We start from the raw sequence: 57,671 nt of genomic DNA, 5'->3' as shown, positions 1-57,671 counted from the left end.
CTCGGGATGGCGCACGATGTCGTGCCCGAGGATCTCGACACTGCCGCGGTCGGGGCGCATCAGCCCGGTCAGCTGCCGTACGAGGGTGGTCTTGCCCGCTCCGTTCGGCCCGAGCAGCCCGAAGATCTCACCTCGCCGGATGTCGAGCCGTACCCCGTCGGTGGCCCGCACCTCGGGCGTCCCGGGTGCTCCGCGCCGACCGCGCACCGCCGGATAGGTCTTCGTCAGATCCCGCACCGCGCACACGACATCCCCGCCGTGCCCGTTCCGGACTCCCTGTGCGGTGCGCGTACTCACGAGGACTGAGGGTACGGGGTCCCGCCCCCACGACGATGCCCGGGGCGGGCATACACCCAATATCGGCCCCCACGAGGGGCGCGAGGAACGACGCGCTCAACCCTCACGGCCCGCAGCCAACAACGCAGGGGCACAGCCCCGTCAGGGGCGCGGGGAACTGCGCGACCGGCCCCCACCCAGCCGCAGACAACGCACAACCTCAGCCCGGCGGCAAGCCAACCTCAGCCAACCGCCTACTCCCCCGCGGGAGCGTGCTCCGCCGCGGTCCGCACGTCGATCTCCCGCCAGAACCCCGCCCGGATCGCATACCGGTCATGCTCATCGATCTGATCGTCCTTGTGGGCGAGCAGCCCGAACCGAGCCGCATACCGCAACAACTCCCCGTCGATGCGATGCGGCACCCGCGGATACATCGTCGACAGCTTCTGCAACTGGGCCTGGTCCGACAGCCGCCCCATCCACCGCCGGGCAAAAACCTGCCCGACCTCGTACGGATCCCCACCCACCGTCGTGATGTCCTCCTCACGATCGGCCCACCGCTGCTCGGCCGACGTGAGTTGCGCGAGCGTGGGCAGCAGCGCGGCCTCCGCGGACTCCGCGGCGGTACCGGGCCGGTCGACCCACCCCTTGTCGGAGGACCACCGAAGCGTCGCGTTGGCGGGCTGCGGATGCGCATGCGTCCCGGGCGCACGCAACGCGGCCAGATCCTTCGGCGTCGGAACGCCACCCTTGGCGGCCGGAGCCCTCTCCTCCGTGCCGTTCTCACTGGGCGCGGCCTGCGTGTGCTCGGCATCCCGCGAGGGCCGCTCATCCGCGGAGGCCAGCGCGGACTCGGGCAACGGCGCGGAGAGGATCGCGGCGATCTCCGGCCGCGGAACGGGCGGCGGCGCGCAGACCCCGCCGAGATCCTTGGCCTGTACGGCCTTGGTGATCCAGATGCGGTCGAGGACACGCCGCTCGTCGGCCTCGGCGACAAGGTCCTCGGACTGGTTGTAGTCGCCGTCGGCGGCCTGCACGGCCCACAGGTGCACGGCGACCCCGTGCTCCTTCGCGGCCATCATGCCGGGCAGCAGATCCCCGTCCCCGGTGACGAGCACGACGTCGGAGCAGGCGCGGTTGCGTGCCAGCTCCGTGAGCTCGGCGTGCATGGCGGCGTCCACGCCCTTCTGCGCCCAGCGCCCGTCGCTGCGGGTCAGCGCGCCCAGGCGCACCGTGACCCGCGGCATCACCCGCAGTCTGCGGTGCTCGGGCTGCGGTACGCGGTCGGGGGCGCCGTCGAACCAGTAGATGCGCAACAGGGGCCGTTCCGTGTCGGACTCGGCGCGCTCGCGCAGGCCCTGGATGAGGGCGGCGTGGTCGACGGTGATCCGGGAGCGGGAGGAATCCCCGGCGAGGAGACTGGCAGCAGCCCCGAGCAGGTACCCGGCGTCCACCAGGACAATGCAGCGGTCCACGCGATCCACCCTCTTTCCGGGAGGTTTGCTTCGGGCTTCCTTCGAGTCTGCCCGACCCTGCGGAGGTTAACGGCCGGAACTCGATCTTCGGCGTGGCGGATCGGCAGATCACTCACCGACAGGGCTTATTACGCACGGTAATTCTCCGAAATGCGCTTGTTGTCGCGCTATGTGAGTCTGGTCCCGGCCCTGGCCCCGAGATCCCCCGTAGGAGGCAGATCACCATGGCCAAGAACAAGAACCGCAAGCAGGGCGGGCAGCAGGACCGCTCCTCGCAGGCCGAGCGCGCGCAGGAGCAGGCAGACCGGTCCTCGGCGGAGGCGCAGCAGTCGCCGATGTCGCAGGCCCAGGGCAGCCCCGCCGATGTCGCCCGTAAGCACCAGAAGCGCTTCGGCCACAACTGAGGCCCCGGCGAGGCCTGTTGAGGCTGCTGAAGCCCAGGCACACGACGAGGGGCGCATCCGCGACGGATGCGCCCCTCTCGTATGTCGACTGTCGGTTCAGGCCGACTCAGCCGCCGGCCACTGGTTCAGCCCGCCAGGCAGGACGGCCCGAGCAGCACTTTCAAGTCACCGAAGAGCGCGGGGTCCGGCTTCACCCGGTGCCGGTCGAGCCGCAGCACCGTGGTCTTGCTCGGGCCCTGGAGCCTGATCCGCACCTCGCTCTCGCCCTTGTGGTGGCTGAGGATCTCGCCGAGCCTGCTGATCATCGGCGGGGTGACCTTCAGCGCCGGGATGGTGAGGATCACGGGCGCGTTGGTGCCCGCGTTCGACAGGTCCGGGACCTGGAGTTCCATCGCGACGAGCCGGGGCACGTCCTCGCGCTTGTCGAGGCGTCCCTTGACGAACACCACCGCGTCCTCGACGAGTTGGGTCGACACCAGCTGGTAGGTCGCCGGGAAGAACATGCACTCGATGGAGCCCGCGAGGTCCTCGACGGTGGCGATCGCCCAGGCGTTGCCCTGCTTGGTCATCTTGCGCTGCAGGCCGGAGATGATCCCGCCGATGGTGACGACCGCGCCGTCCGAGTGCTCGCCGCCGGTGAGCTGGGCGATGCCCGCGTCCGCCTTGTCGGACAGCACGTGCTCCAGACCGAACAGCGGATGGTCGGAGACGTACAGGCCGAGCATCTCCCGCTCCTGGGCGAGCAGGTAGGCCTTGTCCCACTCGTCGGTGGTGAACTCGACGTCGAGCCCGAAGCCGGGCTCGCTGCTGTCGTCCTCGCCCATGCCGCCGAAGAGGTCGAACTGGCCCTCGGCCTCCTTGCGCTTGACCGCGACCACGTTGTCGATCATCGGCTCGAAGTGCGCGGTGAGGCCCTTGCGGGTGTGCCCCATGGTGTCGAAGGCGCCGGCCTTGATCAGCGACTCCGTGGTGCGCTTGTTGCACGCGGCCGCCTCGACCTTGTCGAGATAGTCGGGGAACGAGCCGTACTTCCCCTTGGCCTTGCGGCTGCGGATGATCGACTCGACGACGTTCGTACCGACGTTGCGCACCGCCGAGAGGCCGAAGAGGATCACGTCGTCGCCCTGCGCGGCGAAGTTCTGCTCGGACTCGTTGACGTTCGGCGGCAGGACCTTGATCTTCATGCGCCGGCACTCGTTGAGATAGACCGCCGACTTGTCCTTGTCGTCCTTGACCGAGGTGAGCAGCGCGGCCATGTACTCGGCCGGGTAGTTCGCCTTCAGATAACCGGTCCAGTACGACACCAGTCCGTACGCGGCCGAGTGGGCCTTGTTGAAGGCGTATCCGGCGAAGGGGACCAGCACGTCCCACAGGGCCTGGATCGCCTCGGCGCTGTAGCCGTTCTTCTGGGCGCCCTCCTGGAAGAGGACGAAGTTCTTCGCCAGCTCGTCGGGCTTCTTCTTGCCCATCACGCGGCGCAGGATGTCGGCCTCGCCGAGTGAGTAGCCGGCGATGATCTGGGCGGCCTTCTGGACCTGCTCCTGGTAGACGATCAGGCCGTAGGTGACCGCGAGGACCTCTTCGAGCGGCTCCTCCAGCTCCTTGTGGATCGGCGTGATCTCCTGGCGCTTGTTCTTGCGCTCCGCGTAGTTGATGTGCGAGTTCATGCCCATCGGGCCCGGCCGGTAGAGGGCCGAGACGGCGGAGATGTCCTCGAAGTTGTCGGGCTGCATCTGGCGGAGCAGCGAGCGCATCGGGCCGCCGTCGAACTGGAAGACACCGAGGGTGTCACCGCGGCAGAGCAGTTCGAAGGTCTTGGGGTCGTCCAGCGGGAGGGAGAGCATCTCCAGATCGATGCCCTTGTTGGCCTTCACCATCTTGATGGCGTCGTCCATGATCGTGAGGTTGCGCAGGCCCAGGAAGTCCATCTTGAGCAGACCGAGCGACTCGCACTGCGGGTAGTCCCACTGCGTGATCGTGACGTTGTCGGTGTGCCGCACCCAGACCGGGGCGTGGTCGACGATGGGCTCGCTGGACATGATCACGCCGGCCGCGTGCACACCCATCTGCCGGACCAGACCCTCGACGCCCTTCGCGGTGTCGATGACCTTCTTCACGTCCGGCTCGTTCTCGTACATCCCGCGGATCTCACCGGCCTCGCCGTAGCGCGGGTGCGAGGGGTCGGTGATGCCGTTCAGGTCGATGCCCTTGCCGAGGACGTCGGCGGGCATGGCCTTGGTGAGCCGGTCGCCCATCGCGTACGGATAACCCAGCACGCGCGCGGAGTCCTTGATGGCGTTCTTCGCCTTGATCTTTCCGTACGTGCCGATCATGGCGACTTTGTCGGCCCCGTACTTCTCCGTCACGTACCTGATCACCTCGACGCGCCTGCGCTCGTCGAAGTCGATGTCGACGTCGGGCATGGACACGCGCTCGGGGTTCAGGAACCGCTCGAAGATCAGACCGTGCGGGATCGGGTCGAGGTCGGTGATGCCCATGGCGTACGCGACGATCGAGCCGGCAGCGGAGCCTCGGCCGGGGCCGACCGCGATGCCCTGGTTCTTGGCCCACATGATGAAGTCGGCCACGACGAGGAAGTAGCCGGGGAACCCCATCTGGATGATGACGTCCATCTCGTACTCGGCCTGCTTCTGGCGGTCGTCGGGGACGCCGGCGGGGAAGCGGCGCTCCATTCCGCGGCGCACCTCCTCCTGGAACCAGGTGACCTCGGTGAAGCCTTCGGGGATGTCGAACTTCGGCATGAGGTTCTTCGCCTCGAACATGCCCGTCGTGTCGATCTGTTCGGCCACCAGGAGGGTGTTCGCACACCCCTCCTGCCAGGCCTCCGAGGAGTCGACGGCGTACATCTCGTCCGTCGACTTCAGGTAGTAACCGGTCCCGTCGAACCGGAAGCGGTCCGGATCGGAGAGGTTCTTGCCGGTCTGGATGCACAGCAGCGCGTCGTGCGCGGTCGCCTCGTGCGCGTACGTGTAGTGCGAGTCGTTGGTCACCAGCGGCGGGATGCCGAGCTTCTTGCCGACCCGCAGCAGGTCGTCACGGACCCGGCTCTCGATCTCGATGCCGTGGTCCATCAGCTCCAGGAAGTACCGGTCCTTGCCGAAGATGTCCTGGTACTCCGAGGCCGCCTTCACCGCCTCGTCGAACTGGCCGAGGCGCAGCCGGGTCTGCAGTTCGCCGGAGGGGCATCCCGTGGAGGCGATCAGCCCCTCGGACCACTGGGAGATGGTCTCCTTGTCCATCCGCGGCCACTTCTGCAGCCAGCCCTCGGCATACGCGTCCGAGGACAGCCGGAACAGGTTGTGCAGGCCCGTCTTGTTGGCCGCCCAGATCGTCTTGTGCGTGTAACCACCGGAGCCGGAGACGTCGTCCCGCTTCTGATGCGGCTGCCCCCACTTGATCTTCCGCTTGTTGCGCCGCGACTCGGGGGCGACGTACGCCTCGATGCCGATGATCGGCGTGACGCCCGCCTTCTTGGCCGAGTGGAAGAAGTCGTACGCCCCGTGCAGGTTGCCGTGGTCGGACATCGCGATATGGGTCATGCCCATCTCGTTGCACGCGTTGAACATGTCCTTCAGCCGCGCGGCACCGTCCAGCAGCGAGTACTGGGTGTGGACGTGCAGGTGCGTGAACGGCGGCTTTGACACGGCTTCGGCCTCCAAGAAGAACAGGTGTCGACGACGGTCCGGCCGGCTGCGAACAGTCTGGCGGACAGCGTCGAAGTCTATGCCTCGGCACTGACACTCGGAGGAGTCTCCCCCGTACCTTCGTGAGGGGAAGACGGGCACTCCCGCGTACCTTCGTCCGTTGGAAGACGACGGAGGCATCCGCTCCGGCGGACGGCACATTCCGTCCCACTTGTCATGCACCACCTGCACCAGGAGGCACCCAGCGATGTCGGTTCCGCAGCTCAGCGCCGAGCAACGCGGCGAACAGATCCTCGCCGTCTTCGACACCGCCTTCGGCGAACTGCTGGCCGCCGACCCGGCCGCGTTCCGCGTGAAGTTCCGGAAGATGGCGGCCTCCGCGTTCGCCTTCTACCGCGGCACGGCCGGCCTCTTCTATCACGACCTGGAGCAGGAGAAGCGGGGCGGACCGTACCTGGACGAGCGCACCTCGCGCGTCTGGATCCACGGCGACCTGCACGCGGAGAACTTCGGCACGTACATGGACGCCCAGGGGCGTCTGATCTTCAACGTGAACGACTTCGACGAGGCGTATGTCGGCCCCTTCACCTGGGACCTCAAGCGCCTCGCGGCCTCGGTGGCCCTGATCGGCTACGCGAAGGCGCTGAGCGACGAACAGATCACCGACCTCGTCCGGACGTACGCGGCCGCCTACCGCGAGCGCATCCACGCCCTGGCGACGGGCGCCAAGAGCGACGAGGTGCCGCCCTTCACGCTGGACACCGCCCAGGGCCCGCTCCTGGACGCCCTGCGTGACGCCCGCTCGCTGACCCGCTTCGGGCTGCTCGACTCGATGACCGAGATCCGCGACTTCGAGCGCCGCTTCGCGCCGGGCGGCGGCTCCATCGAGCTGGACGCGGCCACGCGCTACAAGGTCCTCGCGGCCTTCGACGGCTATCTGGAGACGCTGCCGGAGGCGTCCCTGTCCCGCCCCGACTCGTACCGCGTGAAGGACGTCGTGGGCCGCCGCGGCATCGGCATCGGCTCGGCGGGGCTGCCCTCGTACAACATCCTTCTGGAGGGCGCCACCGACGCCCTGGAGAACGATGTGGTGATCTACATCAAGCAGGCGCAGACCCCGGCCGTCTCCCGGCACATCACGGACTCCTCGATCCGTGAGTACTTCCAGCACGAGGGCCACCGCACGGTGATCTCCCAGCGCGCCCTCCAGGCGCACGCCGACCCGTGGCTGGGCTGGACCGAGCTGGACGGCGCGGGCCAGCTCGTAGCCGAGGTCTCGCCGTACGCGGTGGACCTGGACTGGGGCGACATCGACGACCCGGAGGAGATCGCGGCGGTCGTCGCGGACCTCGGCCGCTCCACCGCCACCATGCACGCGGCGGCGGACGACGAGAGCGGCCACTCGGAGCTGGTGCCGTTCTCCACGGAGCGCGCCATCGACGCGGCGATCGCGGGCGACGAGGACAGCTTCGGCGACCTCCTTGTCGACTTCGCGCACGAGTACGGCGCACGGGCGCGTGCCGACCACCAGATCTTCGTGGACCTTTTCCGTAACGGCCGGATTCCGGGTCTGTAGGCATCGCACAACGCACAGGAACCCTTTAGGGACCTCTTACGGGAGTACGTGGGACACTCTCCACCGCTATGGACATATCCGGGACCCAGCTCAGAGCCGTGCGCGCGGCGCTGTTCACGGCACTCGTCGTGACGCTCAGCACCGCGTCGCACGTGCTGCTGTCCCAGGTCCCGCTGCCGATGACCACCGTGGCCGTGATCGCGGGTGCCGTCTTCGTCGTCGCGTACGCGCTGGCGGGCCGTGAGCGCGGCTTCGGACGGATCGCCGCCCTGCTGATCCCGCTGGAGCTGGCCGCCGACACGCTGTTCACCGCCGGCCAGCACGCCTGTTACGGCAAGGCGGGCGGCCCGGTGGCGGGCCCGCTCCGCTCGGTCGGTTTCGACATGCTGTGCGGCGGCGAGGTCGGCACCCCGCTGGCGCGGGTCACCGGCGGCGAGACCCAGCCCGCCGCGGCCCTGCTCGCGAACGCCGACCCGGCCGCCGCCTGGCTGCTGCTCGGCGCGCACATCGGTGTGGGGCTGCTCGCGGCCGCCTGGCTGCGGCGCGGCGAGCGGGCCCTGGCCCAGCTCCTGGACGCCGTGGCCGCGGCCACCTTCCGGCCGCTGCTGATCGCGGTCGCCGCGGTGACCGTCCACTTCACTCCCGTACGCCGGCTGCCGCGCCCCACGCGCCGGGTCGCCGCCACGCGTACGCGCCTCTTCGTGCACTCCCTGGGACGACGTGGACCACCGTGCTCGGCCGTATTCGCCTGAGCACACCAGTCCCCGCACACCTGCCATCACCACGGAGAACACCATCATGAGCAAGAGGAACAGCCAGGCCGCGAAGTCGGCGGCCCGTGAGCGGCTGCGCGTCGAGCGCGAGCGTCAGGCCAAGCGCGAGAAGGTCAGGCGGCAGGTCATCGTCGCCGGTTCGATCGTCGCGGTGCTCGCGATAGCCGGCGGCATCGGCTACGCCGTCGTACAGAACAACGAGCCCTCGAAGTGGGACGCGGCCGCCGACGCGAAGGTCGTCGCCCCCGCCAACACCAGCGGCACGAACGGCACGGCCGTCGTGGTCGGCGACTCCAAGACCAAGAACACGGTCCACCTCTACGAGGACGCGCGCTGCCCGGCCTGCGCCTCCTTCGAGCAGACCGTCGGCGAGACCGTCAACAAGGGCATGACGGACGGCGACTACAAGCTGTCCTTCACCCTCGGCACCTTCCTCGACGGCAACCTCGGCGGCGACGGCTCGAAGAACGCGCTGAGCGCGCTCGGCGCCGCGCTGAACGTGAGCACCGACGCGTTCCTGGAGTACAAGACCGCGCTGTACTCGACGAAGTACCACCCCGAGGAGACGACGGACGAGTTCTCCAAGGACAGCTACCTGATCAAGGTGGCGGACACGGTGGACACGCTGAAGGGCAACAAGAAGTTCCAGGACGCCGTCGAGAAGGGCACGTACGACGCCTGGGCGATGAAGATGAGCAAGACCTTCGACGACGCCAAGGGTGTCGACTCGACGCCGACCATCAAGATCAACGACAAGGTGATCAAGAATCCGAGCACGGTCGCCGACTGGGAGAAGTCGCTCAAGGACGCGGGCGTCACCAAGTAACGCGGGCAGCGCAAGCAGCGCAGGGCGTGGAGCGAGCAGCTCAAGTAACGCGCTGTATAAGGGCGGGCGAACTCTTCCGGGTTCGCCCGCCCTTCACGTCTTCTGCCTTACCGAAAGCGCTACCCGTCAGTAATCTGATCGGCCGTGACCAGTCGACTCAGATCCCTCTCCAGCCCCAACTCCCCCGCTCCGCGCCGCCGTACGGTGGTCAAGGCGGCCGCGGCCACCGCCGTGCTCGGAGCCCCGCTCGCCGCCGCGCTGCCGGCCCGCGCCGCCGAGGCCCCCGCCTTCCTGCACGGCGTCGCCTCCGGTGATCCGCTGCCGGACGGCGTCCTGCTGTGGACCCGGGTGACGCCCGCGCCCGAGGCGACACCCGGCTCCGGTCTCGGCCCGGACGTCCAGGTCGGCTGGACGGTGGCCACGGACAAGGCGTTCACGAACGTCGTCGCGAAGGGCTCCACCATCGCGACCGCCGCCTCCGACCACACCGTCAAGGCCGACATCCGCGGCCTGAGGCCCGCCACGGCCTACTGGTTCCGCTTCTCCAGCGGTGGCACGGACTCGCCGGCCGCCCGCACCCGGACCGCCCCGGCCCATGACGCGGCCGTGGCCGGTATGCGCTTCGGCGTGGTGTCCTGCGCCAACTGGGAGGCCGGCTACTTCGCCGCCTACCGGCATCTGGCCGCGCGCGGCGACCTGGACGCCTGGCTGCATCTGGGCGACTACATCTACGAGTACGGCACCGGCGAGTACGGGACGCGCGACACCGTCGTACGCCCGCACGCCCCCGCGCACGAGATAGTCAGCCTCGCCGACTACCGCACCCGGCACGGCCGTTACAAGACCGACCCGGACCTTCAGGCCCTGCACGCGGCCGCCCCCGTCATCGCGATCTGGGACGACCACGAGTTCGCCAACGACACCTGGTCGGGCGGTGCCGAGAACCACACCGAGGGCGCGGAGGGCGCCTGGTCCGCCCGCCAGTCGGCCGCCAAGCAGGCCTACTTCGAGTGGATGCCGGTGCGGCCCGCGATCGAGGGGACCACCTACCGGCGGCTGCGCTTCGGCAGGCTGGCCGATCTCTCGCTGCTCGACCTGCGCTCGTACCGCTCGCAGCAGGTGACGGTCGGCAACGGCTCGGTGGACGACCCGGACCGCACGCTCACCGGCCGGGCCCAGCTCGACTGGCTGAAGGCGGGCCTGAAGTCCTCCGACACGAGCTGGCGGCTGGTCGGCAACTCCGTCATGATCGCGCCGTTCGCCCTCGGCTCGCTCTCCGCCGAACTCCTGAAACCGCTCGCCGAGCTGCTCGGCCTGCCCAAGGAGGGCCTCGCCCTCAACACCGACCAGTGGGACGGCTACACCGACGACCGCCGCGAACTGCTCACGCATCTGCGGGACAACGCGATCCGCAACACGGTCTTCCTCACCGGCGACATCCACATGGCCTGGGCCAACGACGTGCCGTACAACGCCGGTACGTATCCGCTGTCGGCGTCCGCCGCCACCGAGTTCGTCGTCACGTCGGTGACCTCCGACAACCTCGACGACCTCGTCAAGGTCCCGGAGGGCACGGTCTCCGCCCTCGCCTCACCGCTGATCCGGGCCGCCAACCGGCACGTCCACTGGGTCGACACCGACCGCCACGGCTACGGCGTCCTGGACCTCACCGCCGAGCGGGCGCAGATGGACTACTACGTGCTGTCCAGCCGCACGTCCGCGAACGCGACGGCGTCCTGGGCCCGTTCGTACCGCACGCGCAGCGGCACACAGAAGGTGGAGCGGGTGTACGACCCGATCTGATCCCGCACCGACGGGACGGACGGAGCCCGTCGTAGCGTCCGCCGGACCGCAGCCGCGCTACAGGCTGTCGAGGAAGCCGAGCGCCACCTGCCAGGTGGCCTCGGCGGCCTCCTTGTCGTAGTCCGGCAGACCGGGGTCGGTGTAGAGGTGCCCGGCCCCCGCGTATCTGTAGATCTCCACGTCGGCGCCCGCCCTCCCCATCTGCAGATACCAGGCGCTCAGCCAGTCGTCGGGCTCGAAGGCGTCCGGCTCCGCGACGTGCAGCTGGACCGGCAGATCGTCCACCGAGGCGTTCGGCGCGATGTCGGACGTGCCGTGCAGGAGCAGCAGCCCGCGGGCCTTGCTGTCGCCGAGCGCGAGGGTCTGGGCGGTCGCCGCGCCGAGCGAGAACCCGGCGTACACGATCCCCCGGTCCGAGTACGGGGCCGCGGCCAGGATCGCGCGCTTCAGCAGCTCCTCCTTGCCGAGCTCGTCCTTGAAGGCCCTGCCCTCCTCGACGGTCTCGAAGGTGCGCCCCTCGAAGAGATCGGGCGTCCACACCTCGTGTCCCGCCGCACGCAGCCGGTCCGCCGCGTCACGCACCGCGGGCCGCAGCCCGTAGGTCGAATGGAAGAGCATGATGTTCATGAGGCCATGGTGCCAGCCGCCACCGACAGTGCCCGGGCCGGGACAGCGCCCGGCGGGCGACGAGGCAGAGGCCACATGTTCATGACGGCCCCGGGCCGGTTACGGTCGAGGGCATGGAGAACGTACTGCGCCCGCTGATCGTCGTCGGCGGCTCGCTCGTACTGACGCTGCTGGTCGGCTGGATCGCCGACCTGCTGCTGAAGCGTGCCGACCAACGCCACCAGGGGGTCCCCCTGTGGGGCCTGCTGCGCCGCTGCCGCCTGCCACTGCAGGTCGTGATGTGCACGGCGCTGCTGAGAGGGTCGTACGACCGGGCCGAGATCGCCGTCGACCACTCCGCCACGATCGGCCAGATCCTGACGCTGGTCCTCATCGGCTCCACGGCCTGGCTGGTGGTCCGCATCGCGACGGCGATCGTCGACTCCTCGTACTCCCGCTACGCCCACGCCCACCGCGATCCGGCCCGGGTCCGCCGAGTCCGTACGCAGGTGACGCTGATCCAGCGTGTGGTGTCGGCGATCGTCGGTGTGGTCGCGGTCGCCGCGATGCTGCTGACGTTTCCCGCGATGCGCGCGGCAGGCGCCTCACTGCTCGCCTCGGCAGGCATCCTCGGCATCGTCGCCGGTGTGGCCGCGCAGTCCACGCTCAGCAACATGTTCGCCGGGCTGCAGATCGCCTTCGGTGACATGGTGCGCATCGGTGACACGGTCGTGGTGGACGGCGAATGGGGCACGGTCGACGAGATCACCCTGACCTTCCTGACCGTCCGCACCTGGGACGAGCGCCGGATCACCATGCCGGTCTCGTACTTCACGTCCCAGCCGTTCGAGAACTGGTCCCGCGGCGGCGTGCAGATGACCGGCACGGTCTTCTTCCACTTGGACCACAGCGCGCCCGTCGAGGAGATGCGCGACAAGCTCCGCGACATCCTCCGCGAGTGCCCCGCCTGGGACGGCCGCGACTACGGCCTCGCCGTCACGGATGCCACCCCCAGCACCATCGAGGTGCGCGCCCTGGTCACCGCGAAGGACGCCGACGACATCTGGACGGTCCGCGTCACCGTCCGCGAACAGATGATCAACTGGCTGACCGCCCACCACTCCTACGCCCTGCCCCGAGTCAACACGGCCGACGCGATCCTCCCCCCGGGCTCCCACCCGAACGGCAACGACGGCCGGCCCCATAGAACGACCCGAGGCCGAGCGGTGGAACCACCGCGGACGGGCCGGGGCTGAACCAGCAGGGCTGACGAGGGCGCCCCGTAGGGGCGCGGGGAACCGCGCGCTCAGTCCAATCGAACCCGCACTCGCGAACGAACATCAACGCCCACTGGAAACCCGCACCTTCCAGGCGGGGTTGAAACGGGCGGAGCGGGCAGGAAAGCCCCAAAAGATCACCGAAGGCTTCGCACATCCAGATGCCGCAGCACCCGGTCCACCACCTCGGGATCGGCCCCGGCCTCACTCCGCGCGGCCAACACCTCATGCCGGGCCGCGGACAACATCTCCCCCTGAATCCGCCGAACCCGCTTGATCCGCCGCACCCGATGCTCGTGCCCCTCCCGCCGCTCGTCCTCCCCCATGTCGGGACTGATCCGGAACCCGATGTCGAAGGCGCGCCGCAACAACTGCTCGGAAAGCTCCTCCGGCAGTTCCTCGGCCTCCTCGATCTCCCGCAGCCGCCGCTTCGCCGCCTTCGCCGCCCGCAGGGCCAGCGCCTTCTCGAACTCCTGCTCCCGATCCGTGTCGGCCCGCACATCCAGCTTCCGGACCAGCCACGGCAGGCTCAGCCCCTGCACCACGAGCGTCGCCATGATCACCCCGAACGCGATGAACACCATCTCGTCCCGGTCGGGGAACGGCGCCCCGCTGTCCGTCTCCAGCGGAATGGCCAGCGCGAGGGCGACGGAGGCCACTCCGCGCATCCCGGCCCACCACATGACGACGGTCTCCCGCCAGCTGGTCGGAATGTCCTCGTCGTGGTCCCGCTTCGCGTGCAACCGCTTCGTCAGCCAGGTCGCGGGCAGCAGATACGCCAGCCGTACGAACACGACGACCCCCACGATCGCGGCGGCCCACCCGAGCATCTCCTCCCACCGCCCGGACGCCGTCCTGATCGCGTTGTGCAGTTCGAGCCCGATGAGCCCGAACGCCACCCCGGTGACCAACGTGTCGACGATGTCCCAGAACGTGTGCCCGGCGAGCCGCGTCATCACGTCGTCGGCGTCGTTCGCGTACTCCGCCAGGAACAACGCCGTGGTGAGCACCGCCAGCACCCCGGACCCGTGCAACTCCTCGGCCAGCACGTACGAGGCGTACGGCACGATCAGGGTCAGCCCGATCTGCAGCGTCGGGTCCCCGAGGTAGTCCATCAGCCGGTTGGTGCCCCACCCGAGCCCGAAACCCATCGCCACGGCGACGACGGCGGAGAGCAGGAAGTCGAGCGCGGCACTCGGCAGCGAGAAGGTGCCGCTGACGGCGGCGGCGATGGCGACGTGGTACAGCACGATGGCCGTCACGTCGTTGAACAGCCCCTCGCCCTCCAGGATCGACACCAGTCGGCGCGGCAGCCCGAGCTTGCCCGCGACAGCGGTCGCCGCGACCGGGTCGGGCGGCGCCACCAGCGCGCCCAGTGCCACGGCGGCGGCGATCGGCAGCCCGGGCACGATCGCGTGGGCCACCACGGCCACCACGGCGGTGGTGACGAACACCAGCGCCACGGCGAGCAGGAAGATCGGCCGTTTGTTGGCCGTGAACTGCCGCCAGGAGGTACGTCGTACGGCGGCGTACAGCAGCGGTGGAAGCAGCGCGGGCAGAATCAGCTCGGGCGGAATGTCCACATTCGGTACGAAATTGAGGACGGCCAGCACGATTCCGAGCAGCGTCATCAGCACCGGGGAGGGAAGCCCGAGGCGGTCCCCCAGCGGGACGCTCAGCACAGCCCCGAGCAACATCACGAACAACAGGGCCAACTGATCCACGGTCAGCACTCCGGACTGGGTCTAGACGATCAAGACAGGCCAGACCCCAAGCGTGCCACTGAACCCGCCCGTCATTTCAAACGCCGAGCAACAGAAGCGCCCCTTTGAGGGGCGCGGGGAACTGCGCAGTCTTTATGCTTTTAGCGGCGCGGGGAACTGCGCGACCAGCCCCCACCGGCCCGCGGCCAGAACCGCAACCGGAACCCCAGCCGCCCTAAAGACTCCGTCGCATCGCCAGATGCGAAATCCCCGCATCGAGGAACTCCGGCCCGTACGCCACATACCCCAGCCGCTCATAAAACCCGAGCGCATGCGTCTGCGCGTGCAGATCCACCGCCGTCAGCCCACGCGCGCGTGCCGCGTCCTCGATGCCCCGCACGAGCGCGACCCCGACACCGAGCCCACGCGCGGCCTTGAGGACGGCGAGCCGCCCCAGGGACCCGACACCGGGCTCACCGCCGGTCTTGGCGGCCGCCACGTCGCCGTACAACAGCCGCCCCGCGCCGAACGGCAGCCCGTCCTCGCGCACGGCGACCACATGCACGGCATCGGCGTCGTACGCGTCGTATTCGAGGTCCTCAGGGACCCCCTGCTCGACGACGAAGACCTCCTTGCGCACCGCGAAGCAGGCCTCACGGTCGGCGGGGTCCTCGGCCACACGCACCACGTAGGACGACGAACTCATGCGTAGCTTTCCTCCCGGACACGGTCCAGCGCCTTCTGCAGGTCCTCCGCGTAGCCGCTCTCGAACTCGACCCACTGGCCGTCCCCGGGGTGCTCGAAGCCGAGCTTCACGGCCTGCAGCCACTGCCGGGTGATCCCGAGCCGCTTGGCGAGCGTGGGGTCCGCGCCGTACGTCAGGTCGCCGACGCAGGGGTGCCGGTGGGCCGACATGTGGACGCGGATCTGGTGCGTGCGCCCGGTCTCCAGCTTGATGTCGAGCAGCGAGGCCGCGCGGAACGCCTCGATCAGGTCGTAGTGCGTCACGGAGGGCTTGCCCTCGGCCGTGACCGCCCACTTGTAGTCGTGGTTCGGGTGCCGGCCGATGGGGGCGTCGATGGTGCCGCTGGTCGGGTCCGGGTGTCCCTGGACGAGCGCGTGGTAGCGCTTGTCGACCGTGCGCTCCTTGAACTGGCGCTTCAGCGACGTGTACGCGTACTCCGACTTGGCGACCACCATCAGGCCCGAGGTGCCCACGTCCAGGCGGTGCACGATGCCCTGGCGCTCGGCGGCGCCCGAGGTCGAGATCCGGTACCCGGCGGCGGCGAGCCCGCCGATGACGGTCGGTCCCGACCAGCCGGGGCTGGGATGCGCGGCGACACCGACCGGCTTGACGATCACGACCACGTCGTCGTCGTCGTGCACGATCTCCATGCCCTCGACGGGCTCGGCGACGATCTGCACGGGCGCGGGCGCCTGCGGCATCTCGACCTCCAGCCAGGCGCCGCCGTGCACCCGCTCGGACTTACCGACCACCGAGCCGTCGACCGTGACCTTCCCCGCCGCGGCAAGCTCGGCGGCCTTCGTGCGGGAGAAGCCGAACATGCGGGAGATGGCGGCGTCGACACGCTCGCCCTCCAGGCCGTCGGGCACGGGCAGGTTACGGATCTCGGGACTGGTGCTCACCCGTCGAGTATGCCGGACAGGTCCGACACCCCTGACCAGAGCCCGAACAACAGTGCCCCCCGACGGCCCCGTGGGCCGGCCCTCAGTCCTTGTGGACGGTGCCGTCCGGGTCGAGCCCGCGGAAGGACAGCAGCACGATCAGGATGCCGCCGCAGACGATGGCGGAGTCGGCGAGGTTGAAGACCGCGAAGTGCTTGGGCGCGATGAAGTCGACGACCGCACCCTCGAAAACGCCCGGCGCGCGGAAGATCCGGTCCGTGAGGTTGCCGAGCGCACCGCCGAGGAGCAGGCCGAGCGCGATCGCCCAGGGAAGGCTGTAGAGCTTGCGGGCGAGCCGGGCGATCACCACGATCACGGCCGCGGCGATCACCGTGAAGATGACGGTGAAGGCCTCGCCGATACCGAAGGCCGCGCCCGCGTTGCGGATCGCCTCGAACCTCAGCCAGTCACCGATGATCTCGATCGGCTCGTGGTGCTCCAGCTTCGCGACCACGATCATCTTGCTGATCAGGTCCAGTGCGTACGCGAGGACGGCGACCGTGAACAGCACGGCGATCCGGCGCTTGCCCCTGGAGGGCCCGGCCGGGGCCGCAGCCTCATCGGAACCGGAGTCGGAGCCCTCGCTCCCGGCCGGATCCTGCGCCCCCTGGGCATCGGACCGCTCGCCCGCCGCCGCGCTCTGGTCGGTCTGCTCCGGCTCGGCGCCAGCCGCCTCCGGGATATCCGGCGTACCGATGATCCGCTCCGCCTCTGCCACGTGAGTCCCTCAACCTAGGTGCCTGACTGAGGACGAGAGTACGGCACGGCCCACCGCGCCCATGTGCTCAGGAGGCGCACCGGGCCGATCAGTATCGGATCATTGGCCGATCAGTAACGGCGCTCCTGCTTCTGCTTGCACTCGACGCACAGGGTGGCGCGCGGGAAGGCCTGCATACGGGCCTTCCCGATGGGGTTGCCACAGCTCTCGCAGAGCCCGTACGTGCCCGCGTCCAGGCGTTCGAGGGCGCGCTCGTCCTGCTCCAGCATCTCCCTGGCGTTGGCCGCGAGAGCCATCTCGCTCTCGCGCGTGATGTTCTTGGTGCCGGTGTCGGCCTGGTCGTCGCCCGCGCCGTCCCCGGAGTCACGCATCAGGCCCGCCAGGGACTCCTCGGAGTGCGTGATCTCGGCACGCAGCCGCAGGGCCTCCGACATCAGCCCCGTGCGTGCCTCCGCGACCTCCTCGGGGGTCCAGGGGTCCTCACCGGGGCGTACCGCGAGCTCGCCGGGCTCCGCCGCGGCGATCCGCGCCTTGGGGACCGCGCCTGCCTTGCCGGCCGCCTTCGCCGTGGCCGTGGCCGTGCCAGGAGTCTTCTTCGCAACCACCGTCGTGGCTCCCGTCGTCTTCGCGGCCTCCGCCGCACCCTCGGCCGCTGCAGCGACCGCTTTCTTGGCCGTACGTGTGCCCTTCCTGCCCGCCTTCCGGGGAGGCTCTGCGGCGGAGACGCCCGCCTCACCCACCCCCTTGCCGGCGGCACTCTTCTTGGCGGCCTTCTTCGCAGGAACCGCCTTGACGGCCGCCTTCTTGGTGGAGGCCTTCTTGGTACCGGCCCTCTTCGTAGCGGCCCTCTTCGTAGCGGCCGTTTCGGCGATAGCCCCCTCCGTGGAGGTCGCCGCCGCGACTGCCCTCTTCGAGACGGCCGCCCCTGCGCCGGCCCTCTTCGGAGCAGCCACTTTCCTGGTGGCCGACTCCTTGGTGGCAACTTTCGTAGTGGCCGACTTCTTGGCGACCACTTTCCTGGCGACCACTTTCTTGGTGGCCGCCTTCTTGGTGACCGCCTTCTTGGTGACCGCCTTCTTGGTGGCCGTTTCCGAAACGGCCTTCTTCGAAGGAGTGGTCCCCACGGCGTCCTTCTTCGCCGCGGCCTTCTTCACAGCGGCCGTTTTCGTGGCCCCTGCCTTCGTAACGCCTGCCTTCGTGGCACCCGCCTCCGTAGTCGCTTCCTTCGTAGCGACCGTTCTCCGACCGGCCGTCCTCGTGCCGTCGACCGTCTTCTTGGCCCCGCCCTGCTTCGCCGCGCCCTTCGCGGAACGCTCCGCCCCCATGGATCTGCCGGACGCCGACTGCTGTACGGCGGTCTTCTTCGCCACCATGGCCGCGGCCCCTTCACATATTGTGATCTTGCTCGCGAATCGTGCTGGGACGATAAATCGACTTGAGTCCCGCGGCAACGGGGCACGCCGCCCGATTCGCCCGCCCCGCCCGTACCGCGCGGCGAGCCTGCAAGCGTTGTGCCCAGCTCCCCGCCGGGTAATCCGCCGAGTCGGCCGTCCCAGGATGCGAACACGGCCGCCTCGGCATTCGGGTCAGTCCGCACGCCTCCCCGGCGCCCCGCCACCCCTCGCCCGCGGGCCCGGGAAAACCGGTCGGCCGCTGTCCGCCCGGCGCCGTACACTGGGCGGAGCGAGAAGCGTGGATGGGGACGAGTAGCGGCGTACGCAGCCAGGAGCGACCCGGGGACGGTGCGAGCCCGGGGGCCGGCGCGACGTGAAGATCACCCCGGAGCCGCCGGAAGAAAGCCGCAGCCGAGAGGCACGAAAGGCAGCGGCCGGTAGACCCGGCATCGCGACCCCAATGAGGGGGCTCACCGACGTGCAGGAAGCGGCGGAGAGCCAAGGAGGGTGGTACCGCGGGAGCGCGCCGCACACGGCGTAGGTGACAACACAGCTCTCGTCCCTCCGGACGGAAGGCAGAAAGTCCGCCGGAGGAAGCTCGTTGAATACGCAGCCGAGTACACAGCCGCAGTACCGCCAGGTGCCGGCCCAGGTCGACCTGTCCGCCCTCGAGCACGCCGTGCTCGACTTCTGGCGTGAGCAGAAGATCTTCGCCAAGACCCTGGAGCAGTCCGAGGGCCGCCCGGAGTGGGTGTTCTACGAGGGCCCGCCCACGGCCAACGGCATGCCCGGTGCCCACCACATCGAGGCGCGCGTCTTCAAGGACGTCTTCCCGCGCTTCCGCACCATGCGCGGCTACCACGTGGCCCGCAAGGCCGGCTGGGACTGCCACGGCCTCCCCGTGGAGCTGGCGGTCGAGAAGGAGCTCGGCTTCAACGGCAAGAAGGACATCGAGGCGTACGGCATCGCCGAGTTCAACGCCAAGTGCCGCGAGTCCGTGACCCGCCACACCGACGCCTTCGAAGAGCTCACGACCCGCATGGGTTACTGGACCGACCTGAACGACCCGTACCGCACGATGGACCCCGAGTACATCGAGTCCGTGTGGTGGTCGCTCAAGGAGATCTTCAACAAGGGCCTGCTGGTCCAGGACCACCGCGTCGCCCCCTGGTGCCCGCGCTGCGGCACGGGCCTCTCCGACCACGAGCTGGCGCAGGGCTACGAGACGGTCGTCGACCCCTCGGTGTTCGTCCGTTTCCCGCTCACCTCCGGTCCGCTCGCGGGCCAGGCCGCGCTCCTGGTGTGGACGACGACCCCGTGGACCCTGGTGTCCAACACCGCGGTCGCCGCCCACCCCGAGGTCACCTACGTGGTCGCGACGAACGGCGAGGAGAAGCTGGTCGTCGCCGAGCCGCTCGTCGAGAAGGCACTCGGCGAGGGCTGGGAGACCACCGGCCGGTCCTTCACGGGCACCGAGATGGAGCGCTGGACGTATCAACGTCCGTTCGAGCTCGTCGAGTTCCCGAAGGACGAGCCCGCCCACTACGTGGTGAACGCGGAGTACGTCACGACCGAGGACGGCACTGGTCTGGTTCACCAGTCCCCCGCCTTCGGTGAGGACGACCTCAAGGTCTGCCGCGAGTACGGCCTGCCCGTGGTGAACCCGGTCCGCCCCGACGGCACGTTCGAGGAGGACGTCCCCCTGGTCGGCGGCGTCTTCTTCAAGAAGGCCGACGAGAAGCTCACCGAGGACCTCCAGCAGCGCGGCCTGCTCTTCAGGCACATCCCGTACGAGCACAGCTACCCGCACTGCTGGCGCTGCCACACCGCGCTCCTCTACTACGCGCAGCCGTCCTGGTACATCCGCACCACGGCCATCAAGGACCGCCTCCTCCAGGAGAACGAGAAGACCAACTGGTACCCGGACTCGGTCAAGACCGGCCGGTACGGCGACTGGCTGAACAACAACATCGACTGGGCCCTGTCCCGCAACCGCTACTGGGGCACCCCGCTGCCGATCTGGCGCTGCGAGGACGACCACCTCACGGTCGTCGGCTCGCGCGCCGAGCTCTCCGAGCTGACGGGCACGGACCAGTCGGACCTCGACCCGCACCGCCCGTTCATCGACGAGGTCACCTTCGCGTGCCCCCAGTGCGAGAAGACGGCCACGCGCGTGCCGGAGGTCATCGACGCCTGGTACGACTCGGGTTCGATGCCGTTCGCGCAGTGGGGCTACCCGTACAAGAACAAGGAACTCTTCGAGTCCCGTTACCCGGCGCAGTTCATCAGCGAGGCCATCGACCAGACCCGCGGCTGGTTCTACACGCTGATGGCGGTCGGCACGCTCGTCTTCGACAAGTCGTCGTACGAGAACGTGGTGTGCCTCGGCCACATCCTCGCCGAGGACGGCCGCAAGATGTCCAAGCACCTGGGCAACATCCTGCAGCCGATCCCGCTGATGGACCAGCACGGCGCGGACGCGGTCCGCTGGTTCATGGCGGCCGGCGGCTCCCCCTGGGCGGCCCGCCGCGTCGGCCACGGCACGATCCAGGAGGTCGTCCGCAAGACGCTCCTCACGTACTGGAACACGGTCGCCTTCCAGGCCCTTTACGCCCGCACGTCCAACTGGGCGCCCAGCGAGGCCGATCCGGCCCCGGCGGACCGTCCGGTCCTGGACCGCTGGCTGCTGTCCGAACTCCACGCGCTCACCGACCAGGTGACGCAGGCTCTGGAGGCGTACGACACCCAGCGCGCCGGAAAGCTCCTCTCGGCGTTCGTCGACGACCTGTCCAACTGGTACGTACGCCGCTCGCGTCGCCGCTTCTGGCAGGGCGACAAGGCGGCGCTGCGCACCCTGCACGAGGTCGTCGAGACGGTCACGCGCCTGATGGCCCCGCTGACCCCATTCATCACCGAGCGGGTCTGGCAGGATCTGGTGGTGCCCGTGACGCCGGACGCCCCCGAGTCCGTACACCTGACGTCCTGGCCGGAGGCGGACCTGTCCGTCATCGACCCGGAGCTGTCCCGGCAGATGGTGCTCGTACGCCGTCTCGTGGAGCTGGGCCGTGCCACGCGCGCGGAGTCGGGTGTGAAGACGCGTCAGCCGCTGTCCCGCGCGCTGGTCGCCGCGACCGGGTTCGGGTCCCTGGACCGTGAACTGCACGCGCAGATCACGGAGGAGCTGAACGTGAGCTCGCTCGCCTCCCTCTCGGAAGTGGGCGGCTCGCTGGTGGACACAACCGCCAAGGCCAACTTCCGCGCGCTGGGCAAGCGGTTCGGCAAGGGCGTCCAGGCGGTGGCCAAGGCCGTCGCCGAGGCCGACGCGGCCGCGCTGTCCCTGGCCCTGCGCGAGGGCACGGCGTCGGTGGAGGTCGACGGCGAGACCATCACGCTCGCCCCGGACGAGGTGATCATCACGGAGACCCCGCGCGAGGGCTGGTCCGTCGCCTCGGACTCCGGTGCGACGGTCGCCCTGGACCTGGAGATCACCGAGGAGCTGCGTCAGGCGGGCCTGGCCCGTGACGCGATCCGTCTGATCCAGGAGGCCCGCAAGAACAGCGGCCTGGACGTGGCCGACCGGATCGCCCTGCGCTGGACGTCCACGGACCCGAAGGTGATCGCGGCGCTCACCGAGCACTCCGCCCTGATCGCCGACGAGGTCCTCGCCACGGACTTCGGCCAGGGCGAGGCGGCGGACGACACGTACGGCACCCCGTTCACGGACGAGTCCCTGTCGCTGACGTTCCGCCTCCGCAAGGCGTAGCGACAGCCTCGAAGGCCCGGTCCCGCCAAAGATCTTGGCGGGACCGGGCCTTCGGCGTTGCGTGCCCGCGTACAGCTGCCCGCGTCCTCCGAACGAACGCACGCACTGGGCAGGGCCGCACACGCCCACGCAAAAGGGCGGAGCCCCGGAAGTTATCCGGGGCTCCGCCCTGAACGCTGCCGACGCCTAAGGCGTACGGGAGGCCGTCAGTTGTCGTCCTCGTCGATCAGGAAGCCACGCATCGGCGAGGGCGCCTGCTGCATGGGCGAGGGGCCCTGCGGCCGGACCGGCGCCATCGGCTGGGTCATGGCCGGCGACATCTGCTGCTGACCACCGTAGGACGGCGGGGCCGGAGCCGGGCCACCCATCTGCTGGCCGCCGTAGGACGGCGCGCTCGCCCCGGCCGGAGCCATGGACGGGCTCGGCGACGACGGAAGCGACGCGGCAGCGGGCGCACGCGGCGGAGCCAGCGAGTCGTCGGCCTGGGTCTCCAGCTGACGCAGCTGCGACTCCAGGTAGGACTTCAGACGCGTGCGGTACTCGCGCTCGAAGCCGCGCAGGTCCTCGACCTTGCGCTCCAGCGTGGCGCGAGCGGACTCCAGGGAGCCCATCGCCACGCGGTGCTTCTCCTGGGCGTCCCGCTCAAGAGCGTCGGCCTTGGCACGGGCGTCGCGCTCCAGACCCTCGGCGCGGCTGCGGGCCTCGCCGACGATCTTGTTGGCCTCGGAACGGGCCTCGGCGATCGCCTGGTCGGCGGTCTGCTGGGCCAGCGAGAGGACACGAGCGGCGCTGTCGCCACCGGGGCCCTGACCGGGCTGACCCATCTGCGGGCCACCGTGACCGCCCATCGGGCCACCCATGGGACCGCCCATCGGGCCGCCCATCTGCTGGGGCATCTGCTGCTGCATCTGACCCTGCATCTGCTGCATCTGACCGGGACCCTGACCCATGGGGCCCTGGCCCATCGGACCCTGACCCATCGGGCCGGGACCCTGCTGGCCGCCCTGGGCACTGGGGCCCGCGGGAAGCTGCGGCGCACCGCTCGGCAGCTGGGGCGGGCCGCCCATGGGGCCGCCCATCTGCTGCTGCGGCGGACCCGATATGCCGGCGGGCACGGGAGCACCGGGACCGCGCATGCCCTGCGGCGGGCCCTGTTGTTGCTGCGGATCCTGCTGTTCGGGCGGCTTGCGCATGCCCTGCTGCTGGTTCTGCGCGGCGGCGCGTGTGGCGGCGGCCAGCTTGGCGCGCAGGTCCTCGTTCTCGCGGAGCAGGCGGGTCAGTTCGGCTTCGACCTCATCGAGGAAGGCATCGACCTCGTCCTCGTCATAGCCTTCTCGGAGGCGGACGGTCGTGAACTGCTTGTTCCGCACGTCCTCGGGGGTCAACGGCATCTCTTCACCTCAACGTAGTCGTCGGCATCGTCGGCGTTCGGCAAGACCGTATCGTTCACAGCCGGCTCACAACGGAGATCAGGATGTAGACGATGATCATCAGTACGAAGAAGGACAGGTCGAGCGCCACGCCCCCGAGACGCAGCGGCGGGATGAACCGCCGCAGAAGCTTGAGCGGTGGATCAGTGACAGTGTAGGTGGCCTCAAGAACGACCACCATCGCCTTGCCGGGTTGCCATGAGCGGGCGAACTGGAAGACGTAGTCCATGACCAGCCGGAAGATCAGCACGATGAGGAAACACATCAGCGCGACGTACAGAACCTGCGCAACCACGCTCATGATCCGTGCTTCCCTCTCCCCTGTTTCCGTGCCTTGTCCGGTCCTGCGTCTCAGCTCTGGTTGAAGAACCCGCCCTCTGCGATGCGAGCCTTGTCCTCCGCCGTGACATCGACGTTAGCAGGCGACAACAGGAACACCTTCTGCGTCACCCGCTCGATGCTCCCGTGAAGACCAAACACCAAACCGGCCGCAAAGTCGACAAGTCGCTTCGCGTCTGTGTCATCCATCTCAGTCAGATTCATGATCACCGGAGTGCCCTCACGGAAGTGTTCCCCGATGGTACGGGCCTCGTTGTAGGTCCGGGGGTGCAGTGTGGTGATCCTGTACGGCTCTCGTTCCGACACGACCTTGGGCATGATCACCGGTGCGTTCTTCTCCAGGCTTTGACGTTCTTGTGTGATGGACGCCACGGGGGCGATTCGCGCCGGACGCCCGGATTCCGCGGTGAGCGAAGCGGAATGTGACACGGGATCGCGCTGCACGGGCGGCTGCACCACTCGTACCGATTCGTCCCGTTGGGACTGATGCGGCTGGTGTGATTGATGCGACGGCTCGTGCCGTCGGCGGTCCCGCTCGGGCTCCGGATCAAGCTCGGGCTCGAAGTCGTCGTCGGGGTCGAAGCCCCTGCCGTCGTACCCATCGTCCTCCACGAGGCCGAGGTAGACCGCCATCTTGCGCATCGCGCCGGCCATGCTCTGAGTCCTCCGCTCTGTGGTGGATCGGCTGACTGTTGCCAAGTGCCCGCGATCCACGAGGTCGTTATGCCCACCTATGGTGGTAATGACCATATTTTCTGCTGTGGTCCGACTTCTTGGCGACGTTACCCGAGCCTGGGGCGGACTCCGAGTACCGCAGTACCGACGCGCACATGTGTCGCTCCGGCTGCCACGGCCTGTTCGAGGTCCGCACTCATCCCTGCCGAGACCATGTTCGCAGCCGGATGGGCGCTGCGCACGTCAGTCGACAAATCCATCAGCCGCTCGAACGCCGCCAGTTCACGCCCCGCGTACGGTCCGGTGAGCGGGGCGACGGTCATCAGTCCGTCGAGCCTCAGCCCCGGGGCCCCGGCCACGAGACCGGCCAACTCCTCGACACCGCCAGTCCCTACACCACCGCGCTCCCCCCGTCCGGTCTCGTCGGCATCGAGCGCGACCTGGATGAGACACCCCAGCTCACGCTCCTGCCGCACCGCCTCCTTGGACAGTGCGGTGACGAGCCGGGCCCGGTCCACGGACTGCACGACATCCGCGTAACCGACCACGGAACGCACCTTGTTGGTCTGCAACTGACCGACAAAGTGCCAGGAGAGGGGCAGATCGGAGCAGGCCTCGGCCTTGGGTGCCGCATCCTGGTCGCGGTTCTCGGCGACGTGGCGCACACCGAGTTCCGACAGGATCCGCACATCGTCGGCCGGGTAGGTCTTGGTGACCACGATCAGGGTCACTTCTTCGCGCTTGCGCCCGGCGGCCACACACGCCGCCGCGATACGCTCTTCCACTTTCGCCAGGTTTCCGGCGAGTTGAGCCTTACGGTCCGTCATGCCCCATCAGTCCAGCCACACATAGCCCGCGAGCCGACCCGTGGTGCGGTCGCGGCGGTACGAGAAGTGATCATCGGACTCCAGCGTGCACACCGGCGACTGCTCCCGGTCGCGCACCCCGAGCCGCTCCAGTTGCGCGTGCACCCCCGCGGTCACGTCGACCGCCGGCGTGCCCCAACTCGTCTCGGCGTACGCCGCGGGCTCGACGGCGGCCACTTCGGCGCGCATCGCTTCCGGTACTTCGTAGCAGCGGCCGCAGACGGCGGGGCCGGTGCGGGCGACGATCCGGGCGGGCTCGGCGCCGAGTTCGACCATGGCCGCGACCGCGGCGGGCACGACACCGGCGATCATGCCGGGCCGTCCCGCGTGGGCACCGGCCACGACACCGGCGACGGGGTCGGCGAGCAGTACGGGCGTGCAGTCCGCGGTGAGCACCGCGAGCGCGAGGCCTCGGCGCTTGGTGACCACGGCGTCCACCTGCGGCACCGGACGGTCTCCCCACGGCTCGTCGACGACGGCGACATCGGGCCCGTGCACCTGGTTCATCCAGACGACCAGATCGGGGTCGACGCCGAGCGACTTGGCGGCCAGCTCCCGGTTGGCGCGTACGGAGTCGGCGCCGTCGCCGACCGCACCGCCGAGATTGAGCTCCTCGTACGGAACGGCGCTCACCCCGCCCCACCGGTCGGTGAAGGCGAAGTGCGCGCCGCTCACGGTCTCGCGCTGTCGTATCACTTGAGGAAGTCCGGCACGTCCAGCTCTTCGGCCGCGCTGTCCGAGTACGTGCGCGACGGCGGGACCGGCGGGGAGACCGACGGCAGTTCGTTGCTCACCGGCTCCGGAGTGGGCTCCGGGGCCTCCTTCGGCGTGACGCTGCCCAGCGAGCCGAAGGACGGGCGACTGTCGCCCGACCGGGCCGGTGTGGGCTCGTCGCGCTTGGCGGAGGAGGAGCCGAGGACGGTATCCCGCTTGGACGGGGGCTGGCCGCCGTCGAAGCCGGCCGCGATGACGGTGACCCGGACCTCGTCGCCGAGCGCGTCGTCGATGACCGCGCCGAAGATGATGTTGGCCTCGGGGTGCGCGGCCTCGCTCACCAGCTGGGCGGCCTCGTTGATCTCGAACAGGCCGAGGTCGGAGCCGCCGGAGATGGAGAGCAGCACGCCTCGGGCGCCGTCGATGGACGCCTCCAGGAGCGGCGAGGAGATCGCCATCTCGGCCGCGGCCACCGCGCGGTCGTCGCCGCGGGCCGAGCCGATGCCCATGAGCGCCGAACCCGCCTCGGACATCACGGACTTGACGTCGGCGAAGTCGAGGTTGATCAGACCGGGCGTGGTGATGAGGTCGGTGATGCCCTGAACACCGGAGAGCAGGACCTGGTCCGCCGACTTGAAGGCGTCGAGGACCGAGACCTGGCGGTCCGAGATGGACAGCAGCCGGTCGTTGGGGATGACGATGAGGGTGTCGACCTCTTCGCGGAGTTCCGCGATGCCGTCCTCGGCCTGGTTGGCACGGCGCCGTCCCTCGAAGGTGAACGGACGCGTGACCACGCCGATGGTGAGCGCGCCGAGCGAGCGGGCGATGTTGGCCACGACGGGTGCGCCGCCGGTGCCGGTGCCGCCACCCTCACCGGCCGTCACGAAGACCATGTCGGCCCCCTTGAGGACCTCCTCGATCTCCTCGCGGTGGTCCTCCGCCGCCTTGCGGCCGACGGCCGGGTTGGCTCCGGCGCCGAGTCCGCGGGTGAGTTCGCGGCCGACGTCGAGCTTGACGTCGGCGTCGCTCATCAACAGCGCCTGGGCGTCGGTGTTGATGGCGATGAACTCGACACCCTTGAGACCGACCTCGATCATCCGGTTGATGGCATTGACACCACCGCCGCCGACACCGATGACTTTGATGACTGCGAGGTAGTTCTGCGGTGCTGCCACGTCGAAGGCCTCTCGCCTCGAGTTACGTGTCGCCGCCTCGCACGTTCGCGATCCGACGACTGATGCCGAATGGGACGGTCCGAACGCCGACCCGAACCCTAACGCTGAAGTTTAGGGTTACCAGTGTGTCTGTTCCTTGGACTCTTCCGAACAGGACACTAAGTCGACAAGTGGCGCACGTTCAACGAACACGCCGAACCTCCCGTTTTTCTTTTCACCCTATGTGATCAGCCGTAGCGCTGCCCAACCAGGGTGCTGGCCTGCGCGGATGTGCGTCAACTCCCCGATGACGCAGGGGCGGTGGGAACGCTGACATCGAAGTGCCGCGCCTCTGGAGCGGCTTTCATGAGAGCGCTGAGCGTACGGGCCTTGACGCCGCTCTTCTCGCCACTTCCCCACAAGACGGTCCGGTTGCCGCTCAACTCCAGCGAGATGGAGTCGTACGAACGGACCTTGACGACCTGGGTGTCACGCGCGACCGCGGCCGGAAGGGAACCCGTGACGCGCACCGCCTCACGCATCAGCCGGTCGGTCCCGAAGCGGCGCAGGCCCGCGGACCGGGACACCGCCAATTCCAGCGCGGGAACGCCCTTCGGGGCGCGCGAAACCGTGGCATAACGCACGCCCTTGGCGTCCACTTCGACGAACTTTCCGCCCTTTTCGGCAATGAGAACCGGAGTGCGTTCGATCACTTTCAGCCCGATTCCATGGGGCCAGGAACGGACGACGTCAACCGAGTCAATTCGGGGCAATTTCCGGCGGAGTCTCGCCTCAATCACATCGGTGTCGACTGAAATCAACGGCGATCCGACCGGAACGTCGGCCGCCTCGACGACCTGATCGGGCGTCAGGACCCGTGTCCCCGAGGCCGATACGCGCTCCACGCGCAGCCACTGCGAGCCGTAGAGCACCCAGAGACAGCCCGCGGCGAGCAGGGCGAGGCAGACAACCGGAATGATGAGCCTACGAGGCTTCGGGAGCCTCCTGAGAAGGGGTGGCCGGGGCGGGCCGGAGGCCGGATCCTGTCGGTCTTGCCGTTCGCCGCGTTCGGCGGTGGTCGGTCCGGCCACGCTCCCCTGCCTTCTGCCACGCGCTAACGGCGTGACGCGATCGCCTCGTACACCATCCCGACGAGCAGGTCGTCGGCGTCCCGGCGGCCGAACTCGGAGGCGGCGCGGGACATCTCGAACAGCCGGTGCGGATCGGCGAGCACGGGCAGGACGTTGGTCTGCACCCACTGCGGTGTCAGTTCCGCGTCGTCGATCAGCAGTCCGCCGCCCGCCTTGACCACCGGCTGGGCGTTGAGCCGCTGTTCGCCGTTGCCGATGGGCAGCGGGACGTAGACGGCGGGGAGCCCGACGGCGGAGAGTTCGGCGACGGTCATCGCGCCCGCGCGGCAGAGCATCATGTCGGCCGCGGCGTACGCGAGGTCCATCCGGTCCACGTACGGTACCGGGATGTACGGGGGCATCCCCGGCATCTGGTGGACCTGCGGCAGTTCGTTCTTCGGGCCGACCGCGTGCAGGATCTGGATACCGGCCTGCTGGAGGTACGGAGCTGCCTGCTGGACCACCTCGTTGAGGCGGCGGGCGCCCTGCGAGCCGCCGGAGACCAGCAGGGTCGGCAGGGCGGGGTCGAGCCCGAACGCGGCGCGCGCCTGCGGGCGTACGGCGGCCCGGTCGAGCGTGGCGATCGAGCGGCGCAGCGGGATGCCGATGTAGCGGGCGTCGCGCAGCTTGCTGTCCGGTGTGGAGACGGCGACCCGGGCGGCGTACCGCGAACCGATCTTGTTGGCGAGGCCGGGGCGGGCGTTGGCCTCGTGGATCACGATCGGCACGCCGAGGCGCTTGGCCGCGAGGTAGGCAGGCAGGGCGACATAGCCGCCGAAGCCGACGACCGCGTCGGCCTTGGTGCGCTCCAGGATCTGCTCGGCCGCCTTGATCGTGCCGCGCAGCCGTCCGGGGACGGTGATCAGTTCGGGGGTGGGCTTGCGCGGCAGCGGTACCGCGGGGATCAACGCGAGTTCGTAGCCTCGCTCTGGTACGAGTCGGGTCTCGAGTCCGCGCTCCGTGCCCAGGGCCGTGATACCCACGGTCGGGTCCTGCCTGCGCAGGGCGTCCGCGAGGGCGAGCGCGGGCTCGATGTGGCCGGCGGTCCCCCCACCGGCGAGTACGACATGCACCGAAATTCACCGCTCTCCGGACGAACGCGCCGCGGCGCGCCGTCGCATCGTGTTCCATCTCCGAGGCCCCGCGGCCCCTGCGGAGCCTCTCACCGCAGCCCGCTTTCTGCCAAAGCGGGGTTGCCGCATCGCAAGCGCCGCCCGCGCAGCGGGATCCTCACGCGCGAAAGCGATGAGGAGCCCGATGGCGAACATGGTCGGAAGCAGGGCGGAACCCCCGTAGGAGAACAGCGGGAGAGGAACGCCGGCGATCGGCAGCAGGCCGAGCACCGCACCGATGTTGATCACGGCCTGGGCCGTGATCCAGGTGGTCACGCCTCCCGCGGCATACCTCACGAAGGGGTCCTCCGTGCGTCCGGCCACGCGGATACCCGCATAGCCTAGAGCCGCGAAGAGTGCGAGTACCGACAGCGTCCCCGCGAGGCCCAGTTCCTCACCGGTGATGGCGAAGATGAAGTCGGTGTGGGCTTCGGGCAGTTGCCCCCATTTCTCCACACTGGCGCCGAGGCCGGAGCCGAAGAGCCCGCCGGAGGCGAGGGCGTAGATGCCGTGCACGGCCTGCCAGCAGTCGACGGGGCCCGACTGGGGTTCGGTGGCCCCCAGACAGGAGAGGCGGGCCATGCGGTTCGGGCTGGTCTTGATGAGGATGAAGCCGATGGTCAGGGCGACGGCGAGGACGCCCCCGAAGAGCCGTGTGGGCGCCCCCGCGAGCCACAGCAGCCCGAACAGGATCGCGGTGAGGATGATCGCCGTGCCCATGTCGCCGCCGAGCATGATCAACCCGAGCAGCATGAAGGCCACCGGAACGAGCGGCACCAGCATGTGCTTCCACTGCGCCAGCAGCCGCTTGTCCTGTTTGCGGGCGAGCAGGTCGGCGCCCCACAGGACGAGGGCGAGCTTGCCGAACTCGCTGGGCTGGAGCTGGAAGGGGCCGCCGACCGAGATCCAGTTCTGGTTGCCGTTGACCGCGACTCCTATCCCCGGCACCTGGACGAGGATCATCAGGAAGACCGAGCCGAGCAGCATCGGGTAGGCCAGCGCCCGGTGCAGCTTGGACGGCATCCGTGAGGCGGCGAGCAGCAGCAGACCGCCGAGCACGGCGGCGAGGAACTGCTTGCGGAAGAAGTACGACCCGGGCAGCGACAGCTGGAGCGCGGTGATCTGCGAGGCCGAGTACACCATCACCAGACCGAGGACGGTGATCAGGAGGCTGCCGCCGAGGATCAGGTAGTAGGCGGTCAGCGGCCGGTCCCAGGCACGGCGTACACGCGTGTAGAGGCGTCCTACGGGGTTGTCACGAGGGGGGCGGGGCCCGGAGGGCCGGCGAGGGGCGCGCTGGACGGGAGGACGCCCGGTACGGCTACTGGACATCGGCGGCACCTGCCATGCCGCGGGAGGGCGTCCCGCCGGAAGTCTCCCCGTGCCGTTCTCGCGGGATCCCTCCGGGCCGTTCTCGCGGGATCCCTCCGGACCGTTCGCCCGGGATCCCCCCGGACCGTTCGGGCACTGGGGGCGGGACGGGCCGGCACAGTGCCGTGCCATCGGTGGAGTGCCACCGACGAAGCCCCAGCCGGATCCGTGTCACGCGTCCCTCCCAGGTGTGCCCGGCGCCGCCGGGCGAGGCGGACCCGGGTCAGCCGTCGACGGCGCCGAGTTCGCGAACCGCCTCCGCGAAAGCGTCGCCGCGCTTGTTGTAGTTGGTGAACATGTCCATGGACGCACAGGCCGGCGCCAGCAGGACAGTGTCCCCCGGTTCGGAGAGCCGTGCGGCCTCACGAACCGCCGCGAGCATCGCCCCAGTGTCGGTCCGGTCGAGGTCGACCACGGGTACTTCCGGCGCGTGTCGCGCGAGCGCTTCACGGATGAGGGCCCGGTCGGCGCCGAACAGGACGACGCCCCGCAGTCGCTTTGCCGACTTGGCGACCAGTTCGTCGAAGGTCGCGCCCTTGGCGAGCCCGCCGGCGATCCACACGATCGACTCGTACGCCGCCAAAGAGGCTTCCGCCGCATGCGTGTTGGTGGCCTTGGAGTCGTCGATGTAGGCGACCCGGTCCACGTCGGCCACGTGCTGGATGCGGTGGGCGTCGGGCTTGAAGGCCCGCAGACCGTCCCGTACGGCCGCGGCGGGCACCCCGAAGGCGCGGGCCAGGGCCGCCGCCGCAAGGGCGTTGGCGATGTTGTGCGGGGCGGGCGGGTGGACGTCCGCGATCTCGGCGAGTTCCTGGGCCTGCTTGTGCCGGTCCTCGACGAAGGCGCGGTCGACCAGGATGCCCTCCACGACGCCGAGTTGGGACGGGCCAGGTGTGCCGAGCGTGAAGCCGACCGCCCGGCAGCCCTCCTCGACGTCCGCCCCGCGCACCAGGTCCTCGGTGGCCTTGTCGGCCATGTTGTAGACGCAGGCGACCCGATTGCCCTCGTAGATACGTCCCTTGTCGGCGGCGTACGCCTCCATGGAGCCGTGCCAGTCGAGGTGGTCCGGGGCGAGGTTCAGGACGGCGGCGGAGTGGGCGCGCAGCGAGGGCGCCCAGTGGAGCTGGTAGCTGGACAGCTCGACGGCCAGTACGTCGTAGGCGTCGTCGCCTTCCTGGACCACGTCGACGATCGGGGTGCCGATGTTGCCCACGGCGGCCGTACGAAGGCCCGCGGCGGCCAGGATCGAGGCGAGCATCTGTGTCGTGGTGGTCTTGCCGTTGGTGCCCGTGATGGCGAGCCAGGGGGCGGCGTCGGGGCCGCGCAGGCGCCAGGCGATCTCCACGTCGCCGACGACGTCCACGCCCGCCTCCGCGGCGGCCTGGAAGAGAGGGCTCGTCGGCTTCCAGCCCGGCGAGGTGACCACGAGGTCGGTGCCCTCGGGAAGCGTCTCGGCGTCCGCGAGACGCACCGAAATGCCTTCCCCCTCAAGGGAGGCGGCCCGCTCCCGGTGTGCCTCCGAGGAGCCCCCGTCGACGACCGTGACCGACGCGCCGAGGCCGGCCAGGGCGCGGGCGGCGCTGATGCCGCTCACGCCGAGACCGGCGACGGTGACGTTCATGTTCTGCCAGTCGGGCGCGGTGGTCACTTCTGGGCTGCCCATCCGGCGTAGAAGAGGCCGAGTCCGACGATCACGCACATGCCCTGGATGATCCAGAAGCGGACCACCACAAGGACCTCGGACCACCCCTTGAGTTCGAAGTGGTGCTGGAGCGGTGCCATTCGGAAGACGCGCTTGCCGGTGAGGCGGAACGAGCCGACCTGGATGACGACCGACATGGTGATCAGGACGAAGAGACCGCCGAGCAGCGCGACCAGCAGCTCGGTGCGGGAGCAGATCGCGAGGCCGGCGAGCGCGCCGCCGAGGGCCAGCGAACCGGTGTCACCCATGAAGATCTTGGCGGGCGAGGTGTTCCACCACAGGAAGCCGAAGCAGGAGCCCATGAGGGCGGCGGCGACGACCGCGAGGTCCAGCGGATCTCGTACCTCGTAGCACGCGGCCGGGTTGGTGAGGGTCTGCGCGTTGGCGCAGGACTCCTGGAACTGCCAGACACCGATGAAGGTGTAGGCGCCGAACACCATCGTCGCGGCGCCGGTGGCCAGGCCGTCCAGACCGTCCGTCAGGTTCACGCCGTTCGACATCGCGAGGATCATGAACAGCGCCCAGACCACGAACAGCACCGGGCCGATGGACCAGCCGAAGTCCTGCACGAAGGAGAGCCTGGTGGAGGCCGGGGTGTTGTTGCGGTTGTCCGCGAACTGCAGCGAGAGCACCGCGAAGGTGACACCGACGATCAGCTGACCGGCCATCTTCGCCTTGGCCCGCAGGCCCAGCGAACGCCGCTTGACGATCTTGATGTAGTCGTCGAGGAAGCCGACCACGCCCATGCCCGTCATCAGGCCGAGCACCAGCACTCCGGAGAACCTCGGCGGCTGGCCGGTGATGACTTTGCTGAGGAAGTACGCCAGGAGCGTGGCCAGGATGAAGGCGATACCGCCCATGGTCGGCGTACCGCGCTTGGCGTGGTGCTCGCGCGGGCCGTCGTCGCGGATGTACTGGCCGTAGCCCTTGCGGGCCAGCAGCTTGATCAGCAGAGGGGTGCCCACGAGAGTCAGGAAGAGGCCGATGACTCCCGCGAAGAGGATCTGATTCATCGGACGGCAACCTCACCCTCGGTGCCCTCGACCAGCGCCTCTGCGACCCGCTCCAGGCCGACCGACCGGGACGCCTTCACGAGTACGACGTCTCCCGGGCGCAGTTGACTGCGCAACAGGTCGATCGCCGCCTGTGTGTCGGACACGTGCACCGACTCCTCACCCCACGAACCCTCGTTATATGCGCCCAGTTGCAGCCAGGACGCTTCCCTGCCCCCGACCGCGACGAGCTTGCCGACATTGAGCCGGACGGCGAGCCGTCCGACCGCGTCGTGCTCGGCGAGCGCCTCGTCCCCGAGCTCGGCCATCTGACCGAGCACCGCCCAGGTCCGCCGCCCCTTGCCCATGGCCGCGAGCGCGCGCAGGGCGGCTCGCATGGACTCGGGGTTCGCGTTGTAGGCGTCGTTGACGACCGTCACGCCGTCCGGGCGCTCGGTGACCTCCATCCGCCAGCGGGAGAGGGTGCCCGCCTCGGAGAGCGCGGTGGCGATCTCGTCTGCGGACATGCCCAGCTCATGGGCGACGGCGGCCGCGGCGAGCGCGTTCGACACGTGGTGCTCACCGTACAGGCGCATGGTCACGTCGCTGCACCCGGAGGGTGTGTGAAGCCTGAACGCGGGCTGTCCGCTCCCCGTGAGCGTCACGTTCTCGGCCCGTACGTCCGCTTCGCCGGACTCTCCGAAGAGGATCACGCGTGCTTTCGTCCGCGAGGCCATGGCTCGTACGAGGGGATCGTCGGCGTTCAGGACCGCCACGCCGCCGGCTTCTGCCGGGGGCAGGCCCTCCACCAACTCGCCCTTGGCCTGGGCGATTTGCTCGCGGCCGCCGAACTCGCCGATGTGGGCGGTGCCGACGTTCAGGACGAGGCCGACCTTCGGGGGCGTCAGACCCGTGAGGTACCGGATGTGTCCGATGCCGCGGGCCCCCATCTCCAGGACCAGGAACCGGGTCTCCTCGGTGGCGCTGAGGGCGGTGAGCGGCAGCCCGATCTCGTTGTTGAGCGAACCCGGCGTGAAGACCGTCGGCGCCTTGCGCTGCAGCACCTGGGCGATCAGGTCCTTGGTGCTGGTCTTGCCCGCAGAGCCGGTGAGGGCCACGAGGGTCGCGCCGAGCCGCTCGACGACATGGCGTGCGAGGGCGCCCAGGGCCGTCTGGACGTCGTCCACGACGATCGCGGGCACGCCGACGGGCCGTGACGCCAGCACGGCCGCCGCGCCCGCCTCGACGACGCTCGCCGCGAAGTCGTGACCGTCCACGCGCTCGCCCACGAAGGCTACGAAGAGGCTGCCTGGCTCCACCTCACGGGAGTCTCTGACGACCCGTCCGGTGACCTGGACCGACGGATCCGGTATGTCGTGTGTCTGCCCGCCGACGACTGAGGCGATCTCGGCGAGAGAGAGGGCGATCACAAGTTCATCCCTGGGTCTTCTGGATAGCTTCGCGAAGCACCTGGCGGTCGTCGAAGGGACGGACCACTCCGGCGATGTCCTGGCCCTGCTCATGACCCTTGCCCGCGACCAGCACCGTGTCGCCCGGCTGTGCGCGGGCGACGGCCGCGGCGATCGCGGCGGCCCGGTCCTCGAAGACCTGGACCTCTCCGCGCTCGTACGCAGGCACCTCCGCGGCACCCGCGAGCATCGTGGCGAGGATCGCGAGGGGGTCCTCGGAGCGGGGGTTGTCCGATGTCAGTACGGCGGTGTCGGCGAGCCGGGCAGCAGCGGCGCCCATGGGCATCCGCTTGGTCTTGTCCCGGTCCCCGCCGCAGCCGAGGACGATGTGCAGTCGGCCCTCGGTGACCTTGCGCAGGGCCCGCAGCACGGACTCCACGGCGTCCGTCTTGTGCGCGTAGTCGACCACCGCGAGGTACGGCTGTCCGGCGTCCACGCGCTCCAGCCGCCCCGGCACGCCCGGTACGGCGGCGATGCCGTCCGCGGCGGTCTGCGGGTCGAGCCCCGCGACAGCCAGGGAGACGATCGCGGCGAGGGTGTTGGCGACGTTGAAGGGGCCCGCGAGCGGCGACTTGGCGGTGATGCGCTCGCCCTTGGGGCCGACCGCGACGAAGACCGAGTCCATCGGGCCGACCTGGACCTCCTCGGCCCGCCAGTCGGCGTCCGGGTGGCCCTCCGCGGAGAACGTCACCACGGGCACCGTGGCCTCCTTGGCGAGCCTGCGTCCGTACTCGTCGTCGAGGTTGACCACACCGAGCCGACTGCGTTTCGGCGTGAACAGCTGTGCCTTGGCCCGGAAGTAGTCCTCCATGTCGGAGTGGAACTCCATGTGTTCCGGGCTGAGGTTGTTGAAGACCGCGATGTCGAAGACACAGCCGTCGACCCGGCCGAGGACCAGCGCGTGGCTGGAGACCTCCATGGCGACCGCGTCGACGCCGCGCTCGCGCATGACGGCGAACAGGGCCTGAAGGTCGGTCGCTTCGGGGGTCGTGCGCTCCGACTTGATGCGCTCGTCGCCGATGCGCATCTCCACGGTGCCGATGAGCCCGGTGCTGCGGACCGTCTTCAGACCGCCCTCGACGAGGTACGCCGTCGTGGTCTTGCCGGACGTGCCGGTGATGCCGATCTGGAGCAGGTCGCGGCCGGGGTGGCCGTAGATCGAGGCTGCCAGCTCGCCCATCTGCCCGCGCGGGTCCTCGACGACGAGGACCGGCAGACCGGTGGCCGTCGCGCGCTCGGCACCCGTCGGGTCGGTCAGCACGGCGACGGCGCCGAGGCCGGCCGCCTGCGTCACGAAGTCGGCGCCGTGCATCCGGGCACCGGGCAGCGCGGCGTACAGGTCGCCGGGGCGCACGGCCCGGGAGTCATGGGTGATGCCCGTGACCTCGACGGCGCTCTGCGCGCCCTGCGGCGCCGGGTCCGCCATCTGATCGGCGACTACCGCCACGAGCTCCGCGAGGGGTGTGGCGGAGTTCTGAACCGGTCGCGGCGGCCCCGGATATGTCACAGGAACGCCCTTCTGGGTGGTTTGGGACTGATCAGCGTGTGGCACGGCGGTGAGCGTACCGGGCACACCCCCGCCGGAGCGAAGCGAGGGGCGTGGCGGAGTGTGCGGCGTGCCGCGGTTCCCGGGGTCGGGAGTGATCGTTGTCACGAGCTGTTCCTGGTCGGTGATCCGGGGTGCTGGAGCATGGCGTTCCGGTCGGTGCCGATGACGGCCCGGCCGGGGGTGGTCGGGGCTGGTCAGGTCTGGTCAGGGCGTGAAAGTGACGGGAAGTCTGGCGGCCTGGGCCCCGGTGGGCGGCACCTGGAGGGTCTTCAGGGCGAACTCCAGGACCTCCTTGTAGACGGGCCCGCAGATCTGACCGCCGAAGTAGCTCCCCTTGGTGGCGTTCTGGATCGCGCAGTAGACGGTCACCCGGGGGTTGTCCGCGGGCGCGAATCCGGCGAAGGAAGAGGTATAGCCGTGGTAGCGGCCGGTGGCCGGATCCACACGGTTGGCCGTGCCGGTCTTGCCCGCGACGCGGTAGCCGGGGATACGCGCCTTGGTGCCCGTACCCTCCCGGTCGTCCACGACGGACTCCAGCATCTGCGCCAGGGTCTTCGCCGTCTTCTCGCTGACGACCCGCGTCTCCTTGGGCTTGGCGGCCGGGGTGAAGCGACCGTCGGGACCCTTCGTGCCGCGGACGAGCGTCGGTTCGATCCGTACACCGCCGTTGGCGATCGTCGAGTAGACGGAGGCCGCCTGCATCGCGTTGATCGACACGCCCTGGCCGAAAGGAATCGTGTACTGCTGCGAGGTCGACCACTGGCCGGCGGGCGCGAGGATGCCCTTCGTCTCGCCGGGGAAGCCGAGACCCGTGTAGTCGCCGATGCCGAACTTGCGCAGGTACGAGTAGAGGACCTGGTTGGCCTCCTGCTGCGTCTTGCCCAGCTGGCCGGTCGCGAGGATGGTGCCGATGTTGCTGGACTTGGCGAGGACGCCGTTGAGCGTCAGGTACCAGGTCGGGTGGTCGATGTCGTCGCGGAAGAGCCGGTCGCCGCGGTGCAGCCGGTTGGGCACGGTCACGTGCGTCGCGGGTGTGGCGGCGTTCTCCTCCAGGACGGCGGCCATCGACATGACCTTGGCGGTCGAGCCGGGCTCGTAGGCGTCTTCGAGGCCCCAGTTGTGCAGGGCGTTCCCGTCGGCCTTGGAGAGGTCGTTCGGGTCGAAGCCGGGCGAGTTGGCCATCGCGAGGATCTCGCCGGTCTTGTTGTCCTGCACTATGACGTACCCGCGGTCCGCCTTGGACTCCTTCACCTGCTCGGCGATGGCGTTCTGGGCGGCCCACTGGATGTCGCGGTCGATGGTCAGCTCGACCTCGGAACCGGCCACGGCGGGCTTCTCGGTGGAACCCGCGGTCGGCACCTGGCGGCCGCCGGACTGGGCGTAGCGGATCTCGCCGTCCTTGCCCGACAGCTCCTTGTTCAGCTGCTGCTCGATGCCGCCGCCGCCCTTGCCGTCGGCGTTGACCCATCCCACGATCCCGGCGCCGAGCTCGCCGTTCGGATAGACCCGCTTGCTGCTGGGCTCCTGGAGGACGCCCGCCAGGACGTTCACCTCCGACCCGTCCTCGCCCGCCTTTTCGGCGAGAGTGCTCTTCAGGTCCTTGATCTGCGTCCAGACCTGGGGGGTCTGGCGCCGGGCGAGCACGACGTACCGGGTGTTCTTGGTCCGGAGCTTCGCGGCGAGTTCGTCGGGATCCTTGTCGAGGATCGGGCCGAGCAGGGCGGCGGCCTGCTCGGGGGCGTCGCCGATCTTCGTCGCCTTCCGCGTGAAGAGCGTGGGGTCGGCGGTGATGTCGTTGGCGTCCACGCTGATCGCCAGGTCGACGCCGTTGCGGTCGGTGATCCCGCCGCGCTCGGCGGCCAGCGTGCGGCTGAGGTACCGGTTCTTCTCGGCCTTGGCCGTGTACTCGCTCGCGTCGACGGCCTGCACCTGGAGGAGCCGGACGACGAAGGCGATCAGTACGAGGGCCAGGGCGAGGCTGACCAGGCGCAGCCGCGGGCGGGGGCTGCCGAGGCGGATGACGCGCGGGCCCTGGCCCCGGGAGGGAGCCGGGCGGCGGGCGGGGCGTGCGCCCGGCCCCGGCCGCCGCTGGCTGCCGGGCCGTACGGGCCTGGCGGGCGAGGGCACCCGGCGGCGCGGGGGTTCCCTGTCGGACACTTCCGTCACCTGCCGGGATTCGTAGCGGGCTGCGTGGGCTGGGGGGACGGCTCCGTGACCGTCTCCGCGAGTGGCTCGGGCGCCGCGGTGGGCACGGCGGACGCGGTGGGCGCCGGGGGCTCGGCGGGCGTCGGAGGCCCGGCGGGTCCCTGGCTCTCGGTGGGCGTCGGAGACGGCGGGGGGAGGAGCACGTCGGGCGGGCGGATCACGGGGACCGACACGGACGACTGCTCGGCGGCCGCGCTGGGCACACCGCGGACGCTACCGTCGGGGTTGAGGAAGGCCGGGTCGCCGCCGGGCACCATGCCCAGCTCGCGGGCGCGGCGCTGGAGGGCGTCGGGGGCGGAGTAGGCGTCCACGTCCCGCTGGAGCGCCTGCTCCTCGTCGGTGAGGCTCTTGGTGTCCCTCTGGAGGTCGTCGAGCTGGAACGACCCTTCGCTGAGCGCGGAGTTCAGGACCAGGAGTCCGATCAGGCCGCCGCCGAGCAGCAGCACGACCAGGAGCACGAAGGGGGTACGGGCGGCCTGTCCGGGGCCCGTGGGGAAGAGTCGCGCGAGCCGGGCCGCCCTGCCTCTCAGTTCGGGTTTGCTACTCACTCGCCCTCCCGCTGAGCCGGCGTTCCCAGCTGATGGGTCCGGGCCTGCGACCCACGCGTCCGGTGAGTTCGGTTGTCCAACTCACCCACCCTCCCGTCACTCGGCGTCCTCCCTGATGCGCTGCGCCCCGCGCAGCCGCGCCGGGGCGGCGCGCCGGTTCTCCGCGACCTCTTCCTCGGTGGGGAGTTCGGCACCGCGCGTCAGAAGCTTGAGCCGGGGCTGGTAGCGCTCGGGGACGACCGGCAGGCCGGGCGGTGCGGTGTTGGCGGCTCCCGCGGCGAACACCTGCTTGACCAGCCGGTCCTCCAGGGAGTGGTAGGACAGCACGGCGATCCGGCCGCCGACGGCGAGTGACTTCACGGCGGCGGGGATCGCCCTCTCCAGGACGGTGAGTTCGCCGTTGACCTCGATGCGCAGTGCCTGGAAGGTGCGCTTGGCGGGGTTGCCGCCGGTGCGCTTGGCGGCCTGCGGCAGGGAGTCGCGGATCAGCTCGACGAGCCGCGCGCTGTTGCTGAACGGCTGCTTGTCGCGTTCGCGCACGACCGCGGACACGATCCGCTTGGCCTGCTTCTCCTCGCCGTACGCCCTGAGGATCCGGACGAGTTCGCCCGCCGGGTAGGTGTTGAGCACCTCGGCCGCGCTGATGCCGGTCGTCTGGTCCATGCGCATGTCGAGCGGGGCGTCCTGGGCGTACGCGAAGCCGCGGTCGGCCTCGTCGAGCTGCATGGAGGAGACGCCGAGGTCGAAGAGGACGCCCTGGACGCGCGGGAGGTCCAGGCGGTCGAGCACGTCGGGGAGTTCGTCGTAGACCGCGTGCACCAGGGTGGCCCGGTCTCCGAAGGGGGCGAGCCGGTCCCCGGAGAGCCGCAGCGCCTCCTTGTCGCGGTCGAGGGCGACCAGGCGGGCCTCGGGGAAGCGGGCGAGCAGGGCCTCGCTGTGGCCGCCGAGGCCGAGCGTGCAGTCGACGACGACCGCTCCCGGACTCTCCAGCGCGGGTGCCAACATGTCCAGGCATCGCTGGAGCATCACCGGGACATGTCGGCTCTGGGTCAAGGGGCCCTCTCAGGTCCGGCACGGCGCGCACGCACCGCCGGATCCCCGCCCGCTCCGTGAAGGGGAGGCCTGCCGGCGCCGGAAGCGTCAGCCGACCGGGAGCGGGAGGAGGCCGAGCCGTACGTACGCGCCGCGCACGTGGGGAGATCCCGGCTCGTCACCGGTCCTCCGGGGGTAGCTGTCCAGCAGGGAGAGTGTCCGTCTCCCGCTCCGCGCCACTTTAGTCCACGGTCTCTCGCGGTCAACGAACCGGCCTGCGCGTCGCGGGTCTCGGACCGGATGAAGCACCAAACCGGGTTTTTCCACCCGTACGGGTGCAGTCGATCCACCCTTGTGGGTTACCTCACAACAACGCTCATTGATGTTCTTTGTCCTCTCTCACAGCAGGCCCGGACGGCGTGTGACCACTACCGTTATAGATATGACGACTTCCGCATCCGTTCCCACTGAGTCCGGAGACGCCATATCCAACGGCGGCACCGTCACCGACCGCCTCGTCGAGGCCAACGAGCGGTACGCCGCCGCGTTCACCGATCCCGGCATGGACGCCCGTCCCGTGCTGCACGTAGCGGTCGTGGCGTGCATGGACGCCCGCCTCGACCTGCACGACGCGCTGGGCCTGGAGCTCGGCGACTGCCACACCATCCGCAACGCGGGCGGCGTGGTCACCGACGACGTGATCCGCTCCCTCACCATCAGCCAGCGCGCGCTCGGCACCCGCAGTGTCGTACTGATCCACCACACCGGCTGCGGCCTGGAGTCCCTCACCGAGGACTTCCGGCACGATCTGGAGATGGAGGTCGGCCAGCGCCCGGCGTGGGCCGTGGAGGCCTTCCGGGACGTCGAACAGGACGTCCGGCAGTCCATGCAGCGGGTGCGCACCTCCCCATTCCTTCTGCACACGGACGACGTACGTGGTTTCGTGTTCGATGTGAAGATGGGCCTGCTGCGTGAGATAGACCCCACCTGACGCGAGTTGGACCCTCTCAAAGGCCCCAGGCCGTGACATATCGCGGCCAGTTATCCACAGGCGAGTGACACGAACAGGTAACGGCAACAAGAATGCGGGTGTGGCGTCACGCGGAACTATTCGCGCGTGGTGTCCGTGTTTCGGGGTGGGCCGGTCCGCATCGCAGAGCGTCGGCCCGGGAAAGAACGGGCCGAGGAGGGCCGGGTGACGACCTATGACGATCGAGCGAGCCTTACAGATCTGACCGCCACTGTGGAGAGAGTCCGCAGTTCGGTGGAGGAAGTGATCGAGGGCAAGCCTGAGGTCGTGCGGCTTTCGCTGACCGTACTGCTCGCCGAGGGACATCTTCTGATCGAGGATGTCCCCGGCGTCGGCAAGACCATGCTGGCCAAGGCACTGGCGCGGTCCATCGACTGCTCAGTGCGGCGTATTCAGTTCACGCCCGACCTGCTGCCCTCGGACATCACAGGTGTGTCCATCTGGGATCAGCAGCGCAGGGACTTCGAGTTCAAACCGGGTGCGATCTTCGCGCAGATCGTGATCGGCGACGAGATCAACCGCGCGTCGCCCAAGACGCAGTCGGCGCTCCTGGAATCCATGGAGGAGCGCCAGGTCACGATCGACGGCACGACCTACGAGCTGCCCAGCCCGTTCATGGTGGTGGCGACGCAGAACCCGGTCGAGATGGAGGGCACCTACCCGCTGCCGGAGGCGCAGCGCGACCGCTTCATGGCCCGCGTCTCCATCGGCTATCCCAGCGCGGAGGCCGAGCTGCAGATGCTGGACATCCACGGCGGTGTGTCCCCGCTGGACGACCTCCAGCCGGTGGCGCACGCGCACGAGATCGTGAAGCTCATCGACGCGGTCCGCAACGTCCACGTCGCCGACCCGGTGCGGCGGTACGCCGTGGACCTGGTCTCCGCCACGCGCAACCACCCGGATCTGAGACTCGGCGCCTCGCCGCGTGCCACGCTGCACCTGTTGCGCGCGGCGAAGGCGTCCGCAGCCCTCAGCGGCCGGGAGTACGCGCTGCCGGACGACATCCAGGCCCTCGCGGTGGCGGTCCTGGCCCACCGGCTGCTGCCCACCGCCCAGGCGCAGTTGAACCGCCGTACGGCCGAGCAGGTCGTCCTGGAGATCCTCCAGCGCACGCCCGTGCCCGCGGCGCCCCCGTCGCCGAGCGGTCTGGCGATGGGCCGGGGCTCGTCCGCCTTCGGCCAGCAGCCGCCCCGGAGGCTGTGATGACCACCGGGGGGATGCCGGCGGCGCAGGCCGAGGAGGACAAGGGCGGGCTGCGTACGGCACTCGCCGGTCTCACCACGCGCGGGCGGTCCTTCCTGGCCGCCGGCATCGCGGCCGCGATCTGCGCGTACGTCCTGGGGCAGAGCGATCTGCTCCGGGTCGGGCTGCTGCTCGCCGTGCTGCCACTGGTCTGCGCGACCGTGCTGTACCGCACGCGCTACCGGGTCGCCGGCAGCCGTCGCCTCTCCCCCGGGCGGGTGCCCTCGGGGTCCGAGGCGCGGGTCCATCTGCGGATGGACAACGTCTCGCGACTGCCCACGGGTCTGTTGATGCTCCAGGACCGGGTTCCGTACGTGCTGGGGCCGCGGCCCCGGTTCGTACTGGACCGGGTCGAGGCGGGCGGCCGTCGCGAGGTGTCCTACCGGGTCCGCTCGGACCTGCGCGGCCGCTATCCGCTGGGTCCCCTGCAGTTGCGGCTCAGCGACCCGTTCGGGATGTGCGAACTGACCCGCTCCTTCTCGACGTACGACACCCTGACCGTCATCCCGCGCGTGGAGGCGCTTCCGCCGGTGCGGCTGACGGGCGAGGCGAAGGGGTACGGCGACGGACGGCAGCGCTCACTGGCCCTGGCCGGCGAGGACGACGTGATACCTCGCGGCTATCGCTACGGCGACGATCTGCGCCGGGTCCACTGGCGTCTGACCGCTCGTTACGGCGAGTTGATGGTGCGCCGCGAGGAGCAGCCGCAGCGGTCCCGCTGCACGGTGCTCCTGGACACCCGGGGCATCGCCTTCGACGGCGCGGGCCCCGATTCGGCCTTCGAATGGGCCGTGTCGGGCACGGCGTCCACGCTGGTGCACATGCTCGAGCGGGGCTTTTCGGTACGGCTGTTGACCGACACCGGCACCTCGGTGCCCGGCGAGGGCGCCGACGGATTCGCCGGAGCCAGCCAGGAGTCCGCGGACGCCGCCGGACTGATGATGGACACCCTCGCGGTGATCGACCACTCCGACGGTACGGGCCTGTCACGGGCGTACGACGTTCTGCGGGGCGGCAACGAGGGGCTGCTGGTTGCCTTCCTCGGCGACCTGGACGAGGAGCAGGCGACCGTGCTCGCCAAGATGCGTCAGCGCAGCGGCGGGGCGGTGGCCTTCCTGCTGGACAGTGAGACGTGGGTGCACGGCGCGGCCGACGAACAGAGCGAGGAGCGGCTTCGGATGCTGCGCGAGGCGGGCTGGACCGCCCTGGCCGTACCGCCGGGCACGGGCCTGGCCGACCTGTGGCGGGAGGCCGACCGACAGCGCAACGGGGTCGCGTCGACGGGAAGCACGGCAGGGGGCGGTGGCTCATGAGCGGGCGCGCGCGACTCGCGCTGTGCGCCGTGGCGGCGACACTGATGGCGGCCGGCGCGCTGCTGCCGCTGGTCGATCCGGCGACCTGGATCCTTCAGGCGGCGTTCCTGCTCGCGGTGCAGACCGCGGTGGGGGCGGCGACCCGTCGGGTGCCCCTGGCGCGGGCCGTGACGATCGCGGTTCAGGCTCTCGTGACCCTGACCCTGCTGACGCTGTTCTTCGCCCGCGAGCAGGCCATCGCCGGGCTCGTGCCCGGCCCGGAGGCGTTCCGGCACTTCGGGGAGCTGCTGCAGGCCGGCGGTGACGATGTCGGGCGGTACTCGATCCCGGCTCCGCTGTCCCCCGGTATCCGGCTGATGCTGGTCGGCGGGGTCGTGGTCATCGGGCTCGCGGTGGACGCCCTCGCGGTGACGTTCCGCAGCGCGGCCCCGGCCGGACTGCCGCTGCTCGCGCTGTACTCGGTCGCCGCGGGTCTCTCGGAGGGCGGTGGCGCGAGCTGGCTGTGGTTCGTGCTTGCGGCGGCCGGCTATCTGGTGCTGCTGCTGGCCGAGGGACGTGACCGGCTCTCGCAGTGGGGCCGCGTCTTCGGCGGCGGTCCCCGGACTCCGGGGACGGACGCCTCGGCGGGCGCGGTCGCGCCGATCCGCACGGGGCGGCGCATCGGTGCCGTCGCACTCGGTATCGCCCTGGTGGTGCCGCTCGCCCTGCCCGCGCTCGACGGCGGCCTGCTGGACGGCACAGGGGCCGGCGTCGGCACGGGTTCCGGCGGTGGCGGCACGATCTCCGCGGTGAACCCGCTGGTCTCGCTCCGCGACAGCCTGAACGTGGACGAGGACCGCGAGGTCATGTCGTACCGCACGAACTCCGAGGAGACGCAGGATCTCTATCTGCGGATCGTCTCGCTCGACGAGTTCGACGGCACGGCGTGGAAGCCGGCCAAGCGCCATGTCGAGGACGTCCCCGGGTCGTTCCCGACACCGCCGGGCCTCAGCGACGACGTCCGGCGCACCGAGATCCAGACCAGGATCTCCGCGGCGGACTGGTACGCGCAGGACTGGCTGCCCATGCCCTACCCCGCCAGCGCGGTGGGGATCGGCGGCAAGTGGCGGTACGAGCCGGTGGGCCGCACGCTCGTCGGCGACCACGGGCAGACCACGCGCGGCCAGGAGTACACGGTCAAGAGCCTGATAGTGCAGCCGACCGCGGAGCAGCTCGCCAACGCGCCGGAGGCGCCCGCGGCGCTGAAGCGCGAGTTCACCAAGGTCCCCGGGTCACTGCCCCCGGTGGTCGCGGAGACGGCACGCGAGGTCACGGCCGGCTCGGCCAACAACTACGAGCGCGCTGTGAAGCTCCAGGACTGGTTCGCCCTGGAAGGCGGCTTCACCTACGACACGGAGGTGCAGGTCGGCAGTGGATCGCAGGCCATAGCGCGCTTCCTGAGGGACAAGGAGGGCTTCTGCGTCCACTTCTCCTTCGCGATGGCCTCGATGGCCCGCACGCTGGGCATCCCGGCCCGCGTCGCGGTGGGCTTCACACCGGGCTCGCCGCAGGCCGACGGCACGAACACGGTGGGCCTGCGGGACGCGCACGCCTGGCCCGAGCTGTACTTCGAGGGCGTGGGCTGGACCCGCTTCGAGCCGACCCCGAACCGGGGCACGGTTCCGGAGTACACCCGCACGGACACGCCGGGCACCACGCTCCCCAACCCGGACCTCCCCTCGCGCTCCTCGTCCTCGGCGCCGTCCGCCGAACCGTCGAGCAGCGAGAGCTGCACGGCGGCGGAGAAGAAGCTGGAGCAGCCCTGCGGCAGCGAGTCTCCGCAGGCGGCGTTCGGAGCGACGGACGACGGACCGCCGTGGTTCGCGATCCTCGGGTTCACCCTGGCGGGGCTCGCCGTGCTCGCGGTGCCGCTGCTGCCGATGCTGTGGCGGATGCGGGCCCGTTCCGTGCGGCTCGGCTCGCACGGGCGCACCGAGGCGGACGCCGCGGCCGCCACCTTGGCAGCCTGGCAGGAGGTGACCGATACGGCGTGGGACTTCGGTATCGCGCCGGACGACTCCCAGACGCCCCGCAAGGCGGCGGCACGGATCGTCCGCATCGGGCATCTCGATCCGGAGGCCGCGACCTCCGTCCACCGGGTCGCCGACGCGGTGGAGCAGGTCCTGTACGCGCCGCGGCCCCGGCCGACCGCTGGTCTCGCCGATGACGTACGCCGGATGACCGCGGGCCTGCACGCCACGGTCAGCCGCGGTACGCGTCTGCGCGCACTACTCGCACCGCGCTCGGCCGTACGGGTGGCGTGGGCGGCGTCCGAGGGCTGGATCGCGCTGAAGTCCCGGGCCACGGCCCGCTGGACGGCGGCCGTGCGCCGCCCGTCGGGACGCCCGTCGGGGCAGAGCAGCGGCTGACACCGTCCGGCTCGGCAAGCCGGAAGGGGGGTGTCCACCCCGGGTCGGGTGGACACCCCCCTTCCGGCTTTCGCCATGCGGCGGCCCTGAGTGTGCGGCGCCCTTGAGCCCCGGGCGTCGAGCCCCGGGCGTCGAGCCCCGGGCGTGCCAGGCCGCGGCCGGGCACGCCGAAGGGGCGGCCACCCCAAGGTGGTCACCCCTTACGTGTGTGCGTCTGTCGGCCCTGGCCCGGAGGCTACTGGCCGCCTTCGTCACGGCGCTTCTGCCAGCGCTGTTCGATGCGATCCATCATGGAGCGCCGCTGCCGGCCCTGACGACGGGCCTGCGGAGCGCCCGGCGCACCCGCGGCGGGCTGTTCGCCCGGCTTGGGGGCCTTGCGCCAACCGGTGACGGCGAGCACCGCGCAGCCCAGCATGACGAGAAAACCCACCACGCTGACCCAGATCTGCTGTGCGACCATTCCGGCCATGAGGAGCGCGATACCTACGAGGAAGCCGGCGACCGCCTGGTAGACCCGTCGCCGGGTGTACGTACGCAGCCCGCTTCCCTCAAGCGCTGTCGCGAACTTGGGATCTTCGGCGTACAGCGCTCGCTCCATCTGCTCGAGCATTCGCTGCTCGTGCTCCGAGAGCGGCACGGCGTCCTCCTCATCGTGCAGTCGCCGGGGCGACCGGGGGTCCCCTTCAGGATAGGCAGGGAATCGCCCCCGTGAAACCCGCCCCTCTGCGCCAATTCGCCAACCGGAACCCGCCATGGCGTTCCGATCCACTGAGGCGTAGATTCCCCAGCGACCGGCCCGTCATGCCGGACGGTCTCCCTCGATCATACGGCTCCGAGCGCCCGATCGGGGGGCCTGTGGCGTACTCCATCTGCCGTCGCGCCCCTGATCAGCGGCGCGCCTCCACAGCTCCCTCACGGGAGACGGCTCAGGTCTCGGTGGACTCGCGAGTCTCACCGAGCACATGGAGCTGGGTCGCCACGGAGTGGAAGGCGGCGAGTTCGGCCGCCGCGGCCTCCAGCTTGAGCAGGGCGTCCAGGGCCCCCGGTTCGGTGTCCACGAGGACGCCGGGCACCAGGTCCGCGAAGACCCGTACGCCGTGCACGGCACCGACGCGCAGGCCCGCGCCCTCGACCAGACCGGTGAGCTGGTCGGCGGTGAAGCGCCGCGGTACGGGATCACCCTCGCCCCAGCGGCCGTCCGGGTCACCGAGGGCGTGCCGGGCCTCCGTGAAGTGGCCGGCGAGGGCACGCGCGAGCACCGCGCCGCCGAGGCCGGCGGCGAGCAGGCTGAGCACGCCGTCGGGTCGCAGGGCCCCGACCGCGTTGCGGAGACCCTCGGCGGGGTCGTCCACGTACTCCAGAACGCCGTGGCAGAGCACCGCGTCGTAGCCGCCGCGCTCGACGACGTCGAAGAGGCCGTGGGCGTCGCCCTGGACGCCCTGGACGCGGTCGGCGACGCCGGCCTCGGCCGCCCGGCGCTCCAGCGCGAACAGCGCGTTCGGGCTGGGGTCCACGACCGTGACGCGGTGGCCGAGGCGGGCGACGGGCACCGCGAAGTTGCCGCTGCCGCCTCCGGTGTCGAGGACGTCCAGCGACTCCCGGCCCGCGGCCTTGACCCGGCGGTCGAGGGCATCCTTCAGAACGTCCCAGACCACGGCCGTACGGAGAGAAGCGCGGGGGCGGGAGGGGTCGGAGCGCAGCGACGTCGGCTGAGGGCGGTGGTGGGAGACGGGCGGGCGCATCGGGTCCGACACGGCAGTTGACTCCTCGGCACGGCCGCCGCCCTTGCGTACGGCGGAGCGATGGGGCGATGGGGATACCTCCCCCGCCCTGTTCGGCGCCGGGGAGATGCAGGCGTCCCAACCCTATTGCCTCGTGCCCCGTCGCCGGCCCTCCGTCTCGCGCGCCGGACGTCGCCCACCTGCGGCCCGCCCTGCCGGACGAACCGGCGGACCTGCCCGGCACCGACCTGCCCGGCAGCGAGCGCCATGCGGGCAGCCGCGCCGCGCCGGACCAGAGCCGCGCCGGACGACCTGGGCGGCCTCCGGCGCCCCGATGCAGGCCCGGGACCCCCGGGCACCTCCGACCGGCCGCAGGGCCCGCACGGGCCCGTACAAGCCCACACAGGCCCACACCAGGCCCACCGGCACGGTCTCCGGCGGCTCATGGCGACACCTCGACCGCGATCCCGGACGCCGTTCATCCCGCGTCCGGCACGTCCGGTGCCCCCTGGTCGGACTCCTGCTCGGGCTCCTGCCGTGGCTGCGGCAGGACCGGCTGGAGCACCAGCATGCGCTCGACGAGGCGGAGGAACATCGCCACGTCACGCAGCAGGTCGTCGGCGTCGCGGGTGGTCGCCGCGCCCTGGATGCCTGCCTCCGCGCGGGCGCGGCGGCGGGCACCGGCGGCGAACAGCGCGCTCCACTCGGCGAGTTCGGGCGCTATCTCGGGGAGCACTTCCCAGGCGCTCCGGATCTTGGCGCGGCGCCTCGCGCTGGGCTCCGGGCGCCCGCGGGCGGCGAGCACGGCGGCGGCGGTGCGCAGGGCGGCGAGATGGGCCGTGGCATACCGCTCGTTCGGCGTTTCCAGCAGGGCCGCCTCGTCGAGTCCGGCGCGGGCCTGGGCGAGCAGGTCGAGGGCGGCGGGCGGGGCCGTGGCCCGGCGGAGCACGGGGTGCACATCGCTCGCCGGGCCGGTCAGTGAGGGGGCAGGGCCGGTGGCGCGTCGCCGACGGGCGGCGGCTGCGTGGTAGGTGGCCATGACGAACCTCCTGTCGTCTGTGTGACGGCTCTGTGGCCGTATGTGTCCATCGTGAGGTATGCCACTGACAATCCGTTCTGACCTGGGCTTTTGCCTCGATCACAGGTTCGGTATAGCTTTTGCACTGACCAGTCAGTTCAAAAACCGGTCGGCTCAAGGACTCGGAGGGTGGGGGAAGTTGTGGACGGTCCGCACGGACTCGGCGTAAGGGCCGAGGACTTCGGGCTCAGGGGGCCCCGCGGGTGGGCGTTCCGCGGTGTCGGCGTCGACGCGGAGCCCGGCTCGCTGATCGCGATCGAGGGGCCGTCGGGCTCGGGGCGCACGTGTCTGCTGCTCGCGCTCACCGGGCGGATGAAGCCCACCGAGGGTCACGCGCGGGTCGGGCAGTCGGAGTTGCCGAAGCAGATGGCGGCCGTCCGCCGGTTCAGCGCGCTGGCCCATGTGCCCGGTGTCACCGACCTGGAGCCCGCCCTGTCCGTCGCCGAGCACCTTCGTGAACGGGCCCTGCTCCAGCGGCGGTTCGGCGGTTCCGTACGCGGGCTGCTGCGGCCGCGCTCGGAGCGGGTGACGGAGGCGCGGCTGCGTGTCGACAGTGCACTGGCCGCCGCCGGGCTCGACCGGGAGTCCCTGCCCAAGGGGTCCCGGACCGCGGTGCGGGACCTGGAACGCCTCGAAGCGCTGCGGCTGTCCGTGGCGCTCGCCCTGATCGGCCGCCCCCGGCTGCTGGGCATCGACGACACCGACCTGAAGCTCTCGGGGGCCGAACGGGCCGAGGTCTGGGCGCTGTTGCGCTCCCTGACCGAGGCCGGGACCACGGTCGTGGCGGTGTGCAGCGAGGCGCCCGAGGACGCGCTCGTGGTGTCCACGGGGCTCGCCGACGGACCGGCCCGCGAAGAAGGCCGGAAGACCCCGAAGGACCAGAAAGCCCAGAAGGACCAGGGCGCCTCGGAAAACCCGGAAGACCCGGAAGACCCGGAAGACAAGGAGACCGCGGATGCGCTCGCCGAAGCTGGCCGCGCTTGAGCTCAGGCGCTTCGGCAGGGGAAGGCTCCCGCGCGCGGCCCTGGTCGCGCTCCTGCTGCTGCCCCTGCTGTACGGCGCCCTCTACCTGTGGTCGTTCTGGGACCCGTACGGCCGTCTCGACCGCATCCCCGTGGCGCTCGTGAACGACGACAAGGGGGCGACGGCGGCCGACAAGAAGATCGTGATGGGCGACGAGATCACCAAGGGGCTGCGCGGGAGCAAGACCTTCGAGTGGCACGAGGTGAGCGCCGCCGAGGCCCGCGAAGGGGTCGAGAGCGGCACGTACTACCTGTCGTTGACCATGCCGTCCGACTTCAGTAGGCGGATCGCGTCCAGTTCGGGCGACTCGCCGGAGACGGGCGCCCTCCAGGTGCGTACGAACGACGCGAACAACTACATCGTCGGGCAGATCTCGCGGACGGTCTTCGCGGAGGTGCGGACGGCCGCCTCGACCAAGGCGTCGCGGTCGTTCCTCGACAAGATCTTCGTCTCGTTCTCCGACATCCACGGGGAGACCGAGAAGGCCGCGAAGGGGGCCGACACCCTCAAGGGAGGGATCGGGAAGGCCAAGAAGGGCTCGAAGGACCTCGCGGACGGACTCAAGGACGCGGAGGCGGGCAGCGGCAAACTCTCCGCCGGCCTGAAGAAGCTCGACAAGGGCGCGGGCGATCTTGAGGACGGTTCGCGGCAGGTATCGGAGGGGACGCAGACGCTCGCGGACAGGGTCAACGGCGTCGCGGACAAGGTGGGGCCCTTCCTGAAGGGCAACGAGAAGGAGATCGGCGACACGGCTCAGCTCGTCGCGGACTCCGCCGCGGCCATCCGCCGCAACCTCGACACGCTCGTGAGGACGGCCCCGAAAGCCGCCGAGGACGCCCGCGCGGCCTCCGACACGCTGAACGACGTCTACAAGGCGCGCTGCGAGACCCTGCCACTGCCCGATGCCGCCTGCCCCGAGCTGAAGAAGGCGAAGGAGGCCGCCGCGGACGTGGCGAAGGTCGCCGACGACGTCAACACGCTGGTGGCCGGCCAGGATGGCGACCTGGACACGCTCGACAAGCATCTGGCCGCCCTGGAGAAGCAGGCCCAGGCGCTGGCCGACCGCTCGCCGCACCTCTCCGAGGACCTCGCCACGACCGTCTCCAAGGTCAACGCGCTCAACAAGGGGGCCGGAAAGGTCGCCAAGGGGGCGAAGACACTGCACACGGGGCTCGGCACGGCCAAGTCCGGCGCGGCCGACCTGGACACCGGTGTCGGCGAGCTCAGTACGGGAGCGGGCGACCTCGAAGGGGGCATGTACAAGCTCGTCGACGGCTCGGGCGAGCTCGCCGGCGGACTGCACGACGGCGCCGGCCGGATCCCCGACTACGACAAGAGCGACCGCGACCGGCGCACCGAGGTCATGGCCGACCCCGTACAGCTCGCCTCGAAGGACCTGCACAAGGCGCCCAACTACGGCACCGGTTTCGCCCCGTACTTCATTCCGCTCTCCTTGTGGGTGGGCGCGATGGTGGCCTACATGCTGATTCCGCCGCTCAACCGGCGTGCGCTCGCGGCGGGCTCCTCCGCCTGGCGCATCGCGCTGGCGGGCTGGCTGCCGGTGGCCGCCCTGGGGGCACTCCAGACGGTGGCGCTGATGTCCGTGCTCCACTGGGGAATCGGCCTGGAAATGGCGCGGACGGCCGGGACGGTGGGCTTCCTGTTCCTGGTGACGGCCTGCTTCGCGGCGATCGTGCAGTGGCTCAACGCCCGCTTCGGAGCGGCCGGCCGGATCCTCGTCCTCGCCTTCCTGATGCTGCAGCTGACGTCGGCCGGTGGCACGTATCCCGTGCAGACCAGTCCGGGGTTCTTCAACGCGATCCACCCCTTCATGCCGATGAGTTACGTGGTCGACGCCCTCAGGAGGCTCATCACGGGCGGCGGCCTCGGCCCGGTCTGGCAGGCCTGCGCCGTCCTCGCCGCGTTCACCGTCGGCGCCCTCGCGCTCACCGCCGTGTCGGCGCGGCGACGGCAGGTATGGACCCTCGACCGGCTGCACCCGGAGCTGAGCCTGTGACAATCGGGGCCATGGAAAGCAGCAGGACGGTGGACAGCGGCGGCGGCCGGAGACAGGCGACCCGGCAGAAGCTCTACGAGGCGGCGGTGACCCTCATCGCGGAACAGGGTTTCTCGGCCACGACGGTCGACGAGATCGCCGAGCGCGCCGGCGTGGCCAAGGGCACCGTCTACTACAACTTCGCGAGCAAGTCCGTCCTCTTCGAAGAGCTCCTCCGGCACGGAGTGGGACTCCTCACCGCCTCCCTCCGGGAGGCGGCGGAGAAGACCGCACGGGACGGCGGCAGCAAGGTCGACGCGCTGGACGCGATGATCCGCGCGGGACTCGTCTTCATCGACCGCTACCCGGCCTTCACACAGCTGTACGTGGCGGAGCTGTGGCGCACCAACCGGGCCTGGCAGTCCACCCTGATGGTGGTCCGTCAGGAAGCCGTCGCGGTCGTCGAGAACGTCCTGCGCGACGGAATCGCGAACGGCGAGCTGAGCGACGAGATCGACACGCCGCTGACGGCGTCGGCGCTGGTCGGCATGGTGCTCGTGGCGGCTCTGGACTGGCAGGCGTTCCAGCCGGAGCGCTCACTGGACGACGTCCACTCGGCGCTGTCCCGGCTGCTCCAGGGAAGGGTCAGCGGGGACGGGCTCGGACACAGGTGAAGCGCCGGTCCGAAGTGGCCGCGTCCCCCGCGGGCCACGCCGGACCGGCGCCCCTTTTGTGCTCCCCCGTGTTTCCCCGTACTCCCCCGTTGGTTCCCCCGTTCCGGTCTCCCCCGGGTCCCCCCGTGCCTCGCTCCCGCCGAGTTTCTCGGCGGAAGGAGCGGACAAGGGCGCTGCACCGTTCCGCCGCCCCGTGTCGGCGGTACCGGAGCCGCGCCCCTTTCCGTGCCTCTACTCTCTCGTTCACGCAGGTCGGCACCCATCCGCGCGCGTACTCAACTCACTCCCTAGGTACGGATACTCGGCCGTACGCACTCATGCCCAGGACTCGCCGTTGCCGACTGGTTACGATCGCCTCCGTGTCCGTACTCCCCCTGGTCTTCACCAGCGGCTGGGCCAGCGGCGTCAACGCGTACGCGGTGGTGCTGCTCCTCGGCGTCTTCGGCGCGACCGGGCTGACCGACGAGGTGCCCGAGTCCCTGCAGCGCCCCGAGGTCCTCATCGCGGCGGGCGTCCTGTTCGCCTGCGAGGCCGTCGCCGACAAGATCCCGTACGTGGACTCGGTGTGGGACAGCGTCCACACCGTGATCCGCCCGGTGTCCGGGGCCGTCGTCGCGGCGCTGCTGGCCGGGCAGAGCGGTTCGCTGTCCGAGCTGGCGGCGGGGGCGATCGGCGGCTCGTCGGCGCTGGCCAGCCACGTCGTCAAGGCCGGAACGCGGATGGCGGTCAACACCTCGCCCGAGCCGTTCAGCAACTTCGTGCTGAGCACCGCCGAGGATCTCGGGGTCGCCGGGATCATCACCTTCGCGATGTTCAACCCGCAGGCCGCGGCGATCATCGCGGGCGTCCTGCTGGTGGCCGGTCTGGTGGTGCTCTACTTCCTGGTCTCGCGGATCAGACGGTTCCTGCGCCGCAGGGCCCAGCGCCGCGAGGAGAAACGGCTCGCGGAACGGGTGGGGCGCCGACCGGGCTGACGGACCGGCGGCCGACCTGGCGGCCCGGACCAGCTCCCGGCGACCTGGCCGCCCGGGCGGCGTACCCCTGCCGCACAGGCCCGGAGACCGACTGTCGGTGGCGGCCGATAAAGTCCCTGGCATGGCACGAATTGCGGTGATCGGCGCAGGCATGGGCGCGATGGCGGCCGCCGCCCGGCTGGCCGTCGCGGGCCACCGGGTGGTGGTGTACGAGCGCGCGGCGACGTACGGCGGGGCGGTGGGCCGCTTCGAGCGTGACGGCTTCGCCTTCGACACCGGCCCGGGGCTGCTCCAACTGCCCGCGGTCTACCGCGACCTGTTCGTCAAGACGGGCAAGGAGCCCCTGGAGGCCTGCGTCGATCTGGTCCAGGTCGATCCCGCGGCACGGCACGTCTTCGCCGACGGCACGGACGTCTCGCTGCCCAACGCCTCCCGCGCGGGGGTCGTCTCGGCCCTGGACGAGGCCCTCGGGTCGGGCGCGGGCGAGCGCTGGGGCGACTTCCTGGTCCGGGCCCGCGAGGCCTGGGACCGGACGCGCCGCCCGCTCCTGGAGGAGCCGCTGTGGCCCAACTGGCAGGTGCTGGCCGAGCGCGAGCCCTACCCCGCGCTGCGGCAGCGCCGGCTGCTGCGTAACCGCACGGCCCGGACCCTCGCGGAGGTCGGCGCGTGGGAGCTGGCCGACCCCCGCCTCGCCGCCCTCCTGGAGAGCCACGCGCTCGCGTACGGCCTCGACCCGCACACCGCCCCGGCGAGCGCGGCGGTCCTGCCGTACATGGAGCACGCCTTCGGCGCCTGGTATCTGCGCGGCGGAATCCGGGAGTTGGCGCGCGCCGTGTACGAGCGGTGTGTGGCCCGCCGGGTGGAGTTCGTTTTCGACGCCGAGGTCGTCTCGGTCACGGAGAAGGACGGCCGCGCGGCGGGCGTGGAGCTGCGCGACGGGACCGTCACCGAGGCGGACTTCGTCGTGGGCGGCCCGCCGCAGCTGCTGGAGGCCCTGACGGGTCGCGACAGCCTGTACGAGGGTGACGCGCCCGAGTCGAACCCCGCGTCCCTGACCTGCGGCAAGGTCGTCGTCTGCCTCGCCCTGAGCGGCGCGCGCGAGCCCGGCGCCGTACACCGCACGGTGGTTCACACCACGGACCCTGCCGACGAGCGGAACGTCTTCGGGGCCGGGAAACCGGCGGAGCGGCCCACCGTGTGGGTGGACCGGCCCGACGACGCGCTGCTGTGTCCGGACGACGACCACGAGTCCGTGGTGCTCACGGCGACGGTGCCGTCCCTGGCACACCACGACTGGACCGCCGAGGGTGCCGCCGACGCCTTCGTCGACCGCATGGTCGCGGCCGCCGAGCGGGCCGTACCGGGCCTGCGCGAGCGCGTGCTGTGGCGCGAGGTCCGCACTCCCGTGGACACCGAGCGTGAGACCGGTGCCGGGGGCGGCGCTGTGCCCGCTCCCGCGCTGGCCGGTGTGGGCGGCGCACTCCTGCGGCCTGCCAACAGCACCCGCGTACCGGGCCTGTTCACGGTCGGCGGCTGGGCGCACCCCGGCGGCGGGCTGCCGCACGCGGGCATGTCCGGCGCTCTGGTCGCCGGACTCGTCGTGGAGGGGCCGGACTTCCGGGGCTCGCAGTAAGTGACAGTGACAGGGCGACGACCGGGGCGCGTTGAGCCCCGGTCGGCACAGGCCCACTCAGAGAACCGGTACCGACTCAGAACCGGTACTGCTCGTCGTACCCGCCGCCCTGCTGTCCGTTGCCGCCATTGGTCCCGTTGTTCCCGTTGCCGTCGTACGGATACGCCTGCTCCGGCGGGAGTTCGCCGCCGTACGGGTCCTCGGTGTTGCGCTGCTGCGGCACCCAGACACCGCCGGCCGGGGTCTCCCCGCCGTAACCGCCGTTGGTGGCGTACGGGTCCTGGGTGTAGCCCTGCTGCGTGTACTGCTGCTGCGAGGCGTCGTAGGGCTGGCCGTACGACGCGGCGTCATAGGACTGCGTGCCGATGTACGGGTCGGAGTAGGCGGCGTACTGCTGTTGCTGCCCGGTGTCGTAGCCGTACTGCTGCTGGTCGTAGCCGGAGTAGCCGTCGTACCCGTAGTTCTGGCCGAGCGGGTCCTGGCCCTGCTGTCCCTGGGCCTGCGCGGCTGCCGCGTACGCCGGGTCGGTTGCGGCGGCGTACGCGGTGTCGCTGTAGACGCCGTACTGCCCCGTGTCGTCGGGCAGCGGCTGCGGTTCGTAGACGGAGGTCGACTCGGCGGGGGTCTCGGGGCGCTGTCCGAAGACGGAGTCGTCGCGTCCGTAGGGGTCGTCCTGGCCGAAGTCCTGGCTGGGGAACGTCGTGGTCTCCGCGGCGTGGAGGTCGGAGACCTCCAGCGTCGGGTCCTTGCGCTCCTCGCCGCGGCGGCGCTTGCTGGAGCCCGTGCGTCCGCCGCCGAGGCCGTTGACGGCCCAGCCGGAGGCGAATCCACTGCGGAACGACAGCGTGACGTACGTCTGTCCGACGGCGAAGGCCGCGGCGCCCAGGCCGATGACCACCACGTTCGGAATCAGGACACCGAGGACCACCCCGAGGAAACCGGCGAAGGCGAGCAGCCGCCAGCGCAGCCGCGCCTTGTACTGCAGCAGCACCTCGCCGAGCAGCCACAGCGCGACGATGCCGAATGCGATGTAGAGGACCGTCCAGCCCATGTACGCCCCTCTCCCAGGTGACCGCTACGCAGTGTGTCGTACGACGATGCGACCGGTCTAGGCCTGCTGTGGGTGATGCAGGCCCAGGTTCTCGTAGATTTCCAGCGTCGCGGTGGAGTTGTTCAGCGTAATGAAATGCAGTCCGGGGACTCCCTCGGCCAGCAGCCTCGCGCAGAACTCCGTGGCGAACTCAATGCCAATGGAGCGTACAGCCGCCGGATCGTCTTTGGCTGTGAGGATCCGCTCTTTAAGGGCGTCAGGGAACGAGGCGTTGCTGAGCTTGGGCAACCGTTCCAGCATCTTCACGCTGGTCACCGGCATGACCTCGGGGATGACCGGGGTCGCGCAGCCCGCCGAGTCGACCCGGTCACGCAGCCGCAGATACGACTCCGGCTGGAAGAACATCTGCGTGATCGCGTAGTCCGCGCCGGCCCGGCACTTGTCGACGAAGTGCGCGACGTCACGGTCCCAGTCGGTCGAGCGCGGGTGCATCTCCGGGAAGGCCGCGACGCCCACGCAGAAGTCGCCGGACTCCTTGATGAGCCGGACGAGTTCGGCCGCGTACGTCAGGCCCTGGGGGTGTGCCACCCAGTCGGCCATCGGGTCGCCGGGCGGGTCGCCGCGCACGGCGAGCATGTTGCGGATCCCGGCGTCCGCGAACTGGCCGATGATGTTGCGCAGCTCGGCGATGGAGTGGTTGACCGCGGTGAGGTGGGCGACCGGGGTCAGGGTCGTGTCGGCGACGATCTGCTGGGTCTCCTTGACCGTGCCCGCCCGGGTCGAACCGCCCGCGCCGTACGTCACCGACACGAAGTCGGGGGCCACGGCCTCGACCCGGCGCAGCGCGTTCCACAGGTTCCGCTCGCCCTTCGGGGTCTTCGGCGCGGAGAACTCGAACGAGTACGTCGCCTTGCCGGTCGCGAGCATGTCACGCACCGTGCGTGCGCGGTCCGTCCTGGTGGAAGCAGATCCGAGGGCCATACCCGCAGGTTAGTCAGGGGGCGACGGTCCCCCAACCGGATCCGGAAATTTGCCCGATTTGTCGATTTGTTGTCCACCACTCGGACAACCGCGGCCCCGGGCTCACACCTCGGGACACCTACGCTTGACGCAGGCGCTTCGCGAACTCCGCCGCGGCCGCGCCCGGATCGTCGGCCTCGGTGATGGCTCGTACGACGACGACGCGGCGGGCGCCCGCTTCGAGCACCTCGTCGAGGTTGCCGAGGTCGATGCCGCCAATGGCGAACCAGGGGCGGTCCGTGGCCAGCGCGGCCGTGTACCGGACCAGTTCGAGG

47 protein-coding genes (2 of these 47 only partly in view) are annotated in these 57,671 nt (G+C 70.2%); 16 read left to right on the top strand and 31 right to left on the bottom strand.

Annotation, left to right across the window (positions count from 1 at the left end; all coding sequences use genetic code 11):
• Positions 1 to 297, bottom strand: partial view of an ABC transporter ATP-binding protein gene (locus tag ACZ5VQ_RS14075; protein WP_469105098.1) — the 5' portion only. Its footprint begins 735 nt before the window's first position; 297 of the gene's 1,032 nt are visible here — the first part of the coding sequence; its start codon is at positions 295 to 297; its stop codon lies beyond the left edge, outside the window.
• Positions 298 to 530: 233 nt separating this feature from the next.
• Positions 531 to 1,751, bottom strand: a complete 1,221-nt coding sequence (locus tag ACZ5VQ_RS14070; RefSeq protein WP_469105097.1) for an NYN domain-containing protein — start codon at positions 1,749 to 1,751, stop codon at positions 531 to 533.
• 224 nt (positions 1,752 to 1,975) lie between these two features.
• On the opposite strand from ACZ5VQ_RS14070, the gene ACZ5VQ_RS14065 reads away from it, so the two are divergent.
• Positions 1,976 to 2,155 (top strand): hypothetical protein, encoded by a 180-nt coding sequence (locus tag ACZ5VQ_RS14065; RefSeq protein ID WP_143637796.1) that lies wholly within the window; start codon positions 1,976 to 1,978, stop codon positions 2,153 to 2,155.
• Positions 2,156 to 2,280: 125 nt separating this feature from the next.
• Here ACZ5VQ_RS14065 and dnaE read toward each other — a convergent pair whose 3' ends face one another.
• Entirely contained in the window at positions 2,281 to 5,820 is a 3,540-nt protein-coding gene (gene dnaE / locus ACZ5VQ_RS14060; protein WP_469105096.1) for a DNA polymerase III subunit alpha, read from the bottom strand.
• 247 nt (positions 5,821 to 6,067) lie between these two features.
• Here dnaE and ACZ5VQ_RS14055 point away from each other — a divergent pair, with 247 nt between their 5' ends.
• The 4 genes from ACZ5VQ_RS14055 to ACZ5VQ_RS14040 all read left to right on the top strand — a co-directional run bounded on the left by ACZ5VQ_RS14055 (position 6,068) and on the right by ACZ5VQ_RS14040 (position 10,798).
• Positions 6,068 to 7,396, top strand: a complete 1,329-nt coding sequence (locus ACZ5VQ_RS14055) for a DUF2252 domain-containing protein (protein ID WP_200398845.1) — start codon at positions 6,068 to 6,070, stop codon at positions 7,394 to 7,396.
• Positions 7,397 to 7,464: 68 nt separating this feature from the next.
• A complete protein-coding gene (locus ACZ5VQ_RS14050; RefSeq protein WP_469105095.1) occupies positions 7,465 to 8,148 on the top strand; it encodes a hypothetical protein in 684 nt (227 codons plus the stop codon).
• A 46-nt stretch (positions 8,149 to 8,194) separates the two neighbouring features.
• The gene (locus tag ACZ5VQ_RS14045) at positions 8,195 to 8,995 is read left to right on the top strand and encodes a DsbA family protein (RefSeq protein ID WP_469105094.1); all 801 of its coding nucleotides are present in this window, start codon (positions 8,195 to 8,197) and stop codon (positions 8,993 to 8,995) included.
• Between the two features lie 144 nt (positions 8,996 to 9,139).
• Positions 9,140 to 10,798: an alkaline phosphatase D family protein gene (locus tag ACZ5VQ_RS14040; protein ID WP_469105093.1), complete on the top strand. Its 1,659-nt coding sequence runs from the start codon at positions 9,140 to 9,142 to the stop codon at positions 10,796 to 10,798.
• Between the two features lie 57 nt (positions 10,799 to 10,855).
• Here the strand turns inward: ACZ5VQ_RS14040 and ACZ5VQ_RS14035 are convergent, their stop codons facing one another.
• Positions 10,856 to 11,425, bottom strand: a complete 570-nt coding sequence (locus ACZ5VQ_RS14035) for a dienelactone hydrolase family protein (protein WP_469105092.1) — start codon at positions 11,423 to 11,425, stop codon at positions 10,856 to 10,858.
• 113 nt (positions 11,426 to 11,538) lie between these two features.
• On the opposite strand from ACZ5VQ_RS14035, the gene ACZ5VQ_RS14030 reads away from it, so the two are divergent.
• Positions 11,539 to 12,660 (top strand): mechanosensitive ion channel family protein, encoded by a 1,122-nt coding sequence (locus ACZ5VQ_RS14030; RefSeq protein WP_469105091.1) that lies wholly within the window; start codon positions 11,539 to 11,541, stop codon positions 12,658 to 12,660.
• A 158-nt stretch (positions 12,661 to 12,818) separates the two neighbouring features.
• On the opposite strand, the gene ACZ5VQ_RS14025 is transcribed toward ACZ5VQ_RS14030, so the two are convergent.
• The 5 genes from ACZ5VQ_RS14025 to ACZ5VQ_RS14005 all read right to left on the bottom strand — a co-directional run bounded on the left by ACZ5VQ_RS14025 (position 12,819) and on the right by ACZ5VQ_RS14005 (position 18,161).
• Complete coding sequence (locus ACZ5VQ_RS14025) at positions 12,819 to 14,405, bottom strand: Na+/H+ antiporter (protein WP_469105090.1); 1,587 nt, start codon at positions 14,403 to 14,405, stop codon at positions 12,819 to 12,821.
• Between the two features lie 214 nt (positions 14,406 to 14,619).
• Complete coding sequence (locus ACZ5VQ_RS14020) at positions 14,620 to 15,090, bottom strand: GNAT family N-acetyltransferase (protein WP_469105089.1); 471 nt, start codon at positions 15,088 to 15,090, stop codon at positions 14,620 to 14,622.
• The gene (locus ACZ5VQ_RS14015; protein ID WP_469105088.1) at positions 15,087 to 16,031 is read right to left on the bottom strand and encodes an RluA family pseudouridine synthase; all 945 of its coding nucleotides are present in this window, start codon (positions 16,029 to 16,031) and stop codon (positions 15,087 to 15,089) included. Before ACZ5VQ_RS14015 ends, ACZ5VQ_RS14020 begins: the two co-directional genes overlap by 4 nt.
• Before the next feature lie 82 nt (positions 16,032 to 16,113).
• Positions 16,114 to 16,788 carry a signal peptidase II gene (lspA, locus tag ACZ5VQ_RS14010; RefSeq protein ID WP_469105087.1) on the bottom strand — a complete coding sequence of 225 codons (675 nt, stop codon included), beginning with the start codon at positions 16,786 to 16,788 and terminating at the stop codon, positions 16,114 to 16,116.
• A gap of 110 nt (positions 16,789 to 16,898) precedes the next feature.
• The gene (locus ACZ5VQ_RS14005) at positions 16,899 to 18,161 is read right to left on the bottom strand and encodes a TraR/DksA family transcriptional regulator (RefSeq protein WP_469105086.1); all 1,263 of its coding nucleotides are present in this window, start codon (positions 18,159 to 18,161) and stop codon (positions 16,899 to 16,901) included.
• 622 nt (positions 18,162 to 18,783) lie between these two features.
• Between ACZ5VQ_RS14005 and ileS the strand changes: the two genes are divergently transcribed.
• Complete coding sequence (gene ileS / locus ACZ5VQ_RS14000) at positions 18,784 to 21,945, top strand: isoleucine--tRNA ligase (RefSeq protein ID WP_469105085.1); 3,162 nt, start codon at positions 18,784 to 18,786, stop codon at positions 21,943 to 21,945.
• Between the two features lie 206 nt (positions 21,946 to 22,151).
• On the opposite strand, the gene ACZ5VQ_RS13995 is transcribed toward ileS, so the two are convergent.
• The 16 genes from ACZ5VQ_RS13995 to rsmH form a co-directional block, all read right to left on the bottom strand.
• Complete coding sequence (locus tag ACZ5VQ_RS13995) at positions 22,152 to 23,336, bottom strand: DivIVA domain-containing protein (RefSeq protein ID WP_469105084.1); 1,185 nt, start codon at positions 23,334 to 23,336, stop codon at positions 22,152 to 22,154.
• 55 nt (positions 23,337 to 23,391) lie between these two features.
• The gene (locus tag ACZ5VQ_RS13990) at positions 23,392 to 23,676 is read right to left on the bottom strand and encodes a YggT family protein (RefSeq protein ID WP_055612103.1); all 285 of its coding nucleotides are present in this window, start codon (positions 23,674 to 23,676) and stop codon (positions 23,392 to 23,394) included.
• A gap of 50 nt (positions 23,677 to 23,726) precedes the next feature.
• Entirely contained in the window at positions 23,727 to 24,368 is a 642-nt protein-coding gene (locus ACZ5VQ_RS13985; RefSeq protein ID WP_055612102.1) for a cell division protein SepF, read from the bottom strand.
• 128 nt (positions 24,369 to 24,496) lie between these two features.
• The gene (locus tag ACZ5VQ_RS13980; RefSeq protein WP_469105083.1) at positions 24,497 to 25,216 is read right to left on the bottom strand and encodes a YggS family pyridoxal phosphate-dependent enzyme; all 720 of its coding nucleotides are present in this window, start codon (positions 25,214 to 25,216) and stop codon (positions 24,497 to 24,499) included.
• A 6-nt stretch (positions 25,217 to 25,222) separates the two neighbouring features.
• On the bottom strand, positions 25,223 to 25,951 hold the full coding sequence (gene pgeF, locus ACZ5VQ_RS13975) for a peptidoglycan editing factor PgeF (RefSeq protein ID WP_469105082.1): 729 nt from the start codon (positions 25,949 to 25,951) through the stop codon (positions 25,223 to 25,225).
• Positions 25,948 to 27,144, bottom strand: a complete 1,197-nt coding sequence (gene ftsZ / locus ACZ5VQ_RS13970; RefSeq protein ID WP_055612099.1) for a cell division protein FtsZ — start codon at positions 27,142 to 27,144, stop codon at positions 25,948 to 25,950. Before ftsZ ends, pgeF begins: the two co-directional genes overlap by 4 nt.
• A gap of 275 nt (positions 27,145 to 27,419) precedes the next feature.
• Positions 27,420 to 28,214, bottom strand: coding sequence for a cell division protein FtsQ/DivIB (locus ACZ5VQ_RS13965; RefSeq protein WP_469105081.1), 795 nt, complete (start codon positions 28,212 to 28,214; stop codon positions 27,420 to 27,422).
• Positions 28,215 to 28,237: 23 nt separating this feature from the next.
• Positions 28,238 to 29,326, bottom strand: a complete 1,089-nt coding sequence (gene murG, locus ACZ5VQ_RS13960; protein WP_143637845.1) for an undecaprenyldiphospho-muramoylpentapeptide beta-N-acetylglucosaminyltransferase — start codon at positions 29,324 to 29,326, stop codon at positions 28,238 to 28,240.
• A gap of 6 nt (positions 29,327 to 29,332) precedes the next feature.
• Complete coding sequence (gene ftsW / locus ACZ5VQ_RS13955; protein ID WP_200398830.1) at positions 29,333 to 30,697, bottom strand: putative lipid II flippase FtsW; 1,365 nt, start codon at positions 30,695 to 30,697, stop codon at positions 29,333 to 29,335.
• A 262-nt stretch (positions 30,698 to 30,959) separates the two neighbouring features.
• Complete coding sequence (gene murD, locus ACZ5VQ_RS13950) at positions 30,960 to 32,399, bottom strand: UDP-N-acetylmuramoyl-L-alanine--D-glutamate ligase (RefSeq protein WP_469105080.1); 1,440 nt, start codon at positions 32,397 to 32,399, stop codon at positions 30,960 to 30,962.
• Positions 32,381 to 33,451 (bottom strand): phospho-N-acetylmuramoyl-pentapeptide-transferase, encoded by a 1,071-nt coding sequence (gene mraY, locus ACZ5VQ_RS13945; protein WP_469105079.1) that lies wholly within the window; start codon positions 33,449 to 33,451, stop codon positions 32,381 to 32,383. Before mraY ends, murD begins: the two co-directional genes overlap by 19 nt.
• On the bottom strand, positions 33,448 to 34,860 hold the full coding sequence (locus tag ACZ5VQ_RS13940; protein WP_469105078.1) for a UDP-N-acetylmuramoyl-tripeptide--D-alanyl-D-alanine ligase: 1,413 nt from the start codon (positions 34,858 to 34,860) through the stop codon (positions 33,448 to 33,450). Before ACZ5VQ_RS13940 ends, mraY begins: the two co-directional genes overlap by 4 nt.
• A gap of 4 nt (positions 34,861 to 34,864) precedes the next feature.
• Positions 34,865 to 36,553 (bottom strand): UDP-N-acetylmuramoyl-L-alanyl-D-glutamate--2,6-diaminopimelate ligase, encoded by a 1,689-nt coding sequence (locus ACZ5VQ_RS13935; protein WP_469105077.1) that lies wholly within the window; start codon positions 36,551 to 36,553, stop codon positions 34,865 to 34,867.
• A gap of 99 nt (positions 36,554 to 36,652) precedes the next feature.
• Positions 36,653 to 38,605, bottom strand: a complete 1,953-nt coding sequence (locus ACZ5VQ_RS13930; protein ID WP_469105076.1) for a peptidoglycan D,D-transpeptidase FtsI family protein — start codon at positions 38,603 to 38,605, stop codon at positions 36,653 to 36,655.
• A gap of 5 nt (positions 38,606 to 38,610) precedes the next feature.
• On the bottom strand, positions 38,611 to 39,201 hold the full coding sequence (gene ftsL / locus ACZ5VQ_RS13925) for a cell division protein FtsL (protein WP_362073953.1): 591 nt from the start codon (positions 39,199 to 39,201) through the stop codon (positions 38,611 to 38,613).
• A 96-nt stretch (positions 39,202 to 39,297) separates the two neighbouring features.
• A complete protein-coding gene (gene rsmH, locus ACZ5VQ_RS13920; RefSeq protein ID WP_469105075.1) occupies positions 39,298 to 40,254 on the bottom strand; it encodes a 16S rRNA (cytosine(1402)-N(4))-methyltransferase RsmH in 957 nt (318 codons plus the stop codon).
• A 421-nt stretch (positions 40,255 to 40,675) separates the two neighbouring features.
• On the opposite strand from rsmH, the gene ACZ5VQ_RS13915 reads away from it, so the two are divergent.
• The 4 genes from ACZ5VQ_RS13915 (at position 40,676) to ACZ5VQ_RS13900 (ending at position 46,226) form a co-directional block, all read left to right on the top strand.
• Positions 40,676 to 41,224: a beta-class carbonic anhydrase gene (locus ACZ5VQ_RS13915; RefSeq protein WP_469105074.1), complete on the top strand. Its 549-nt coding sequence runs from the start codon at positions 40,676 to 40,678 to the stop codon at positions 41,222 to 41,224.
• A 204-nt stretch (positions 41,225 to 41,428) separates the two neighbouring features.
• Positions 41,429 to 42,466, top strand: a complete 1,038-nt coding sequence (locus ACZ5VQ_RS13910; RefSeq protein ID WP_362073949.1) for an AAA family ATPase — start codon at positions 41,429 to 41,431, stop codon at positions 42,464 to 42,466.
• On the top strand, positions 42,466 to 43,818 hold the full coding sequence (locus ACZ5VQ_RS13905) for a DUF58 domain-containing protein (RefSeq protein WP_362073946.1): 1,353 nt from the start codon (positions 42,466 to 42,468) through the stop codon (positions 43,816 to 43,818). The genes ACZ5VQ_RS13910 and ACZ5VQ_RS13905 overlap by 1 nt, the downstream gene beginning before the upstream one ends.
• Complete coding sequence (locus ACZ5VQ_RS13900) at positions 43,815 to 46,226, top strand: transglutaminase TgpA family protein (RefSeq protein ID WP_469105073.1); 2,412 nt, start codon at positions 43,815 to 43,817, stop codon at positions 46,224 to 46,226. The genes ACZ5VQ_RS13905 and ACZ5VQ_RS13900 overlap by 4 nt, the downstream gene beginning before the upstream one ends.
• Before the next feature lie 235 nt (positions 46,227 to 46,461).
• On the opposite strand, the gene ACZ5VQ_RS13895 is transcribed toward ACZ5VQ_RS13900, so the two are convergent.
• The 3 genes from ACZ5VQ_RS13895 to ACZ5VQ_RS13885 all read right to left on the bottom strand — a co-directional run bounded on the left by ACZ5VQ_RS13895 (position 46,462) and on the right by ACZ5VQ_RS13885 (position 48,986).
• Entirely contained in the window at positions 46,462 to 46,863 is a 402-nt protein-coding gene (locus ACZ5VQ_RS13895; protein ID WP_189840297.1) for a DUF3040 domain-containing protein, read from the bottom strand.
• Positions 46,864 to 47,152: 289 nt separating this feature from the next.
• The gene (locus tag ACZ5VQ_RS13890; RefSeq protein WP_469105072.1) at positions 47,153 to 47,980 is read right to left on the bottom strand and encodes a class I SAM-dependent methyltransferase; all 828 of its coding nucleotides are present in this window, start codon (positions 47,978 to 47,980) and stop codon (positions 47,153 to 47,155) included.
• A gap of 445 nt (positions 47,981 to 48,425) precedes the next feature.
• Entirely contained in the window at positions 48,426 to 48,986 is a 561-nt protein-coding gene (locus tag ACZ5VQ_RS13885) for an SAV_6107 family HEPN domain-containing protein (RefSeq protein ID WP_362087563.1), read from the bottom strand.
• A gap of 168 nt (positions 48,987 to 49,154) precedes the next feature.
• On the opposite strand from ACZ5VQ_RS13885, the gene ACZ5VQ_RS13880 reads away from it, so the two are divergent.
• From ACZ5VQ_RS13880 to ACZ5VQ_RS13860, 5 genes are all read left to right on the top strand, one after another.
• Positions 49,155 to 50,009: an ATP-binding cassette domain-containing protein gene (locus ACZ5VQ_RS13880; protein WP_469105071.1), complete on the top strand. Its 855-nt coding sequence runs from the start codon at positions 49,155 to 49,157 to the stop codon at positions 50,007 to 50,009.
• Entirely contained in the window at positions 49,981 to 52,065 is a 2,085-nt protein-coding gene (locus ACZ5VQ_RS13875) for a YhgE/Pip family protein (RefSeq protein ID WP_469105070.1), read from the top strand. Before ACZ5VQ_RS13880 ends, ACZ5VQ_RS13875 begins: the two co-directional genes overlap by 29 nt.
• 11 nt (positions 52,066 to 52,076) lie before the next feature.
• Positions 52,077 to 52,718 (top strand): TetR/AcrR family transcriptional regulator, encoded by a 642-nt coding sequence (locus ACZ5VQ_RS13870; RefSeq protein ID WP_469105069.1) that lies wholly within the window; start codon positions 52,077 to 52,079, stop codon positions 52,716 to 52,718.
• 359 nt (positions 52,719 to 53,077) lie between these two features.
• Positions 53,078 to 53,692, top strand: coding sequence for a DUF4126 domain-containing protein (locus ACZ5VQ_RS13865; protein ID WP_362087574.1), 615 nt, complete (start codon positions 53,078 to 53,080; stop codon positions 53,690 to 53,692).
• 121 nt (positions 53,693 to 53,813) lie between these two features.
• Entirely contained in the window at positions 53,814 to 55,325 is a 1,512-nt protein-coding gene (locus ACZ5VQ_RS13860) for a phytoene desaturase family protein (RefSeq protein WP_469105068.1), read from the top strand.
• Positions 55,326 to 55,401: 76 nt separating this feature from the next.
• Here the strand turns inward: ACZ5VQ_RS13860 and ACZ5VQ_RS13855 are convergent, their stop codons facing one another.
• From ACZ5VQ_RS13855 to thiE, 3 genes are all read right to left on the bottom strand, one after another.
• Positions 55,402 to 56,376: an SCO2102 family sporulation regulator gene (locus tag ACZ5VQ_RS13855; protein WP_469105067.1), complete on the bottom strand. Its 975-nt coding sequence runs from the start codon at positions 56,374 to 56,376 to the stop codon at positions 55,402 to 55,404.
• 57 nt (positions 56,377 to 56,433) lie between these two features.
• Positions 56,434 to 57,357 (bottom strand): methylenetetrahydrofolate reductase [NAD(P)H], encoded by a 924-nt coding sequence (gene metF, locus ACZ5VQ_RS13850; protein WP_469105066.1) that lies wholly within the window; start codon positions 57,355 to 57,357, stop codon positions 56,434 to 56,436.
• A gap of 118 nt (positions 57,358 to 57,475) precedes the next feature.
• A protein-coding gene (gene thiE / locus ACZ5VQ_RS13845) for a thiamine phosphate synthase (protein ID WP_469105065.1) crosses the window boundary here: on the bottom strand, positions 57,476 to 57,671 show its final stretch. 455 nt of this gene lie beyond the right edge of the window; 196 of the gene's 651 nt are visible here — the last part of the coding sequence; the start codon falls outside the window, past its right edge; its stop codon occupies positions 57,476 to 57,478.

The sequence above is a fragment of the Streptomyces sp. NPDC033178 genome (assembly GCF_055577685.1).
The sequence above is the reverse complement of the archived record's forward strand: the minus strand, read 5'-3'. Positions and strand labels throughout refer to the sequence as shown.

Excerpts from the sequence above, each read along its gene's own strand:
- ACZ5VQ_RS13990 (WP_055612103.1), bottom strand. The coding sequence starts at position 23,676 with ATGAGCGTGGTTGCGCAGGTTCTGTACGTCGCGCTGATGTGTTTCCTC.
- ACZ5VQ_RS13980 (WP_469105083.1), bottom strand. The coding sequence starts at position 25,216 with ATGACGGACCGTAAGGCTCAACTCGCCGGAAACCTGGCGAAAGTGGAA.
- ACZ5VQ_RS13985 (WP_055612102.1), bottom strand. The coding sequence starts at position 24,368 with ATGGCCGGCGCGATGCGCAAGATGGCGGTCTACCTCGGCCTCGTGGAG.
- ACZ5VQ_RS13915 (WP_469105074.1), top strand. The coding sequence starts at position 40,676 with ATGACGACTTCCGCATCCGTTCCCACTGAGTCCGGAGACGCCATATCC.
- ACZ5VQ_RS13885 (WP_362087563.1), bottom strand. The coding sequence starts at position 48,986 with ATGGCCACCTACCACGCAGCCGCCGCCCGTCGGCGACGCGCCACCGGC.
- ACZ5VQ_RS14035 (WP_469105092.1), bottom strand. The coding sequence starts at position 11,425 with ATGAACATCATGCTCTTCCATTCGACCTACGGGCTGCGGCCCGCGGTG.
- ACZ5VQ_RS13875 (WP_469105070.1), top strand. The coding sequence starts at position 49,981 with ATGCGCTCGCCGAAGCTGGCCGCGCTTGAGCTCAGGCGCTTCGGCAGG.
- ACZ5VQ_RS14020 (WP_469105089.1), bottom strand. The coding sequence starts at position 15,090 with ATGAGTTCGTCGTCCTACGTGGTGCGTGTGGCCGAGGACCCCGCCGAC.
- ftsW (WP_200398830.1), bottom strand. The coding sequence starts at position 30,697 with ATGTCCAGTAGCCGTACCGGGCGTCCTCCCGTCCAGCGCGCCCCTCGC.
- ACZ5VQ_RS14005 (WP_469105086.1), bottom strand. The coding sequence starts at position 18,161 with ATGGTGGCGAAGAAGACCGCCGTACAGCAGTCGGCGTCCGGCAGATCC.
- ACZ5VQ_RS14030 (WP_469105091.1), top strand. The coding sequence starts at position 11,539 with ATGGAGAACGTACTGCGCCCGCTGATCGTCGTCGGCGGCTCGCTCGTA.
- ACZ5VQ_RS14065 (WP_143637796.1), top strand. The coding sequence starts at position 1,976 with ATGGCCAAGAACAAGAACCGCAAGCAGGGCGGGCAGCAGGACCGCTCC.
- ACZ5VQ_RS14050 (WP_469105095.1), top strand. The coding sequence starts at position 7,465 with ATGGACATATCCGGGACCCAGCTCAGAGCCGTGCGCGCGGCGCTGTTC.
- ACZ5VQ_RS13900 (WP_469105073.1), top strand. The coding sequence starts at position 43,815 with ATGAGCGGGCGCGCGCGACTCGCGCTGTGCGCCGTGGCGGCGACACTG.
- ACZ5VQ_RS13905 (WP_362073946.1), top strand. The coding sequence starts at position 42,466 with ATGACCACCGGGGGGATGCCGGCGGCGCAGGCCGAGGAGGACAAGGGC.
- ACZ5VQ_RS14045 (WP_469105094.1), top strand. The coding sequence starts at position 8,195 with ATGAGCAAGAGGAACAGCCAGGCCGCGAAGTCGGCGGCCCGTGAGCGG.
- murD (WP_469105080.1), bottom strand. The coding sequence starts at position 32,399 with ATGGGCAGCCCAGAAGTGACCACCGCGCCCGACTGGCAGAACATGAAC.
- ACZ5VQ_RS13855 (WP_469105067.1), bottom strand. The coding sequence starts at position 56,376 with ATGGGCTGGACGGTCCTCTACATCGCATTCGGCATCGTCGCGCTGTGG.
- metF (WP_469105066.1), bottom strand. The coding sequence starts at position 57,357 with ATGGCCCTCGGATCTGCTTCCACCAGGACGGACCGCGCACGCACGGTG.
- mraY (WP_469105079.1), bottom strand. The coding sequence starts at position 33,451 with ATGAATCAGATCCTCTTCGCGGGAGTCATCGGCCTCTTCCTGACTCTC.
- ACZ5VQ_RS13870 (WP_469105069.1), top strand. The coding sequence starts at position 52,077 with ATGGAAAGCAGCAGGACGGTGGACAGCGGCGGCGGCCGGAGACAGGCG.
- ACZ5VQ_RS14055 (WP_200398845.1), top strand. The coding sequence starts at position 6,068 with ATGTCGGTTCCGCAGCTCAGCGCCGAGCAACGCGGCGAACAGATCCTC.
- ACZ5VQ_RS13995 (WP_469105084.1), bottom strand. The coding sequence starts at position 23,336 with ATGCCGTTGACCCCCGAGGACGTGCGGAACAAGCAGTTCACGACCGTC.
- ACZ5VQ_RS13860 (WP_469105068.1), top strand. The coding sequence starts at position 53,814 with ATGGCACGAATTGCGGTGATCGGCGCAGGCATGGGCGCGATGGCGGCC.